We start from the raw sequence: 56,897 nt of genomic DNA on the forward strand, positions 1-56,897 counted from the left end.
GGCCTGCCAGCGGGCGTTGACGTCGGTCTCGGCCATCGCGGCGCGGGCGGCCTCGAAGTCCTCGGTCTCCAGGTAGCCGACGACCATGCCCTCCTCGGTGCAGAACAGCGAGTAGTTGTGCCAGCCGGCGGCGCTGAGGGCCTCGCGCATCTCCGGCCACACCTCGGCGTGCCGTTCCCGGTACTCGGCGAGGCGTTCCCGGCGGACCTTGAGGATGAAGCAGACGCGCTGCACGGACGTCCTTCCTGTGGGACGGATACGGATGATGTGCGACAGACCATGACGGTTCTGTGCGAAGTGGTACGTATTGCGGCACGTCGGGCCGGGCGGAGCCGCCCGGGCCCGGTTTCCGTGCGCCGGACGCCTCCCGGAACGGCTCCGCCCCCGCGAGAACGGCCCCGGGCCGGGGAGCGCGCCCGACCGCGGAGGGCTCCCCGTGCCCGGGGCACCGTCCCCGAGGGCGGCACCCCGGGGCGGGCTCAGAAGTCGAAGTCGTCCACGTTCTCGGCGTCGAAGACCTGCGGCGGGCCGAGCACGAGCTCCCCTTCCGTCTCGAACGTGAACTCGCCCAGGCGTCCGGCCGTGAAGGTCTCGCCCTCGGCGCCGGTGATCTGCCCGGCCCTGAGCGCCGCGCCGGTGTACCCGGCCAGGTAGCCCAGGTCGAGCGGGTTCCACAGGGCGAACCGCCCCACGGTGCCGTCGTGGACGAACGCGCGCATCTGGTTGGGCGTGCCCAGACCGGTGACGGCCACCTCGCCCTGGTACTCGGAGTCGCTGATGTAGCGGGCCGCCGCGGCGATGCCCACGGTGGTCGGCGAGACCACGCCGTCCAGGTCGGGGTGGGACTGCATGAGGCCCTGCATCTCCTGGAAGGACTCCAGGTCGTCGTCGTTGCCGTAGACGGTCTCGACCAGCTCCAGGTCGGCGTACTCCTCCTCGGCGAGCACCTCCTCCATCGCCGCGATCCAGGCGTTCTGGTTGGTGGCGTTGGGGGTGGCCGACAGCACCGCGAAGGTGCCCTCGCCGCCCAGGTCCTCGGCGATCATCTCGACCAGGGTCCGGCCGATGAGCTCGGTGGAGGACTGGTTGACGAACACGTCGGTGCAGTTGGCGTCGGAGTCGTAGCCGACGATGGCCGCGCCGTTGTCGCGGGCCTCGTTGAGCGCGGGGCAGACCGCGTCGGGGTCGTTGGCGGCGATCACGATGACGTCGCTGCCCGCCTGGCTGGCCGCGTTGATGTACTCCACCTGGGAGTCGGCCGTGGCCTCGGTGCCGCCGCGCTCGGTGGCCGTTCCGCCGACCTCCTCGACGGCCTCGGTACCGCCCTGGTTGACGATCTCGAAGAAGGGGTTGTTGAGCTGCTTGGGCAGGAAGTCGATCTTCAGGCCCTCGGGGATCGGCGCGTCGGGGTCGGCGGTGCCGGTCGGCCCGGTCTCGTTCTCCTCCTGGGCGTCCCCGATGGTGGTGCCCCCGCCGCAGGCGGCGGTCATCAGCACCGCGAACGCGGACGCGGCCAGGAACAGGTGGCGTGGGCGGCCCTGGGTCATGAGTGTTCTCCCTTGGTGGGGGCGGACGCGGCGGACGGTGCCGCGTCCGGGGGTGAGGAGGGGCTGGGTCCGGAGGCGCGTCTGGCGCGCAGCCGGGCCACGAGGTTGGGGGTGACGACGGAGGCGATGAGGATGAGGCCGGTGACGATCTGCAGGACCTCGCTGCTGATGCCGAACAGCTGGAGGGCGTTGCGGATGGCGCCCAGCAGCACGACGCCGCTCAGCACGCCCAGGATCGAGCCGACCCCGCCGAAGATGGACACCCCGCCGAGCAGGACGGCGGCCACGACCTGGAGTTCGAGGCCGAAGGCGGTGTCGGCGCGGGAGGTGCCGTACTGCAGGGTCCAGAAGACCCCGGCCCCGGAGGCCACCGCGCCGCTGAGCGTGAACAGCCAGAACTTGGTCCAGCGCACCGGTACCCCGGTGAAGCGGGCGGCCTCGTCGTTGTTGCCGATGTCGAACAGCGAGCGGCCGACGGCGGTGGCGTGCAGCAGCACCCCGAACAGCACGGCCAGGGCCAGGACCGCCACGGCGATCCACGGCAGGCCCTCCACGCCCAGGAAGGGCGCCCGGGCGCCGCTGACCCAGCTCTGGGGGTAGCTGGCCACGGCGCGGTCCCCGAGCAGCACGTAGGCCAGACCCCGGTACAGTGCCATGGTGCCGATGGTCACGGCCAGGGACGGCAGCCCGCACACGGTGACCAGGAACCCGTTGAGGGCGCCCAGCAGCGCGCCCACGGCCAGGCAGATCCACAGGGCCGTCTCGATGGCGACCCCGGCCTCCCACAGCACGCCCAGGGTGGCGCTGGTCAGCGCCAGGGTGCTGGCCACCGACAGGTCGATCTCGCCCGTGATGACGATGAGCGTCATCGGCAGGGCCATCAGGGCGATGGCGGCCACGCTCAGCACCAGGAAGTCGATGTTGCGCGCGGTGGCGAACATGTCCACGAACAGCCCGGCGGCCAGCAGGGTGACCACGAGCGCGCCCACCACGGGCGCCTCGCGGGCCGAGAGCAGCGACCGGATCCGGCCGGGGCCTCCGGGGCCCCGCGCCGGGGCGCCCTCGGGCGCCCGGTCGGGGGCGGGGGCGGTGACGGTGCGTTCAGGCGCCACGGGCACCTCCTCCTCGAAGCCTGCGCGCGGTACGCACCGCGAGCAGCCGGTCCAAGCCGATGGCGGCCAGGATGAGCGCGCCCACCACCGCCTGGTGCCAGAACTGGTTGACCTGCCAGATGGGCAGGGCGGCGGTGATGGTGGTGAGCAGGACGGCGCCGAGCGCGGCGCCGTAGACGGTGCCCACACCGCCCGCGATGGCCACGCCGCCGACCACCGCCGCGGCGACGACCTGGAGTTCCATGCCGGTGCCCACGGTGGAGTCGACCGTGCCGTAGCGGGCGGCGAAGAGTACCCCGGCCAGCCCGGCCAGGGCGCCGTTGGCGGCGAAGGCCCAGGTGACGCGGCGCGAGGCGGGGATGCCCGAGAGCCGTGCGGCGTCGGCGTCGGAGCCGATGGCGTACAGCTCGCGGCCCGAGCGGTAGCGGGCGAGGTAGAAGCCCACGGCGGCGACCACGGCGATGGCGACCGCGGCGGGCAGGGGCACCCCCAGGACGCTGAAGCGGCCCAGGAGCAGGAAGGAGTCGGGCATGTCGTGGGCGTTGACCTGCTTGCCCCCGGCCCACCAGTGGTTGAGGCCGCGGTAGGCGTACAGGGTGCCCAGGGTGACGACCAGCGCGGGGACCCGCACGGTGGTGACCAGGAGGCCGTTGAGCAGGCCCGCGACCAGGCCGATGCCGACCCCGGCGAGCATCGCGACGGGGACGGGCAGACCGGGGAGGGTCACGAACAGCAGGCCCGTGCCGAAGGCCGACAGGCCCATGACCGAGCCGACCGAGAGGTCGACGTTCCTGGTGATCAGGACCAGGGCCTGGCCGACGGCGAGGACGGACAGGACCGTGGCGCCCAGGAACAGGTCGCGCACGCCCTGACTGGACAGGAATCCGGGGTTGTACAGCCAGGTGGCGGCCACGAGGATCACCACGGCCAGGAGCACGCCGAGTTCGCGGAACTGGAGCCGGCGGCGCGCGGCGGCGGGGGCGGGGGTGGGGGTGGGGGTGGTGCTGACCGTGTTCGTCATGCGGCCTCGCTCGGTCGCTGTCCGGTGGCCGCGTACATGACCGACTCCTCGTCGGCCTCCGCGCGGTCCAGGTGGGCGGTGACCCGGCCCTCGTGCATGACCAGGACCCGGTCGGCCATGCCCAGGACCTCGGGGAGCTCGCTGGAGACCATGACGATGGCCAGTCCGCGGCCCGCGAGGGTGGAGAGCAGGCGGTGGACCTCGGCCTTGGTTCCCACGTCGATGCCGCGCGTGGGCTCGTCCACGAAGAGCACGCGGGGTTCGGTGGACAGCCACTTGGCCAGGACGACCTTCTGCTGGTTGCCGCCGGAGAGGGTGGAGACCGGGTCGGTGAGGCGGCCGAACTTCAGGCTCAGGCGCTCGCCCCACTCGCGGGCGGAGTCGCGTTCGGCACCGGGGCGCAGCAGGCCGAGGCGGCTGAGGGGCCAGCGGCGGGTGGCGGTGGCGTTGCGCTCGATGGAGGACTCCATGACCAGGCCCTGCTGGCGGCGGTCCTCGGGGACCAGGGCGAGCCCGGCGGCCATGGCGGCCCGGGGCCGTCCCGGCGGCAGCGGCCTGCCCGCCACGCGCACGGTGCCCGCGTCGTAGCGGTCCACGCCGAACACGGCGCGGACGACCTCGCTGCGTCCAGCGCCGACCAGCCCGGCCAGGGCGACGATCTCCCCGGCGCGCACCGAGAAGGACACGTCGGCGAACACGCCGTGGCGGGTCAGGCCGTCGACCTCCAGCAGGACCTCGCCGCGCTCGGCCTCCTCCTTGGGGTAGAGGCTGCTGACCTCGCGGCCGACCATGCGGCGCACGACGGTGTCCACGTCCAGGTCGCCGGTGGGGTCGCAGGAGACGAACGCGCCGTCGCGGACCACGGTGACGCGGTCGCACAGGGCGAAGACCTCGTCGAAGCGGTGGGAGATGAACAGCAGCGCCGCGCCGGAGTCGCGCAGGGTGCGGGCGACGGTGAACAGGCGTTCGGCCTCCACGCCGGACAGGGCGGCGGTGGGCTCGTCCATGACCAGGACCCGCGCCTGGCGGGTGAGGGCCTTGGCGATCTCCACGAGCTGCTGGTCGGCGATGGACAGCCCCCGTGCGGGGCGGTCGGGGTCCATGTCCACGCCCAGGCGCGCGAAGACCTCCCGGGTGTCGCGGCGCATGCGGCCGCGGTCGATGGTGCGCAGGCGGGTGCGGGGCTGGCGGCCGACGAAGATGTTCTCGGCCACCGACAGGTCGGGGAACAGCGTGGGTTCCTGGTAGATGACCGCGACCCCGGCGCGCTGGGCGTCCACGGGCGCGGCGAACTCCGCTGGGCGGCCGTCCACGAGTACCTGCCCGCCGTCCGGTCGGTGCACCCCCGCGATGGTCTTGACCAGGGTGGACTTGCCCGCCCCGTTCTCGCCCACCAGTGCGTGGATCTCTCCGGAGCGCAGTTCCAGGGACAGCCCCCGCAGGGCCCGGACGCTTCCGAAGGACTTGGTGACGTCGACCAGGGCGAGGGGTGGGGGGACCTCTGCTGGGTCCACGTGCGCCCTCCTTCTCCGTGCCGTGTCCGGCGTGGTGACCCCGAACATGGCAAAAACGTTTTAATATGAAGTGGATGTTAAGTGCCCCACACCACACCGTCAAGAGGATCGCCCGAGAATTCGCAGGTCTCGCCCCGATAACGCCTCCGGTCAGGTAAGCCCTTTCCAGTACGCCACGGGTCTCAGGACACCTCGCCACGGACAGCGGATTGACACGTTTCAATCGGGGTGTGAGTACGATGCTTCGCATCGCCCTCCGCACACGCACGGGAGAAGCCCCTTGTCCACCAGGTCCCCCAACGCACGCCGCGGCGTGGGTATCACCGAGGTCGCCCGGCGCGCCGGGGTCTCGCCCGGAACCGTGTCCAACGTGCTCAACCGCCCCGAACGCGTCGCCGAGGCCACCCGCCTGCGGGTCGAGGCGGCCATCACCGAGCTCGACTACGTGCGCAACTCCTCCGGAAGCAGCCTGCGTTCGGGCCGCAGCGAGTCCGTGGGGCTGCTCGTGCTGGACGTGACCAACCCGTTCTTCACCGAGGTCGCCCGGGGCGTGGAGGACGAGGCGGCCGGGTCCGGGCTCGCCGTGGTGCTGCTCAACTCCGCCGAGAAGCGCGAGCGCCAGCAGCGCAACGTGCGCCTGCTGGCCGAGCAGCGCGCGGCCGGGGCCGTGGTGATGCCGGTGGACGACGACCTGTCGGACCTGCTGTGGCTGAGCCGCCAGGGGACCTTCTGGGTGGCCCTGGACCGGGGCGACGTCGCCGAGGACGTGGGGTGCAGCGTCAGCGTGGACAACCACGCGGGCGGGATGGCGGCCGGGAGGCACCTCATCGGTCTGGGGCACGAGACGGTGACCTTCCTGACGGGGCCGTTCGCCATCGAACAGGTCAGGCGCAGGCACGAGGGGCTGCGCGACGCCTTCACCGAGGCCGGGCTGGACCCGGACTCCTGCGTGCGGGTGGTCGAGCAGCCGCTGCTCAACCCCGAGCAGGGCGAGCGGGCGGTGGACGCGATCCTGGGCGGGGGGCCGCGGCAGCGGCCGCGGGCGGTGTTCTGCGCCAACGACCAGCTGGCGCTCGGCGTGATGAAGGGCCTGGGACAGCGGGGCCTGCGGGTGCCCGAGGACATGTCGGTGGTGGGGTACGACAACGTGGACTTCGCCGACCTGGTGCACCCGGGGCTGACCACGGTGGCCCAGCCCAAGTACGAACTGGGCCGGGCGGCGATGCGCCTGCTGGAGTCGGAGCTGAACCACGGCGAGCACGTCCACGAGCGGGTGCTCTTCACGCCGGAGCTGGTGGTGCGGGGTTCGACGGCGGTGTACCGGGCCTGACCCGGGTTCCCGTGTCTCCCTGCTCCCCCGCGTCTCCGCCCCTGGGAAAGCCCGTGCAAAAGCCCTGCTCAGGGTTGTACCGGACCGGCGGGAGGGGTAGTCGGCCCACATGGGCGAGGACGCGGACGCAGGCACGGGCGCACGGGACCGCCGCCGGGGCCGCACCGGCCCGAGGCGGCTTCGCCGACGCGGGCCGCGCGAAGGCTGACGGGGGAACGGGAGCCGGGGACATGGACGAGAAGCAGCAGCGGCAGGTCCGGCAGGAGTTCGGTGATGCGGTCAACATGACGCCCAAGGAGCTGGAGCGGTGGCTGGAGACCGACGAGTCGAAGTCCGTGGGCGAGGGCGACGGGGAGTCCAAGGGCCACCGCTCGGGGCGGCGGATCGTGGACATCCTGCGCTCGTCCGACGGTGACCTCGAGGAGCAGGACTACGAGCACATGCGCAAGGTCACCGGTTACGTGCACCGCCACCTGGCGCAGAAGCCGTCCGGGGACCCGAGCGAGACCCCGTGGCGCTACTCGCTGATGAACTGGGGGCACGACCCGCTCAAGGGCTGACGCGCTGCGCTGGTCGGTCCACAGATGCGAGACCCCCGTTCCAGGAGTCAGAGCGGGGGTCTTTCGCTGTCTCGGGGAGAGCGCCGGGAACGCCGTAGCTAGCGGGGGGACGACACCAGCGGGGAGAGGAGGGAGGCCCACTCCCGGCCTTCCGCGCGTCACCACACGCGTACCCCGCATTCCGCGCCCGCGTCCGGCCTCCGACGACACCCCGCACTGCCCGCTCCCCAGCCGCCCGCCCCACGAACCCGCTGAGGCATGGGCCACCGGACACATCCCGATCATGCTCACACGGCTGTCAGACTGACGGCCTACCGCCAGGATGCTGAAAGACTGAACCCCATGCAGGCCAACCAGTTCTCGCTCACCCGGGTGCACCTGAAGCACTACAGAAGCATCGCCAAAGCCGATGTCAGGCTCGGCCAACTGCTCTTCCTCGTGGGCCCCAACGGCTCCGGCAAGAGCAACTTCCTCGATGCTCTCAGGCTGGTCTCCGAAGCCCTCCAGACCTCGCTCGACCAGGCGCTGCGCAGCCGAGGCGGCGTGGCAGAGGTACGGCGGCGCTCGACCGGGCACCCGACCCACTTCGCGATCGACCTGGAATTCCGAGGCCCTGCCTACTCGGGCACGTACGCCTTCGAGGTGGCCGCGGTCAGAGGAGGCGCGTTCAAGATCTCCCGGGAGGAGTGCCACGTGTACTCCACCGGGGAAGCGGAATCCTGGACGGGCTTCTTCAAGGTCAGGAACGGCGAACTGGAGAAGGCCTCCGAGCCCGTCATGCCCCCGGTCAACGACCAGCGCCTCTACCTGGTCTCGGCCGCCGGGATCGACGTCTTCGAGCGGGTGTACGCGGGCCTCTCCGGCATCAGCGTCTTCAGCCTGAACCCGGACGCCATGCGCGAGCCGCAGACCCCCGACTCCGGTGAGTTCCTGCGCCGGGACGGCTCCAACGTCGCCAGTGTGCTGCACCGTCTGCAACGCAGTTCCCAGGGCGCGAGCGACAAGGAACGCGTCGAGGACTACCTGCGGATGATCGTTCCCGGTATGCACGGGGTCTCGCGAGCGGACCTCGGCAACTGGGAAACGCTGGAGTTCACCCAGGACGTACCGGGGGCCGAGAACCCGTGGCGGTTTCCGGCCCAGTCGGTCTCGGACGGCACCCTGCGCGCCCTGGGCGTCCTCGTCTGCCTGTTCTCCGACACCGGGGACACCCTCAGCACGGTCGGCATCGAGGAACCGGAGAGCGCCCTGCACCCGGCCGCGGCCGGGGTGTTGCTGGACGCGCTCCGGGACGCGAGCACCCGGCGCCAGGTGATCGTCACCAGCCACAGCCCCGACCTGCTGGACCGGGATGACTTCGAACCCTCCGAGCTGTACGCGGTCCGCTCCGCGTCCGGGGAGACCAACATAGGTCCCCTCGACGAGGCCGGTACCCACGCGATGCGAGAACACCTGTACACCCCCGGCGAACTGCTCAGAACCGATCAACTCCTTCCCGCGCCCGTCCAAGAACGCCTGTCCTGGGAAGGGGAGTGATGTCCCCCATCACCATCGCCCCGATCGTGGAGGGGCACGGCGAGCACAGGGCGGTACGGGACCTGCTCACCCGGGTCGCGACCGAGTACGCGGACACGTGGATCGACGTCGCGCAGCCCTTCCGCCTGGACTCGGCGAAAATGCGCAAATCAGATGAGCTGACCAGGGCGGTGTTGCTCCAGTCCAGGCGCGTTCCCGACCGGGGCGGCGTCCTCGTGCTCAGGGACGGTGACGACAAGGACATCACCTGTCCCGTCGAACTAGCGCGCTCGATCGCTCCCGATCCCGCACTCGCCCGATGCCCGGTCGAGGTGGTGATCGCTTGCCCCGAGTACGAGGCGTGGTTCCTGGCCGCCGCTGAGTCCCTGCGCGGGCACTCCGCGATGGGCGATGACGCCGTGGCACCGGAGGACCTCGAGGCCAAGCGCGACGCCAAGACCCAGTTGAGCGCCCTCATGACCGAGCCCTACCGGGAGACGCTCCACCAGGTGAAGTTCACCGCGACCATGGACATGCGGGCCGTGGAAGAGCGGAGCCGCTCCTTCCGGCGTCTGGTCCACGCCGTCCAGCTCCTCGTCGGATAAGGAATCGCCCCGGGGGCCGAAGCCCTGTTGGCTGAACGCGTGACCGAACTGCGCACCGACCGCCTCGTCCTCCGCCGGTGGCGGGACTCCGACCTCGCCCCCTGGGCCGCGATGAACGCCGACCCCGAGGTCCGCGAGCACCTGGGCGCCCCGCTCACCCGCGAGCAGAGCGACGCCTCCGTCGCACGCTTCGAGGCCGCGTTCGACCGGCGCGGCTACGGGTGGTGGGCGGTGGAGGTGCGGGCCACGGGTGAGTTCGTCGGCTTCGCGGGTCTGGACGAGGTGGACGAGGACATGCCGTTCACCGGGGTGGAGATCGGCTGGCGGCTCGCCCGCACGGCCTGGGGGCACGGCTACGCCACCGAGGCCGCGCGAGCGGTCCTGACCCACGCCTTCGACGTCCTCGCGTTTCGCGAGGTCCTCGCGGTGACCACGGCCGCCAACCCGCGTTCGCGGGCGGTGATGTGCCGGATCGGCATGACGCGGAACCCGGCCGACGACTTCGACGACCCCGCCGCGCCCGAGGGTCCGCTGCGCCCGAACGTGCTGTACCGCATCGCCCGCGACGCGGGAAGCTGACATCCCTGCCGGACAGTGTCAGTTCCCGAAGCCAGGACCGGCCCTCCGGCGCGCGGGTTGACGCGGGCGGGCCAGGCACCCGGTCAGCGGTCCGGCGGCCCGGCCGTGCTCCTCCGGGCCGCCTCGGCGCACCGCGCAACGGCCGGTGCTCGACGGGCTAGCGTCCGACGGGCTCCGGCCCCGCGGAGTCCGCCTCCGTCCCGTCCTGCCGGGGAACCCCTCCCACCGCGCCCCGGCGCCGGGACAGGAGCACGAACACCCCGGCCGTGGCGGCCAGCGACAGGGCCGCGACGCCCCAGGACGTGATGTCCCAGGCCGCCGTGAGGTGACCGGCGAGGGCTCCCGAGCCTCCCACGTCCCCGGCGGTCACCTGCGCGGCGGCTTCGGACGATCCCGTGCGGGCGGCGACGATGCTGGTCAGCGCCGCCCCGAAGACCGCGATGACCAGGGCTTCGGCGCCACCGCGGAGCGTGTTGAGGAAACCCGCCGCCATGCCGACCTTCTGGGGTTCGATGACGCCCATCGCCTGGCCGTCGGTGATGCCGAACGACAGGCCCATGCCGGTGCCGATCAGCACCAGGGGCGGGGCCAGTCCCAGGGCGCTGATCTGCGGGTGGAGCACGGTGAGCAGCGCGTTGCCCCCGGCCACGAACAGCAGCGCGACGACGATCGTCCCGCGGGCCGACACACCCCTGGCGACCAGCCACCCGCCCAGGGACGGGGCCGCCAGTACCGGCGCCGTGAGCATGAGCATCATCAGACCGGCGGTCTGGGCGGAGGCTCCCTGCACCCCCTGGAGGTAGGTCGGCAGGAAGACCAACACCCCCAGGAAGCCGATCGAGGTGGTCAGCGTCGCCAGGCACCAGGCCATGAACCGTCCGTCGCGGACCAGGCTCAGGTCGAGCACCGGCCGGGCCACCCTGCTCTCGATGACGAGGAAGAGCGCGAGGAGCGCCGCACCGGCCGCCAACGCGCCCACCACGGCCGGGGACCCCCAGCCCGCCTCGGGCGCCTCGATGACCGCGTACATCACCAGCGTCAGGCTGACCACGAAGGCCACCGCGCCGAACCAGTCCACACGCGGGCGTTCGGAGGCCCGCGACTCGGCGACGAACGCCGATCCGGCCAGGATGACCAGGCCGACCGCCGCGTAGACCAGGAACGCCGTGCGCCAGCCCACGGCGCCGACCAGCAGACCCGACAGGGTCGGGCCGATCGCGATGCCCACCCCCGCCATGGTGCCCATGGCGGCGAAGGCCCGGGTGCGCGCGGCGCCGTCGAAGGCGGTGGCCAGCAGGGCGCCGCCGCTGGCCATGACCGCCGCGCCGCCGACACCGGTGAGCAGGCGGGCCGCGTCCAGCAGGAGGATGTCACCGGCCAGGGCGCTGGCCAGGTTGCCCGCGAGGAAGACGGCCGCGCCGACGGCGAACAGCAACCGCCGCCCGAACAGGTCGGCCAGGGAACCGCAGACCAGGGTGAACGCGGCGAAGGTGAGGTTGTACCCGGCCACCACCCAGTGCAGCGGGGCACCGGAGGCCTCCAGGTCCACCCCGATCTCGGGAACGGCCACCGCCGTCCCCGAGATCGACATGGCCACGACCAGGACGCCCAGCATGACGCTGGCGAGCAGTATGCCCGGACGCGGCCTCGTCCCCTGGTCCGGCCTCGGCCGCCGACTACGCGTCGTACGCACGCGCATCTCCTTCGTGTCGTGAATGGTGGCCCCCATTCTTGAACCTCAACTTTTATTGAGGTCAAGGACCGAGCGAAGCAGGAAAGCGCAAACGCGGTCCTCAGTGCACCTCCCGCATCCCCGGGCGCGGCCCCGCCGACAGGAGAACGCCGAGCTCAGAACGCCCGCCCACCCGCCCGCGCACACGCGAAATCCGAGCGCCTTTTCCCGTGCGCGCCGGGAGGGACCGGAATGCGAGAACGGCCGCACCGGTGCCGGATCGGAGAACTCGGGGCGGACTCCAGCGGTGCGGATCCAGCGGTGCGGATTCAGTGGTGCGGATCCAGCGGTGCGGATCCAGCGGTGCGGATTCCTCCGCGCCCGCCGGCGCCTAACCTGGACGACGTGGTCACACGAGACACCCGGCCGCGTCCCGCCGGGCCCCCGCAGCGCGAGGCGATCGACAGCCGCAGGCTCCCCTCCTACACCGCCGGTGAGATCGAGGTGCCCTTCGTCGTCATGGGCAGCGCCGAGATCATCCCCCGGGACACGTTCTGGGAGGAGCACTCGCACCCCACGCACGAACTGCTCTGGAACCAGCGGGGCGCCTCCTCCGCCACCGTCGGCACGCGGGTCTGGACGATCACCCCCACGGTCGGCCTGTGGCTCCCGGCCGGGACGCGCCACTCCGGGTGGACCCCCGCGGGGACCTGGCACCGCGCCGCGCAGTTCGGCGTCCACGCGGTGCCCTCGATCTCCGTCGGACCCGTGGCCATGGAGATCACCCCGCTCCTGCGGCTCCTGCTCGACCGGCTCGACGCCGAGGGCCTCACCGCGGACGAGCGTTCGCGGACTGAGGCGATGGTGCTGGACATCCTCGCCCCGGCCCGGCACGAGCTGATCCTGCACATCCCCGAGTCACCGCTGCTGGCCCCCATCGTCGCCGCCGTGCGCGAGGACCCCGCCGACACCACCACCCTGGCCGTGTGGGCGGCGCGGCTGGGCGTGAGCACCCGCACCGTCACCCGGGCGTTCCGCGCCGAGACGGGCCTGGGGTTCAGCCAGTGGCTGACCACCGCGCGCGTGCAGCACGCGGTGACGATGCTCGCGCGGGGGGACGAGATCGACGAGGTGGCGGTGTGTGTGGGCTACCACTCGGCGAGCGCGTTCGGCGCGGCCTTCCGGCGGGTCACGGGGCTGAGTCCGGGCCGCTTCCGCGCCCTGTGAGGCCCGCGGGGACACCGTTCCAGCTCCGCGAGGCCCGCCGGTAGCGGCGTTTCCGCTCCCGCGGCGGAATCGGTAACACAGGCCCCAACAAACCCTCCAGGCTCCCCCCGCCACACTCCGATTGTCCGTTTCGCTATAAAAGATGTCGCATCTACGCGATTGCGAACCCACCAAGGACACCCTAAATTCGGTTAGGCAAACCTAATCTCTCGGCATCGCCGCGGTCGGGTCGGCGTCGCGCACCCCCGGGACCCTGTCCCCACGCGACCCGCCCCCGACCGGTCCCCTCCCGGACGCACACCCCCGTGCGCGCGCCGGGGCGGTGCGGGAGCCGGACCATGGCACCGCCATGGCTGAGGCCCCACGGCCACAATGGGAAGGAAACCATGCCCCGCGTTTCAAGGCTGGCCGCGCTCTCCGGCGCCGCGCTGCTCACGGTCGCGCTCGCCGCCTGCTCCTCCGACAGCTCCCCCGACTCCTCCGGCGGGGAGGACGGCGGTTCCGGGGACTGGACCCCCGTCACCATCGAGCACGCGCTCGGCACGACGACCATCGAGTCCGAGCCCGAGCGGGTCGCGACGGTGAACTGGGCCAACCACGAGGTCCCGCTGGCCCTGGGGATCGTCCCGGTCGGCATGGCCTCCGCCGACTTCGGCGACGACGACGGCAACGGGGTGCTGCCCTGGGTCGAGGAGAAGCTCGCCGAACTGGGTGCGCAGACCCCGGTCCTGTTCGACGAGACGGACGGCATCGACTTCGAGGCCGTCGCCGACACCGCGCCGGACGTGATCCTGGCCGCCTACTCCGGGCTGACCCAGGAGGACTACGACACGCTCAGCGAGATCGCCCCCGTCGTCGCCTACCCCGAGACCGCCTGGGGCACCCCGTGGCGGGAGATGATCGAGCTCAACAGCCAGGCCCTGGGCATGGCGGCCGAGGGCGAGGAGCTCATCGCCGGCCTGGAGCAGGAGATCGAGGACTCGGCCGCGGAGTACCCGCAGTTCGAGGGCCGGTCCGCGATGTTCCTGACCCACGTGGACACCACGGACCTGAGCGAGGTCAGCTTCTACACCACGCACGACACGCGCGCCATGTTCTTCGAGGACCTGGGCCTGGAGACGCCGGAGAGCATCGCGACCGCCTCGGCCGAGACCGACCAGTTCTCCCTGAGCCGGAGCGCCGAGCAGGCGGACGCGTTCAACGACGTCGACATCATCGTCACCTACGGCGGCGAGGAGCTGGTGCGGACCCTGGAGGGCGACCCGCTGCTGTCGCAGATGCCCGCCGTGGAGAACGGCTCCGTCGTCAACCTCCCCGGTGACGACCCGCTGGGCACGGCCGCGAACCCGACCCCGCTGTCGATCTCGTGGGTCCTGGACGACTACCTGTCGCTCCTCGCCGAGGCCGCTGACGAGGCTCAGTAGTGGCGACGGACACCTCGACCGCCGTCTCGGGCGCCGCCGTCGTGCGGCGCCCGAGGCGCGGCAAGACCCTGTGGCTGCTGGTGGTGCTGGGCGCACTGGCCGCGCTCATGTTCGCCTCGGTGGTCGTCGGCTCGCGCGACGTGCCCTGGACGGCCGTCGTGGCGGCCTTCGGCGGGGCGGCCGAGAACTTCGACCAGGCGGCGGTGGCCAAGCGCATCCCCCGCACGCTGCTGGCCGTGCTCGCCGGAGCGGCCCTGGGCGTGGCGGGGGCGGTCATGCAGGGCGTGACCCGCAACCCGCTGGCCGACCCGGGCATCCTGGGCGTGACCATGGGCGCCTCGCTCGCCGTCGTCGCGGGCATCGCCTACTTCGGCCTGGCCTCCGCGACCAGCTTCGTGTGGGTGGCGATCGTCGGCGCGGGGCTGACCACGGTGTTCGTCTACACGATCGGATCCCTGGGGCGGGGCGGGGCCACACCGCTCAAGCTCGCCCTGGCCGGGGCGGCGACCACCGCGGCCCTGGCCTCCTTCATCAGGGCGGTCGTGCTCCCGCGCGCCGACATCGCCGACGGGGCCCGGTCCTGGCAGATCGGCGGCGTGGGGGGAGGGACCTTCGACAGCGTCTCGCAGGTGCTGCCCTTCCTCCTGGCCGGGTTCGTCGTGTGCCTGCTGTCGGCGCGCGCGCTCAACCTGCTCGCCCTGGGCGACGAACTGGCCGCGGGCCTGGGCGAGCGCGTCGCGCTCGCGCGGAGCGCGGCCTTCGTCGGCGCGGTCGTGCTGTGCGGCGCGAGCACCGCCGTGACCGGGCCGATCAGCTTCGTCGGCCTCGTGGTCCCGCACGTGTGCCGCCTGCTCGTGGGCGTGGACCACCGGTGGCTGATCCCGTTCTCGGCGCTCACCGGCGCCGCCCTGCTGACCGCGGCGGACGTGGTCGGCCGCATCGTGGCGCGCCCCGCGGAGATCGACGTGGGGATCGTGACCGCGCTGATCGGCGCCCCCTTCTTCATCTACATCGTCCGCCGTCAGAAGGTGCGTGCCCTGTGAGCGCCTCCACCGTCGAGACCGTCGCCCGCGGCCGGACGCGCCGCGCGTACCGGCGGCGCGCCGTGATCGCCGCCCTGGCCGTGGCGATCGTCCTCGTGTTCGCCCTGAGCCTGATGGTCGGGCAGACCTTCTACCCGCCCGGCGACGTCGTGCGGGTGGTCCTGGGCCAGGACGTGCCGGGCGCCTCGTTCACCGTGGGGCGGCTCCGGCTGCCGCGGGCCGTGCTCGCGGTGGCGGCGGGGCTGTGCTTCGGGCTCGCGGGCGTGACGTTCCAGACCATGCTGCGCAACCCCCTGGCCAGCCCGGACATCATCGGCATCAGCGCGGGGGCCAGCGCGGCGGCCGTGTTCGCGATCGTGGTGCTCTCGCTCGGCGAGGCCGGGGTGTCGGCCTTCGCGATCGTCGCGGGCCTGCTCGTGGCGCTGGCCGTGTACGCGCTGTCCTTCAAGGACGGGGTCGCCGGGACGCGCCTGATCCTGGTCGGCATCGGCATCGCGGCCATGCTCACCAGCGTCACCGACTACGTCCTGGACCAGGCCGCCCAGTGGGACCTGCAGGAGGCGATGCGGTGGCTGACCGGCAGCCTCAACGGCGCCAGCTGGGACCAGACCGTCCCGGTGCTGGTCGCGCTGGCCGTGCTCTCCCCCGTGCTCCTGTCCCAGTCGGGCAACCTGTCCGCGCTCCAGCTGGGCGACGACACCGCCTCGGCCCTGGGCGTGCGCGTGGACCTGACCCGGCTCGTCGCGATCGTCGGGGCGGTGGGGCTCATCGCCTTCGCGACCGCGGCGGCGGGGCCGGTGGCCTTCGTGTCCTTCCTGTCGGGACCGATCGCGGCGCGCCTGGTGGGGCCGAACGGCTCGCTGCTGGTGCCCTCGGCGCTGGTCGGGGCGCTGCTGATCCTGGTCGCGGACCTGTGCGCGCAGTACGCCTTCGGGACGCGCTACCCGGTCGGGGTCGTCACCGGAGTGCTCGGCGCCCCCTACCTCGTCTACCTGATCGTCCGCACCAACCGCGTGGGAGGCTCGCTGTGACCACGGCCCATTCGCTGCTCGTCGAGGACCTGACGCTCGGCTACAAGGACCGCGCCGTCATCGAGTCGCTGGACCTGACCATCCCGCCCGGGAGGATCACCGCGATCGTGGGCGCCAACGCGTGCGGCAAGTCCACCCTGCTGCGCTCGATGTCGCGGCTGCTCGCGCCCCGGGCCGGGCACGTGCTCCTGGACGGCAAGGAGGTGCACCGCCTGCCGTCCAAGGAGCTGGCGCGCACGCTCGGTCTGCTGCCGCAGTCGCCGATCGCCCCGGAGGGCATCACGGTGAGCGACCTCGTCGGCCGGGGCCGCCACCCCCACCAGAGGATGCTCTCGCGGTGGAGCCGGGAGGACGACGAGGCCGTGGCCGAGGCGCTGGAGGCGACGCGGACGGTGGACCTGGCCGACAGGCCCGTGGACGAGCTCTCCGGCGGGCAGCGCCAGCGCGTGTGGATCGCGATGGCCCTGGCCCAGCGCACGGACCTGCTGCTGCTGGACGAGCCCACCACGTTCCTGGACGTCAGCCACCAGGTCGAGGTGCTGGACCTGCTCACCGACCTCAACCGCTCGCTGGGGACGACGATCGTGCTGGTCCTGCACGACCTCAACCTGGCCGCGCGCTACGCCGACCACCTCATCGCGCTCGCGGACGGGCGGCTGCACGCCGCGGGCACACCCGAGGAGGTGCTCACCCCCGAGACGGTGCACGCCGTGTTCGGCCTGCGCAGCGAGGTGATCACCGACCCCACGTCGGGCAGGCCCCTCATGCTGCCCCTGGGCCGGTACCACAGCACCGGGGCGGAACTCGGGGAGGAGCAGCTGGCGGAGTGACCCCTCCGCCGCCCTGAGGCCGGTGCCGCGCGCCTCGCGCCCCGCTCCCCATCAGTCCCCACGCGGATCCGCCGCGCCCTCGCCCCCGGGCGGGGGCGCGGCTGTGTGCGCCCCCGGGTCCTGTCCCTCCCGGCCCGGGCCCCTCCCGGACGCCGACCGCGCCGGGTGAGCGCGAGGACGTACCGGCGGGCGCCGGGGCCGGACTCCACCGGTGTCCCCTGGCGGAACGTCCCCCGTACACCGGGTGAACAGCGGCGGCCAAGGCGTGCCGCCGAGCGTGCCCCCGACCTCGGGAGAAGCACCCGCCGGAGCCGCCCGCGGGCCCGGGTCTATTGGATGACCGGACTCCATCTATTGCGACCTGCACCGACAACTTCTGCTTGACGATCGACATAAGCCCGACGTACGGTTCGATGCAGCAGGTGAGGCAGGTCACAGGAGTTGGGCGATGTGGCGTCTTCGGACCGTCGGCATGGCCTTTCCCGGTTACGAAGAGCTGCTCCGCCCGCACCAAGTGAAGTCCGGCGGCGGCGACCCGCCGGGCCTCCCCCTCCGAGACGTGGACGGGGCGCTGACGGGCCGGACGGCCCCGATCCCCGGCCACCGCGTCGTCCGCCTCCGGCAGGGCCAGCGAGGAAAGGAGCCGGTATGGGCTGAGACCGATGAGGCGGCACCCCCGCTTCCCGCACCTGATAGCAGGAACTCCCCGTCAGCCCACCGGTCGCAGCCGCCCGGCCCCCACCGGGCCGCACGACCACCGGGCCGCCCCTGCCGTCGGCGCCGGCACGCCGCACGGACTCATCGATTCGCTCCCACCCCCCAGGTGAGGTTCCGTATGAAGAAGAGACCCCTGCTGACACTCGGCGCCCTGGCGTCGGGTGTCGCCATGGCGCTCACGCTGACCGCACCGGTCGCGTACGCCGACGAGACCGGCGAGGACGCGTTCAACACGCTGATCTTCTCCAAGACCACCGGCTTCCGGCACGACTCGATCCCCCACGGCGTCGCGCTCATCGAGGCGCTCGGCGAGGAACACGGCTTCCAGACCGCGCACACCGAGGACTCCTCGGTGTTCAACGACGAGGAGCTGGCCGCCTACGACGCGGTGATCTGGCTCTCCACCACCGGCGACGTGCTCAACGAGGAGGAGCAGGGCGCCTTCGAGCGCTACATCCAGGGCGGCGGCGGCTTCGTCGGCGTCCACTCCGCCTCCGACACCCACTACGACTGGGAGTGGTACGGCGACCTCGTCGGCGGCTACTTCGCCAGCCACCCGCCCGGCACGCAGGACGCCCAGGTGGTGGTCAACGACAGGGTGCACCCCTCCACCGAGCACCTGCCCGCCAGCTGGGAGCGCCGCGACGAGTGGTACGACTTCGACCTGTCCCCCCGCGGCGACGTGCACGTCCTGGCCGGGCTCGACGAGGACTCCTACGCCGACCAGGTCGATCCCGGGGGCCAGATGGGGTGGGACCACCCGATCGCCTGGTGTCAGGCCTACGACGGCGGCCGGTCCTGGTACACCGGCGGCGGCCACACCGTGGAGTCCTACTCCGAACCGGAGTTCACCCGGCACCTGCTCGGCGGGCTGCGGTGGGCGGCCGGAACCGCCGAGGGGGACTGCGGCGCCACGCAGTGGGACAACTTCGAGAAGGTCACCCTCGCGCAGGGCGAGGGAGCCGTGGGCGAACCCATGGGCCTGGCGGTCCTGCCCGACGGCCGCGTGATGCACATCACCCGCGGCGGCGAGGTGCGGCTGTGGTCCCCGGACACCCACACCACCGAGCTGATCGCCCAGATCCCGGTGTACAACCACGACGAGGACGGGCTGCAGGGCGTCGCCCTGGACCCGGACTTCGAGGAGAACGGGTGGGTGTACCTGTACTACTCGCCCGTGATCGAGGGCGTCCCGGCGGGTGAGGCGCCCGCGGACGGCTCCCCGGAGGACTTCGAGCCCTACGAGGGCCACAACAACCTCTCCCGCTTCCAGTTCACGGACGGGGAGACCCCCGCCCTGGACCTGGACAGCGAGAAGGTCCTGCTGGAGGTCGGGACCGACCGGGGCATGTGCTGCCACGTCGGCGGCCACATCGACTTCGACGCCGAGGGCAACCTCTACCTGGCCACGGGTGACGACACCAGCGCGTTCGGGTCGGACGGCTACACGCCCATCGACGAGCGCGAGTCGCGCAACCCCGCCTTCGACGCCCAGCGCAGCTCGGCCAACACCAACGACCTGCGCGGCAAGCTCTTGCGGATCACGCCCACCGACGACGGCGGCTACGAGATCCCCGAGGGCAACCTCTTCCCGCCGGAGGAGTACAGCGGCGAGCAGGCCCGGCCCGAGATCTACGCCATGGGCCTGCGCAACCCGTTCCGGTTCACGGTGGACAAGGAGGACGGCACCGTCTACCTGGGCGACTACGGTCCCGACGCCAACGAGCCCGACCCCGACCGGGGACCGCAGAACACGGTCTCCTGGCACGCCATCACCGAGCCCGCCAACATCGGCTGGCCCTACTGCATCGGCGACAACAGCGCGTTCGTCGACTACGACTTCGAGGCCGGGGCCTCCGGAGAGGCGTTCGACTGCGCCGCGCCGGTGAACGACTCCCCGCGCAACACCGGCCTGGAGGAACTGCCCCCCGTCACCCCCGCCTCCATCTGGTACAGCTACGAGGAGTCGGAGGAGTTCCCGCAGCTGGGCACGGGCGGCGGCGCCCCGATGGGCGGCCCGGCCTACCAGTTCGACCCCGAACTGGAGTCGGACACCAAGTGGCCCGAGTACTACGACGGCATCCCGCTGTTCTACGAGTGGGACCGCGACTGGATCAAGCAGGTGCACCTGGGCGACGACGGCGAGGTCCTGGACATCACCGAGACCGTCCCGAACATCGACCTGGCCAACCCCATGGACATGGAGTTCGGCCCGGACGGCTCCCTGTACGTGCTGGAGTACGGGTCGGGCTACTTCGGCGGGGCCGACGACTCGGCGCTGTCGCGCATCGACTACACCGGCGGCGGGACCACCCCGGTCGCCCACATCAGCGCCTCCACGACCTCGGGACCGGCCCCGCTGGAGGTGGAGTTCTCCGCGGAGGGCTCCAGCCACCCCGGCGGCCTGCCCCTGGAGTACGCGTGGTCGTTCGGCGATGGCCAGACCTCGACCGAGGTCTCGCCCACCCACACCTTCGAGGAGGCGGGCCAGTACACGGTCGTTCTCACCGTGACCGACAGCGAGGGGCGCACGGGCACGGCCACCACGACGGTCACCGCGGGCAACACCGCGCCCGAGGTCTCCTTCCAGACCCCGCGGGACGGCCAGTTCTTCCACTGGGGTGACGAGATCCCCTTCAACGTGGACGTGGCGGACGCCGAGGACGGCTCCGTGGGCGAGGGCGTCGACTGCGGCGACGTCGCGGTCACGGCCTCGCTCGGCCACGACCGGCACGCCCACCCGTGGACCCAGTACGACAGCTGCGAGGACGTCAGCGTCACCGAGGTCGACGGCGGCCACGGTCACGACATGAACATCTTCTGGGTGCTGGAGGCCGAGTACACCGACTCCGGCGGGGACGGGGCGCCCGGCCTCACCGGAAGCGACGGGGTCACCCTCAAGCCCGCCCGGACGCAGGCCCAGTACTTCACCGACAGCGAGGGGGTCCGGACCGAACCCACCACGGACGCCGAGGGCGGCCTGGTCAACGTCAGCCACATCGGCCACGGCGACTGGACGGCCTACGACACGACCAACCTGGTCGGGGTCGAGCAGATGGAGTTCCGGGTCGCCTCCGCGGGGGCGGGCGGAACGATCGAGGCGCGCGTGGACGCCCCCGACGGCGAACTGCTCGGCAGCGTCGACGTGCCCTCCACCGGCGGGTGGCAGGAGTGGACCGACGTGACCATGGACGTCACCGACCCCGGGGAGACCTTCACGCTGTACCTGGTCTTCGACGGTGAGGGCCCCGCCGTCGAGGACGGCCTGTTCAACGTCAACTACTTCGAGGCGGTCCTGGACGGCCACGGGGAGCACGGCCCCCAGACCGAGCTGACCAGCCCGCAGGACGGAGCGGTCTTCGAGGAGGGCGCGGACGTCCCCCTCTCCGCCGAGGTCACCGACCACGCCGAGGCCGGTGTGGAGAAGGTGGACTTCCTCGTCGGCGACGAGGTCGTCGCCACGGTGACCGAGGGCCCGTACACGGCCGCCTGGCAGGGGGCCGCGGCGGGCGAGTACGAGGTCAGCGCCGTGGCCACGGACGGCGACGGCAACACCGGCGCCTCCGACACCGCCACCATCACGGTCGAGGCGGGCGGCACCGAGCCGCCGGAGTGCGCCCCGGCCGGGGCCGAGGACGGCTACACCCCCCTGTGGGACGGCCGGACGCTCGACGGATGGACCATGGCGGGCCCGGGCGGCTTCGGCGTCGTCGACGACGGCGGCGAGGGCTGCGCCCTGGAGACCCAGGGCGGCATGGGGCTGCTCTGGCACGAGACGGAGCTGGAGTCCTACCGGCTGAAGCTGGACTTCCTCGCCGCCGAGGAGACGGACAACTCCGGCGTCTTCGTCGGCTTCCCCGAGCCCGGGGACGACCCCTGGGTCGCCGTCGACGAGGGCTACGAGATCCAGATCGACGGCTACGGGGCGCCCGACGGCGACCCGATCCACCAGACCGGCGCCGTCTACGACTTCCAGGCGGCCGACTCCCACCCCGCGCGGGTCGGCGAGTGGAACGAGATGGAGATCGAGGTGGCCGACCCGATGATCCGCGTGTGGATCAACGGGGAGCTGGTGAACGAGTTCGAGAGCACCGACCCGGCGCGTGACCTGTCCTCGGGCCACATCGGGTTGCAGAACCACGGCGACGCCGACCGGGTGCTCTTCCGCGACGTCCGGGTCCAGGAGCTGGACGCGGTCGAACCGGTCACGTTCGCCGAGGTCCGGGAGCGCGTCGACGCCCTGGAGGCCGACGGCGCGCTGACCGTGTCCGAGGCGCGTCGGCTGACCCCGCAGCTGGAGCTGGCCGAACACCACCTCAACGTCGGCCGTACCGGGCAGGCCACACGCGCCCTGGACCGGTTCGTCGAGGTGGCCGAGGCGGTCGCCGACGAGGCCGCCGGAGAGGAGCTGCTGGAGCTGGCCGACAGGCTGCGTCCGCTCATCGACGACGAGTGACGGGACGCCTCCGGCGGACACCCGGCCCCCGGTGGGACGGCGTCCGCCGGGGGTCCCGTGACCACGGCGGGGCCGGTCGCGGCCGGCCCCGCCGCCCCCCGCGGCGGCGCCCCGCCGGAAGGAGGCGCGACGTCGCGGCGTCCGGCCCCCAGGTACGACGAGAAGAAGGTGTCACGGTGTCCGCCAAGAAGGCCCCCTCCTCCCCCGACCCGTCCCGCGGGACGCAGGCTCCCCCGCCCAGGCTCACCTGGTGGCTGACCGCCGGATCCGTCCTGGTGGTCGCCGCCCTCGTCGGCGTCCTCGTCCTCACCTTCACCGGTGACGACCACACCGCCCCCGACCCGGCGCGCGTCGCCGAGCTCCAGGCCTCCGCGCAGGAGCGCGACCGCGCGCAGGTCGACCAGCTCGTCGAGCGCACCACCGCCGCGCACGGGCAGCTGGTGCCCGTGGTGGAGAGCCTGGACGCGGCCGTGCCGCCCGACGGTTCCACCCCCGCCGGGGAGGCCCCCGACGCCGGGGAGGTCGACTCCTGGCTGGAGACCGTCCACGAAGCGGCGGTCCACTTCGAGGACGCCCCCTCCGGCGGCAGCGGCCACAACGTCGCGCACGCGGGGCTGTCCAACGCCGTGGACCTGCTGGGGTCGGCGGTCGTCGCCTACTCCAACGCCCAGCGCGCGCAGGACGCGCAGCGGGCGGAGCTGCTCGAACTCGCCGGCGACCTGCGCACCCAAGCGGTCCGCGGCTGGTCGGTGGCGGCCACCCAACTGGACATGGTCAGCGTCGAGTCCGGCCACGGCCACGTCCACCTGTACCTGCCCGCGGCGCCCGGCAGCGGCGCCCTGGGACCCGACGGAGCCGAACCCGGCGAGGGCGGCGAGGGCGGCGCCGACAGCGGCGACCAGTGACCGCACCGTCGCGGAACACCCGAAGGCACGCAGAGGGGAGCATGCGTTGACGCGAGTCGGAGTATGGCTGATCGGGGCGCGGGGATCGGTGGCGACCACCGCCGTCCTGGGAGCCCTGGCGGTGCGGTCCGGAGCGGCGGGGCGGACGGGGTGCGTGACCGAGCGCCCCGAGTTCGCCCCGGCGCGCCTGCCCGGGATCGGCGACCTGGTCTTCGGCGGCCACGACGTCTCCGAGGTCCGTCTGCGCGAGAGCGCCGAACGGCTGGCCCGGGCGGGGGTGCTGCCCGCGCACCTGCCGCCGGCCCTCGCCGACGAACTGGACCGGACCGAGCACCGTCTGCGCCGGGGCCTGGACGCCGCCACCGCCGGAGTGGGGCGCCGCGACGTGGACCGCCTGGAGGCGGACCTGCGCGGGTTCGCCGAGCGGGAGGCGCTCGAACGCGTCGTGGTGGTGGACCTGTCCAGCACCGAGCCCCGTCCCGAACCGCACGCCGAGCACACCGACGCCGACGCCCTGGAGGCGGCCCTGGACGCCGGGGGCGCGCGGATCCCGGCCAGTTCCGCGTACGCCTACGCGGCCCTGCGCGCGGGCTGCGCGTTCGTGGAGTTCACGCCCAACACCGGTCCCCGCCTGCCCGTCCTGGCGCGGCTCGCCGAGCGCTCGGGCGTGCCGTGGGCCGGGTGCGACGGCAAGACCGGGGAGACGCTGGTCAAGAGCGCGCTCGCGCCGATGTTCGCCGCCCGGGCTCTGCACGTGCGCTCGTGGTCCTCGGTCAACCTGCTCGGCGGCGGCGACGGCGCCACCCTGGCCGACCCGGCCAACGCCGAGAGCAAGCTCGCGTCCAAGGCGCGGGGCCTGGAGCACATGCTGGGCCACGGTCCGGACGGCCCCCTGCACATCGACTACGTCCCCGACCTGGGCGACGCCAAGGTCGCCTGGGACCACGTCTCGTTCGAGGGGTTCCTGGGGGCGCGGATGTCCCTGCAGTTCACCTGGTCGGGCTACGACTCCGCGCTGGCCGCGCCCCTGGTGCTGGACCTGGCGCGGCTGACCGCCCACGCCCACCGGCGGGGCCGGGTCGGCCCCCTGCCGGAGCTGGCGTTCTTCTTCAAGGACCCCGTGGGCACCCGCGAACACGGCCTCGCCGAACAGTGGCGGGCCCTGACGTCCTGGTGCGCGGCACCGGAGGAGGAGGCCGAGTGAGAGCGCGCGACCTGGCGAGGCTGGTGCGCCTGCCCGCGGCGCTGAGCGTTCCCGGCGACACCCTGGCCGGTGCCGCGGCGGCGGGGGGCCTGCGCGGGCCCGGGGCCTGGGCGCTGCCCGCGGCCTCGGTGTGCCTGTACTGGGCGGGCATGGCCCTCAACGACTACGCCGACCGGGAGGTGGACGCGGTCGAGCGCCCCGAGCGCCCCATCCCCTCGGGGGCGGTGCGCCCCGGCGAGGCCCTGGCCGTCGCCGCGGGGCTGACCGTGGCGGGCGTGGGCCTGGCCGCGGCGGCGGGCGGACGCCGGGCCGCGGGGGTGGGCACGGCCCTGGCCGCCACCGTGTGGGGCTACGACCTCGTCCTCAAGAGGACCCCGCTGGCTCCGCTGGGCATGGCGGCGGCCAGGGGACTGGACGTGCTGCTGGGCGCGGGCGCGCGCCCCGCCGACGCGGCCAGGCCCGCGCTGGCGCTGGCCGTCCACACGCTCGGGGTGACCGCCCTGAGCCGGGGCGAGGTGCACGGGACGCGGCCCTCCGTGGCGGCGGGGGCGCTGGTGTGCACCCTGGCCAGCGCCGCGCTCGCCGCCGCGCCCGCCCGTCCCACGCGCGACGGTGCGGCGGGCGGCACCGCGGCCAGGGCCCTGGCGGGGGCGCTCGCGGGGGTCTTCGCACTGGGGGTGGGATCCGCCCAGGTCAGGGCGCTGGTCGAACCCGAGGCGCACCACGCGCGCGCGGCGACGGGTGCGGGCATCCGGGGGATGATCCCGCTCCAGGCGGCCCTGCTGGCAGGGCACGGCGCGCCGGACGCCGCGTGCGCGCTCGCCGTCGGCGTCCCCGTGGCGGCGCGGGCGTCCAAGGCGGTGCCCTTCACGTGAGGTTCGGATACGGCACCAACGGCTTCTGGGACCACCGGCTGGACGACGCGCTGGCCCTGATCGCCGACCTCGGCTACGAGGGGGTGGGGCTGACGCTGGACCACCCGCACCTGGACCCCTTCGCGCCGGACGCCTTCGCGCGCACCGCGCGCATCGGTCGGCGGCTGTCCGAACTGGGCCTGGCGGTGGTCGTGGAGACCGGCGCCCGCTACCTGATGGACCCGCGCCGCAAGCACGAGCCCACCCTGGTCTCCGACGAGGGCGCCGAGCTGCGGGTGGACCTGCTGCGCCGCGCGGTGCGCGTCGCCGATGACCTGGGGGCCGAGGCCGTCTCCTTCTGGTCGGGCGTCCTCCCGGCGGGGGTGAGCCGGGAGCGGGGCTGGTCGCGGCTGACCTCGGGCGTGGAACGGGTCCTGGCCACCGCCGACGACCTCGGCGTGGACTGCGCGTTCGAGCCCGAGCCCGGCATGTTCGCCGAACGGGTGGCCGACGCGCTGGAGCTGCGCGAACGGCTGGGCGACCCGCCGCGCCTGCGGGTGACGGTGGACGTCGGGCACGGCGTGTGCAACGAGCCGGACGGCCCCGAGGGCGCGGTCCGGCGGGCCGGGGCCCTGATCGCCAACGTCCAGCTGGACGACATGCGGCCGGGCGTGCACGAGCACCTGGAGTTCGGCGACGGCGAGATCGACCTGCCCGGGGTCCTGGGCGCCCTGGAGGAGGTCGGCTACCGGGGTCTGGCGTCGGTGGAGCTGCCCCGCCACGGGCACGCCGCTCCCCTGGTGGCCGAGCGGTCGATCCGCGCGCTCACGCGGGCGCTGGCCGACTCCCGGGCGCGGAGGGCGGAGGTGTGAGCGGGGAGTACGCCTTCCTGGACACGGACGCGGCGCGCGTGGCCCTGGCCGCCCAGGTCGGGCAGGTGCGCGAGCGGCCCGCGCGGATCGCCGTGCTCTTCCCCGCGGCGGCCAGGAGCGTGGCGCGCGGGGCCGGTCCGTCGGGCGACCCCGACGGGGTGGCCGGGCCGACCCTGGAGGACATGGCGCGGGTGGAGCTGCTGGCCGCGCTGGCCGGGGCCCTGGCCCCGCCGGAGCTGGCCCGGGAGGTCCGCGACCTGTACCACCACGGTGACGCGGGTGAGCGGCGCGCCGTCCTGCGGGGCCTGGACGTGCTCGACGTGCGCGGCCTCGGCCGGGAGGAGGTGGCGGACGCGGCGCGCGAGCTGCTGGCCGACGCGATGCGCGCCAACGACACCCGGCTGGTCGCGGCGGCGGCCGCCAGCGCGGCGACGGCCCTGCTCGACGCCGACTCCTGGCGCCAGGGAATCCTCAAGTGCCTGTTCACCGGGGTGCCGCTGGGGTCGGCGGCCGGGCTGCCCGACCGCGCCGACGCCGAGCTGGCGCGCATGTGCGCCGACCACGCCGAGGAGCGGATCCTGGCGGGGCGGCCGGTCCCCGCCGACGTCCACCTCGTGCTGCGGCGCTTCCCCGGGCAGGCCGCCCGCCTGGACACCCACCGAACGGAGGCGTGATGCGTATCTTCGACCCGCACATCCACATGACCTCGCGCACCACCGACGACTACGAGGCGATGTACGCCGCCGGGGTGCGGGCGGTGGTCGAGCCGTCGTTCTGGCTGGGCCAGCCCCGGACCGGCGTGAGCTCGTTCCGCGACTACTTCGACGGCCTCGTGGGCTGGGAGCGCTTCCGGGCCGAGCGGTTCGGGATCCGCCACCACTGCACGATCGCGCTCAACCCGAAGGAGGCCAACGACCCCCGCCTGTCGGGGGTGCTGGACCTGCTCCCCCGCTACCTGGCCAAGGACGGCGTGGTGGCGGTGGGCGAGGTGGGCTTCGACTCCGGCACCGCCGAGGAGGAGAGGGCCTTCCGCCACCAGCTGGAGCTGGCCGGGGAGTTCGGGCTGCCCGTCCTGGTGCACACCCCGCACCGCGACAAGGCGGCCGGGACCCGCCGCACCCTCCAACTGGTCGCCGAGTCGGGGCTGGCGCCCGAGCGGGTGCTCGTGGACCACCTCAACGAGGCCACCGTGGCCATGGTGCACGAGTCGGGGTGCACGCTGGGTTTCTCCATCTACCCCGACACCAAGATGAGCCCGGAGCGCATGGTCCGCGTCCTGTCGGAGTGGGGCCCGGAGCGGATGGTGGTCAACTCGGCCGCCGACTGGGGCCGCAGCGACCCGCTCGCCACCCTGCGCACCGGCGAGGCCATGCTCGCCGCGGGCTTCACCGAACGCGACGTCGAACGCGTGCTGTGGGACAACCCCGTGGAGTTCTACGGCCGCAGCGGGCGCCTGCTGCTGGACGACGTGCGCGGGGCCGACCGCACCGCGACCTACTCGGGGAACTCGGTGCTGCGCGGCGAGCGCGCGGGCGGGGGTGCCGCGTGAGGCTGCGCCACCCCGACGGGACGGTCGTCCACCTCGCCTACTGCACCAACGTGCACCCCGCCGAGGACCTGGACGGCGTCCTGCGCCAGGTCCGCGTCCACGGCGGCGGCGTGCGCGAGGCCCTGGGCGCGGACCGGCTCGGCCTGGGCCTGTGGCTGCCCGCCCCGCTGGCCCGGGAGCTGGCGGCCGACCCGCGCCTGACCGACCGGCTGCGCGCGGAGCTGGAGTCCAACGGGCTGGAGACGGTGACCCTCAACGCCTTCCCCTACACCGGGTTCCACGCGCCCGTGGTCAAGCGAGCCGTGTACCACCCCGACTGGACCGACCGGGCCAGGCTGGACTACACGGTGGACTGCGCCCGGGTGCTGGCCCGGCTGCTGCCCGACGACGCCGCGCGCGGCAGCGTCTCCACCCTCCCCCTGGCCTGGCGCGAACCCTGGGACCCCGGCCGTCTGGCCGCCGCCCGCGCGCACCTGGCCGAGCTCTCCGACGCCCTGGAGGACCTGGCACGGCAGGGGCGGCCGGTGCGGGTGGGGCTGGAACCCGAACCCGGGTGCGTCGTCGAGACCACCCGGGACGCGGCCCGCCTGCTCGGGGATCCGCCGCCGCACCTGGGCGTGTGCCTGGACACCTGCCACCTGGCGACGGCCTTCGAGGAGCCGGGGGCGGCCCTGGACCGGCTCTCCGGCGCGGGCCTGCCCGTGGTCAAGACCCAGGCGTCGGCGGCCGTGGAGGTCCCCGACCCCGCCGACCCGGCCGCGCGCGGGGCCCTCGCCGCCTTCACCGAGGACCGCTTCCTGCACCAGACGCGCGCGCACGGCGGGGACGGGGCGCGGCAGGGCCGCGACGACCTGCACGAGGCCCTGGGCGGCACCGACCCCCTGCCCGACGGCGCGCCCTGGCGCACCCACTTCCACGTGCCCCTGCACGCGCCCGCCGCCGCCCCGCTGCGCGGGACCAACGAGCACCTCACCGACACCCTGGGGCGTCTCCTGGGGCCCGGCGGCGCGCGCACCGACCACGTGGAGGTGGAGACCTACACCTGGTCGGTGCTGCCGAGGGAGCGGCGCCCCGCCGACGGCAGGGGGCTCACCGAGGGCATCGCCGCCGAGGTGGCCTGGGCCCGCGACCGCCTGACCGACCTCGGCCTGACCCTCCTGTGACACCCCGCGAACCGAAGGGACACCCCCATGCCGACGGAGGAACCGCGCCTGCTCGTGGTCGACGCGGTCGGGCTCACGCCCCGGCTGCTGCGGCACGCGCCCCGGCTGCGCGCCGTGGCCGACAAGGGCTGGCAGGCCCCGCTGGAGACCGTCCTGCCCGCCGTGACCTGCACCGTCCAGTCCACGTTCCTGACCGGCCTGACCCCCGCCGGGCACGGCGCCGTCGGCAACGGCTGGTACTTCCGGGACCTGGGCGAGGTGTACCTGTGGCGCCAGCACAACCGCCTGGTCCGGGGCGAGAAGGTGTGGGAGACCGCCCGGCGCCACCGGCCGGGTTTTCGCACCGCGAACGTGTGCTGGTGGTACGCCATGGGCGCCACCACCGACTGGACCGTCACGCCCAGGCCGGTCTACCACGCCGACGGGCGCAAGTCCCCCGACTGCTACACCCGGCCGCCCGCCCTCCACGACGAGCTGACCGCGGAACTGGGGCCCTTCCCGCTCTTCCAGTACTGGGGGCCGACCGCGTCGCTGCGCTCCACCGAGTGGATCGTGGCCGCGACCCGCAGACTGATGCCGCGCGCCGACCTGACCCTGTGCTACGTCCCCCACCTGGACTACGACCTGCAACGGTACGGCCCCGACTCGGAGCGGGCCCGCCGGGCGGTGGCGGACATGGACGCGGCCCTGGCGCCCCTGCTGGACGACGCCGAGCGCTCGGGCACCGCCGTGATGGTCCTGAGCGAGTACGGCATCACCCCCGCCGACAGGCCCGTGCACGTCAACCGGGTGCTGCGCGAGGCCGGGCTGCTGGAGGTGTACACCCAGCACGGGATGGAGTACCTGGACCCGTGGGAGTCGCGCGCCTTCGCGGTGGCCGACCACCAGTGCGCGCACGTCTACGTCCGCGACCCCGGCGACGTGCCCGGGGTCGCCCGCCTCCTGGCCGGGGTGGAGGGGGTGGACCTGGTCCTGGACCGCGACGGGCAGGCGGAGCACGGGCTGGACCACGAGCGCTCCGGCGAGCTGGTCCTCGTGGCCGATCCGGGCGCCTGGTTCACCTACTACTACTGGCTGCGCGACGCGGCGGCGCCGGACTTCGCGCGGGGCGTGGACATCCACCGCAAGCCGGGCTACGACCCCGCCGAACTCTTCCTGGACCCCGCCGACCGGCTGGCCAAGGCCCGCGCGGCGGCCAACCTCGCCCGCAAGAAGGTCGGCCTGCGCTACGCCATGAACGTGGTCCCGCTCGATCCGGGCTGCGTGCGCGGCACCCACGGGCGGGCGCACGCCGACCCCGACGACGGCCCCCTGGTGCTGTGCTCCGACCCCGGCTCCGCCCGGGGACGCGTCGCGGCCACCGAGGTCCGCGACCTCATACTCGGTCTCGCCGGTGTGCCGGCACCGGCGGGGCCGTCCCCTTCCCCCTGACACGGTCACCGCGAGGGACCGCTGGACCGCCCCCTCCACCGGCGATCTCGTGCCCACAGCGGGGTTCGGCGCTCCGGACTCGCTGTAAACACACGATCACCGCAGGTCAAGGCCCCTCACGTCACACCGGCCACGGTTCCGGTCGGTGCGGTACGCGGTGCTCCTGGGACTTCCCCGCCCGCCCCGTCGTCGCGGGCGGGGCGGGCGGGGAAGTCACCCCCGACGCGGAGTCACAGGTCCCAGTCGGTGCCGTAGCGCCCGGTCAGCTCGCGCACGTCCTCGGGCGAGAGCACGGAGAACTCGCTTCCGCGCAGCGACACGACGATGCGCGAGGCCTCCTCCAGCTCGACGGCGCCGTCCAGGGCGGCCGCCGGACCGGAGGCGGCCACGATCGAACCGTGGTTGGCCAGCAGGGCCGCGCGGAACCGACCGGGCAGGCGGGAGAGGTTGTCGGCGAGCCGGTCGCTGCCCGGCGCCGCGTAGGGCACCAGGGGCGCCTGGCCGACCCGCATGACCAAGTAGGGCGTGACGGGCGGCAGCGCGGACGCCTCCGACCAGGCGGGCAGGCACGAGGCCGCGCAGGCGTGCGGCGAGTGCAGGTGGACGACGGCGCCCGCGTCCGGGACCCGCCGGTACATCGCCTGGTGGAGCGGGAACTCCTTGGAGGGGGGCGGACCGGCGACGTGCTCCCCCTCCCCGTCCAGGACGGACAGGCCCTCGGAATCGAGGTCGCGCAGGGAGACCCCCGTGGGGCTCATCAGGGTCAGCTCCCCGGCCCGCGCGGACACGTTGCCCGAGGCGCCCGGGCTGAGCCCCAGTTCGACGGCGCGGCGTCCCACCGCGCACAGCTTCCGGGCCGCCTCACGCGCTTCGCGGTTCACTTGTCTCCCTCCCAGGCGCGGACGAACAGGTCCTCGCGGCCGAAGTTGCCGGACTTGAGCATCAGCTGGACGTCCTCACCTCCGCTGTGTCCGAGCGTCCACGCGACGCCCGGGTCGATCTCGGGTCCCAGCGCGAGCGAGGCCACGCCCAGGCGCCGCACGACGGCTCCGCTCGTCTCGCCGCCCGCGACCAGGAGCGCGCGTACCCCCGCGGCGACCAGGCGTGCGGCGATCTCGGCCAGCGCCTCCTCGATGAGCGGCGCGTCGGCGGTGTCCACGACGTGTTCGGGTGCGGCGGTGGCGTACACCGTGAACGGGGACGCGCCGCCCTCCAGGGCGCGCTCCACGGCCAGCGACACCGTCGCCTCGAAGTCCCGGCGCAGGTCGGAGGGGAGCAGGTGGTGCCCCCCGCCGTGGGCGAGGGCGTGGCGCACCTGTCCCTGGGTCGCCCGCGAGGCGCTGCCCGAGAGGACGACGCGCGGCCCCCGGGGCGGGGTGAGCGGCAGGTGGCCGGTCCCGTGGGGGCCGGTGAGCCCCTGGGCGAGGGCGCTGCCGCCGGTCAGCAGGCGCAGGTCCCGCGTCGCGTCGGCGAGCGTGCGCAGGTCGGCGTCGGTCAGGGCGTCCACGACCACGAACCGGGCCCCCTGCGCGCCGGCCCGCGCGATGGCGTCGCGCACCGCCTCGGCCCCCTGGGCGACCACCGGCCAGGGCACCAGCGCGACGGCGTCCCGGCCGCCGCTGACCTGGGGGGCGAGCAGGCGCGGGAGGCTGGAGTCGGTCATGGGCGTGAGCGGGTGGTGGCGCATCGGGGACTCGTCGAGGGGGTCGTCCCCCACGAAGAGGTGGCCGCGGTAGACGGTGCGCCCGTTGGCGGGGAAGGCCGGTGCGACGACCGTGACGTCCTCGCCGAGGGCGTCGAGCACCGCCTCCGTGACCGGGCCGATGTTGCCGTCCGGGGTGGAGTCGAAGGTCGAGCAGTACTTGACGTAGAACCGCTCGCACCCCGCGCTCCGCAGCCGTTCGAGGGCGTCCAGCGAGGCCGCGACCGCCGCGTCGGCGGGCGTGGTGCGCGACTTCAGGGCCACGACGACGGCGTCGGCCCCCTCCGCCGCGGTGGCGACGGGGTCGGCGCCGCCGGGGTCCCGCGAGTCCAGGACCACCGTGGTCCGGTGGCCGGACGCGGTGAGGGCGATCGCGACGTCGGTCGCTCCGGTGAGGTCGTCGGCGATCACGCCGAGGGTCGCCATGTGAGGTACTCCCTGTGGTCGGGGCGGGTCGGTCGGGGAGGTGGGTTCGGGCGCCCACGCGGTTCTGGATGCGCCGGAGGTTCCCGTGCTCCGGGCGCCCGAACAAGGGCCGAAGCGGAGCGGAGGCCCAGAGGAACACTGGTCAGACGAGGCCGGTCGCGATCATGACGTTGAGCACGAGGAACCCGGTGACGCCCGAGATGAACGAGGCGACGCCGATCGACCGGATGCCCTGGCCCACCGTCATGTTGGACAGCGTCGTGGTGACCCAGAACCCGGACGAGTTGGCGTGCTTCATGATCTGGGCGCCGGTCGCGCAGGCCAGGTACACCACGATCGGCGCCAGGCCGAGGTCGTCCATCAGGGGCTGCATGATGGCCGCCGAGGTCATGACGCCCAGGATGTTGGAGCCCGTGATCGTGCACACCGCGGCGGCGACGAGGAAGGGGACGATGACCGGCGACAGACCGGTGCTCTCGATGCCCGAGGCGACGCTCTCGGCCACGCCGGTCTCCCGGATGATGGTGGCCAGCGCCCCGCCGACGCCGGTGAGGGCGATGGGCATCGCGGCGATGCGCAGGCCCGCCTCGAACAGGTCGTTGAGGGTGGACTTGTCCTTCCAGCGCCCGCGGAACAGCGGCAGGGCCAGGAGGCAGGCGACGAAGAGCGCCACCGTCGGCTCGCCGACGAACAGGACGGCCTCGGTGATCCAGGCCCCCTCGGGGAGCGCCGGGCCGGCCAGGGAGGCGAAGACGATGAGGGCGATGGGGGCCAGGATCGGCACCAGCGAGCCGAACAGGCCCACCGTGGCCGGGGCCTCGGTACCGGTGGCGGAGTCGCTGCCGCCGGAGGGGCCGGTGGCGGATCCGCCGGAGCCCGCGGTCAGGTGTTCGACGAACTCGGGCTTGGGCGGCACGTGCGTCCTGGTCCGCGACAGGTAGACCGTCGCGGCGACGACGCCGGGGATGCCCACCATGAGGCCGTAGAGGATGGCCTCGGCGGTGCTGACGCCGAGCAGGGACGCGGACGCGAGCGGGCCGGGGCCGGGCGGGACGACCGAGGTCATGACGTAGGCGCCGAGGTAGAGGATCGGCCCCAGCTTCATCATCGAGATGCCCGTACGGTAGGCCAGGGCGGAGACGATCGGGATGAGCATGACGACCGCGGTGTCAGCGATGAGGGGGATGCCCAGGACGGTCGAGGCGAGGGCGATGGCCCAGGGCACCTTGTTCTGGGAGAACAGCTTCAGCGCGGTCTCGGTGATCTTCAGGGCCGCGCCGCTCAGTTCGAGCATCTTGCCGAGCACACAGCCGAAGACGATCAGCAGCCCGACACTGGCGAGGGTGTTGCCGAAGCCCGTCGTGACGAGTTCGATGGTCCCCGTACCGCCCATGCCCAGGACGAGGCCGAGGGCCACGACCACGATGAACAGCGTGGCCACGGGGTGGACCTTGAAGCGTGCGATGAGCAGTACGAGTACCGCGATGGCGGTGAGGAACGCCAACAGGGTGTAGATGTCCGACATGTCAGTGGGTCCGATCGTTCACAGGTGCGTGCGGGCGTGGCGCCAGGCGTCAAGGAGGGCGTCGCTGGCGTCGGCCAGGTCGTCCAGGCGCACCAGTGCGCCCGCCGCGACGTCGCGGGCCAGGGTGGCGTGGGCCGCCAGGTAGAGCGGTGCGACGTCGTCGGGGGCGTCGGCGGTGTCCAGCAGGACGGGGGCCACCCCCTGGACGTCGTGGTGGTGTCCGCCCATGTCCAGCCTGGTCCCGGCGGGGAGGCCGCGCCGGGCCCGTCCGGCCAGGACCGCGTGCGGGGCCGGGTGCCGGGGGGTCACCGCGCGGCGGCGGTCCACGGCGTCCAGCAGGCTGAGCGGGGTCTCCACCCCCATGAGGTGGTAGGGCAGATAGAGGCAGGCGTAGCGCCCCGAGCGCGAGACCACGTGGCCCTTCTGCGCGAGCAGTGCCCAGGAGACGGGGTCGCCGGTGCGGACGACCACGAAGACCCCTCCGGCGAAGGATGCCTCCTCGGGGAGGCGGAGCACGCTGAAGACGTCCACGGCGCCGGGCCGGGAGAGGATCCCCCCGTCCTCGGCGAGGGAGTAGACGTCGGCGAGTTCGGCGACGCGCGCGACGGGGTAGCGCATCGCCTCGGTGTCGGGGACCAGGCCCGTGTAATTGGCGACGACGCCCATCTCGCAGTAGTCGGCGGCGGCCGAGCGCGACAGGCCCGCAACGGCGCGGGCGCGGGCGGCGAGCGTGGCGGGCACGTCCTCGCCCAGGGTCAGCAGGCCGGCCAGGTCGGGGGCGTCGATCTCCTGGTCGAGCTGGCGCACGCGGCCCGTGGCCGGGTCGAAGACCAGGTCGTACTCGCCCGACTTGCCGATCGCGACGACGTCCAGGCCCAGCAGGCGGGTCCGCTCGTACCACTCGACGAGGTTGGCGGGCTGGTCGCCGATCCCGGGGGTGTACACCACGCCCCGTTCCCGGGCGAGGTCGGCCAGCGCGATCCCGGAGACGGAGTCGACCTCCTTGGAGACCATGACCACGTGGCGTCCGGCCGCGATGGCGGTCCGCGCGGCCCGGGTGCCCGCCTCGGGGCTGCCGGTGGCCTCGACGAGCACGTCGTAGTCGGCGTGTTCGAGGAGGCGGGTGTCGGCGACCACCGCGATCCGCCCGTCGGCCAGCGCGGCCACCTCGTCCGCGCTGGAGCACACCGTCAGCGCGTCGGCGGGGTAGCCGAGCTCGGCGCACAGCGCGATCGTCCCCTCGGTGTCCAGGTCGCACAGGACCGAGGGCCGCAGCCGCTCCATCCGCGGGGTCTGGGCGAGCAGGGTGCGCGCGAAACCGCCGCGGGCTCCGGTGAGCGCGTAGCGCACGGGCGGTGGCGGCGCCGTGGTGGCGTCGGTGGCTTGCATGGGTTCTCCTTACTCCGGCCTCGCGGAGGGCACGTGTGTGTGCCAGGCCGCTACGGCAACGCGCCATGTTTAACACCAGCGGAACATTAGAGTCAAGAATTATCACGACTGGTACCATCTGGGAACACTCGTTACCATGGTGCCCATGAGCGGAACCGAGGGAGAGCGATGATTCCGGCGCAACGGCGTGAGCTGCTCGTGCGGGAGTTGCGCGGCACGGGCGTGCTGAGCGTGAAGGAGCTGTGCGAGATCCTCGACGTCTCGCACATGACGGTGCGCCGCGACATCATGACGCTGGAGGAGGAGGGGCGGGTCCGCTCGGTGCCCGGCGGCGTCGAACTGGTCTCGCAGGTGCGTTCGGAGCCCTCCTACCGCGACAAGTCGCGGGTGGACGTGGCCGAGAAGCGGGCGATGGCCCGTGCGGCGGCGGCCCTGGTCGGCGAGGGGCAGACCGTCTACCTGGACGCGGGCACGACGCTGGGGCACCTGGTGCCCTCGCTGTGGAGCGTCACCGGTCTCACCGTCATCACCAACGACATCACCACCGCCGCCTCCCTCACCGACCACCCCGACGTGACCCTGTTCCTCATCGGCGGGCAGATCGACCGCGAGAACCGCTCCTCGGTCGGCGACATCGCGGCCGCCACCATCGAGGAGTTCAACATCGACGTCGCCTTCGTCTCGACGAGTTCGTGGGACCTGAGCCGGGGCACCACCACGCCCTCGCGCGCGAAGGTCGCGGTCAAGCGCGCGGCCATGGCGGCGGCCTCGACGTCGGTGCTGGTCGCGGGGGCCGACAAGTACGGGGCCTTCGGCACGTTCAAGGTCGCCGCGCTCACGAGCTTCGCCTCGGTGATCACCGACGACCGCCTCTCCGAGTCCTCCGTGCGCGCGATCCGGGAGCTGGGCGTGGGCCTGGAGGTCGTCACGCCCCAGCGGGAGGCCGACGAGGAGGCGGAGGCTCCCACCGCCTGACCCCCACTCCGCCGGGAGTCCCCGTCAACCGGGGGCGCGGGCGCACGGCCGGGTCGTCCCCCGCTCCGCCGGGGCGCCGCCCGGACCTTCGGCGCGCCCTCCGGCCCTCCTCCGCGCGGAGTCGCACCCGCCCGCGCCCCGCGTGCTGTTCGCGTGCCCGGACCGCACCCCCGACCGCGTGCCCGGATCGTGCGCGCGGAAAAACCCTGGACAAAAATCTTCCAATGTAAGAATCTGGGTGCGCGGCCCCGCCCCGCACCCTCGGGGGCGTGCCGCGATGTGAGCGACAGGGCGATGCCCGAGCGAACGAAGGAGCCCCCCGTGCCGACAACATCCGTGCAGCTGTACTCGGTCCGTGACGAACTCGCCGACGGCCTGGAGAGCGCCGTGGCACGCCTGGCCGAGATCGGCTTCGCGCACGTGGAGCCGTACGCGTTCCACCTGGACACCGAGGAGTACCGGCGCGTGTTCGCCGCGACAGGCGTCACCGCGCCCTCCGGCCACGCCCCCGTGATCGACGCGCGGGCCCCCGAGGAGGTCTTCGACGCGGCCGCCGAACTGGGCATCACGACGGTCATCGACCCGCTGGTCCCGGCAGAGCGGTGGCAGACCGCCGACCAGGTGGCCGAACTGGCCGAGCGCGTGAACCGGCTGGCGGAACTGGCCGCCGAACGGGGTCTGGAGTTCGGCTACCACAACCACGCCTGGGAGCTGAGCACCCGCATCGGCGACAGGCACGCGCTGGAGGTGTTCGTGGAGCGCCTGGAGCCGCGGGTCGTGCTGGAGGTGGACACCTACTGGGCGGGGGTCGGCGGCGCCGACGCCGCCGCGCTGCTGCGGGCCTTCGGCGACCGGGTGCGGCTGATCCACGTCAAGGACGGCACCCTGGACGGCGACGTGACACGGCAGCGGCCCGCGGGTGAGGGCGAGGTCGACGTCCGCGCGGTCCTGGAGGCCGCCCCGGGGGCGATCCGCGTGGTCGAGTTCGACGCCTACGCGGGCGACGTGTTCGACGGCATCGCGCGGTCGCTGGCCTGGCTCGGGGAGAACGACCGATGACGCGCACCGGGGCCGCCGGGGTCGGCGTCATCGGCGCGGGCAACATCTCGACCCAGTACCTGGAGAACCTGACCCGGTTCCCCGACGTCGAGGTCCGCTTCGTCGCGGACCTGGACCTGGCGCGCGCCGCCGCGCGGGCCGACGCGTACGGCGTCCCGGCCTCCGGGACCGTGGCGGAGCTGCTGGCGCGCGAGGACGTCGAGGTGGTGGTCAACCTGACCGTCCCGGCCGTGCACACCGAGGTCGGGCACCGGATCCTCGACGCGGGCAAGCACGTGTGGAGCGAGAAGCCCATCGCCCTGGACCACGACGCGGCCGCCGCGCTGCTGGCCAGGGCCGGGGAGGCGGGACTGCGGGTCGCCTGCGCGCCGGACACGGTGCTGGGGGCGGGGACGCAGACCGCGCTGCGCGCGATCGCCCGCGGCGACATCGGGGAGCCGCTGACCGCGACCACGATGTTCCACGTGCCCGGACCCGAGTCCTGGCACCCGGACCCGGACTTCCTCTTCGCCCACGGGGCGGGGCCCCTGTTCGACATGGGCCCGTACTACGTCACCGCGCTCGTGCACGTCTTCGGCGCCGCGACCCGGGTGCAGGCGGTGGCCTCCACCGGCCGCGCGACCCGCACGATCGCGAGCGGTCCCCGCGCGGGCCAGGTGTTCGAGGTGCAGGTGCCGACGCACCACGCCGCGCTCGTGGAGTTCGGCCCGGGCCGCTCCGCCCAGTCCACGTTCTCGTTCCAGCACGCGCTGCCCCGGGCGGGGATGGTGGAGGTCAACGGCACCGAGGGCACGATCGTCCTGCCCGACCCCAACACGTTCGGCGGGGACACCACCCTGTGGCGGTACGACCGGGAGGAGCCGGTCACCATCGCCCCCGAGGGGCCCGTGTACGGGCGCGGGGCCGGGGTCGTCGACCTGGTCCGCGCGCTACGCGCGGGCGGGACCGAACGCGCGTCGGGGGCCGTGGCCTCGCACGTGCTCGACGTGCTGCTGGGCGTCCGCGACGCCGCGGACGGCGGAACGCCCGTGGAGATCACCTCCGCCGTGGCGCCGGTGGCTCCGCTCCCGCAGGGGTGGGACCCGGCCAGCCCGACGCTGTCGGCGGCGGGCGCCTGACGCGGAGAGCCCCGGGCGCCGTCACCGCTCGCGTGCGGTGACGGCGCCCGGGGCGCGTTCACGGGGCCTGGGCCGACGCGCCGCCACCGGTCCCGCCGCCCTCGGTCCCGGCGCCCCCTCCCCCGCCGGGCAGCAGCCGTTCCAGGACCTGGAGCGAGCGGTAGACGTCCACCTCCCGCGGGTCGAGCAGCCACTGCAACTGCAACCCGTCGGACGCGGCGATCACCAGGGCCGCCGCGTCGTCGGGGTCGATGTCGGCCGCGATCTCACCGGAGCGCTGACCGGCGCGGACGCGCTCGGCGAGGTCGGCGCGCAGTGCCCGGAACCGGGCCCGGACGAACTCCCGCGTCGCGGGGTGCCGCTGCTCCTGCAACGCGTCCGTCGTCAACGTCGCGTACAGCTCGACCAGGCCGGGGATGGAGCGGTTGCGCTCCGCGCTGCGCTCCATCACCGCGACCGCGGAGACGGCGTCCGGATCCGAGGGCTCGCACCCCGTCGCCTCGTGTTCGCGGTAGACCTCCACCAGGAGCTCGTCGCGGGAGGCGAAGTAGTAGCGCAGCGCCGCGTGGGACACCCCGATGGCCTCGCCGATCGCCCGTAGCGACGCGCCCACTCCGTGCTCGGCGAACACCTCGATCGCGCGCGACAGGATCTGCGACCGCCGCTTCTCGGCCTTCCGGTACGTCCGGCCGGAAGCACCCGCACCACCGTTCACCACGCCCTCCTTCGACCCGGACCGCACGGTCGGCCGCCGCTGACGCGCGGCGGGACCGGTGCGGCTCTCTCCCTCGTGGACGCCTACCAGTGTGTCGGCATCTGCGCCGCGGCTCGTCCGTGCCCGGGGGCCGGTCGGGGTCCTCCCGTTCACCGGAGGGCGGAGGCCAGGCCCAGGATCAGCAGCAGGGGCGCGATCAGCGCCACGGCGCGGACGACGGCTCCCGCGGCGGAGGAGAAGGTGACCGCCAGGCAGGCCCGGTGGACGAGGTAGCCGAACAGTCCGATGAACAGGGAGGTGGCGATGACGAAGGCGTCGAGGCCCTCGGTGAGGATCAGGGACGCGGGGAGGCAGGCGTAGAGCAGGGCCGCGACCGCGGAGGGGGCGGCCTTCGTGGCACGGAGCGTCGGAGCCCCGCGCGCGGACGCACGCCTGCGCTCCAGGAGGAAGGCGATCAGTCCGGGAAGCGTGGTGATCGTGAGAAGGACGGCGTAGACCGACGTGAGCACGATGAGGACGAACCCGAAGGTGAGGTGGTCCGAGACCGAGAAGGGCATCAGGAGGACCAGGAAGGCGTGGATCGCGCCGCCGGAGGCGATCCTGAAGGATGCTTCGGCAGCGGTCTCCACGCGTACGGCCCCCGGGTCCGGGGGCCTCGGCGCGCTGCGGATGGTGTACGTCAGCGGACGCGCGTTCTCGGGGGGTTTCGACCGCGGAGCCATACCGACATCCCACCACGCCGGAATCCGCCCTCGCCTCCGCCCCCCGCGGTGGGGATCGGGACCGCTGGAAGGGTTCCCCTCGGCGGCTCGGAGCCGGGCATGAGAGGAGACCCGGCACCCCCTGGCCCCGCCGACGCGGCGGCGCTCCGCGCAGGAGGAGGCGGATACGACCCCGGTCAGAAGCCCTCGACGCGGGCGAGGAAGCGCAGCAGCCCCGCGTTGAAGGCGCCCGGCCGCTCCATGTTCACGGCGTGCCCGGCCTCGCGCACCACGGCCGCACCGGCGCGCGGGTTGGGCTTGGCTGCGGCCGCGGCGTGCTCGGCGGGCCACAGCTCGCTCTCGGCCCCGGCCACGAACAGGGCGGACACGTCCAGCGCGGCGACCGCGTCGCGCCAGTCGCGGCGGGCGTGGTCGCCCAGCAGCTCCAGCTCCGCGGGGGTGAGTTCGCGGTCGGTGCCGCGCATCGCGCGCAGCGTCCTGACCAGGCGCACGCCGCGCCGCCACAGGGGCGTTCCGTGGCCGGTGGCGGGGACGCCGTCGGCGAAGTAGGTGTCGGCGTTGCTTTCGTCGTAGCCGTAGAAGCCGTACGGCCAGTCCTCGGTGTTGAGCATCTTCGGCGTCTGGTCCACCGACACCGCGCCCGCCAGGCGGCCGGTGCCGTGCCCGGAGGTGTACGCCCAGACGGTGTTGGCGCCCATGGAGCCACCGACGAGCACGACGCCCTCCAGGTCCAGCCGCTCCAGGAGGGCGTGGACGCAGTCGCCGCGCCGGTCCATGGTCATGCCCGGAGGCAGGGGCCCCGCGGCGCCGTGGCCGGGCAGGTCCACGGCGAACACCCGGTATCCGGCGTCCGTGAGCGCGGGGACCTGGTGGCGCCAGGAGGTCGCGGGGGCCTTGAACCCGGCCAGGAGCACGATCGGGCGCCCCCGGGAGTCACCGTGTTCGGTGTACTCGATGCCGAGCCCGTCGTCCGTGGTGATCAGTGTCATCGCCCCTCCCGAAATCCGGGGCCATCCTCGCACACGCCCCCGGGTCAGGGGCTCCGAGGCCCGGGAGGCCGCGCGCTCCCCCTCCCGAGCGTGTAGGATTTTAGAAACGATAATCGTTTTCAGTCGCCACGGGCGGCAGCGGGGAGGAGGACGCGTGCCAGCGGCCCCGTCCCCGCTCCGCCCTGCGGAGGGGACGCGCACGGCCCGTGCGCCCTCGGGGCGGTGTCGAGCCGCGCCCCCGGGGGACACGGGACGGTAATGCGAGCACCGGCCCCTTCGCGGAGTTCTCAGAAAGGTGGACATGCCCTCTTCAGCACACCGTCCGGGCAAGCGCAAGCCCACGCGGAGTTTCGCCAATCCGCTGGGAGATATGGACTACATCGACTACAAGGACACCGCTCTCCTGCGCAAGTTCATCTCCGAGAAGGGGAAAATCCGCAGCCGCAGGGTCACGCGGGTGACCGCGCGCCAGCAGCGGCTGATCGCGGCGGCGGTCAAGAACGCGCGCGAGATGGCCCTGTTGCCCTACCCGTCCAACACCCCGACGCACAGGTCCTGAGGACCCGCCGAACCCGTCCGCGGGATCCCGGTCGCGGGCCGGGGACCCCGCGGACGGGCCGTCGCGGTCAGGAGTGGTCGGGAGCGTGCTCGTCCCAGTGACCGTCGTGCTCGCGGTGCAGGTGACCGTCGTGGACGTAGTCCACGTGGTCCTCGTGCGGCACGGCCACGTGCCCGCACCCGTGACCGTGCTCGTGCGCGTGCCCCTCGTGAACGGCGTGGCCCCGCACGGAGCACTCGTCCCAGTGACCCTCGTGCCCGTGGTGCAGGTGACCGTCGTGGACGTAGTCCACGTGGCCCTGGTGCGGCACCGCGACGTGCCCGCACCCGTGACCGTGCTCGTGCGCGTGCCCCTCGTGAACGGAATGCTGTGCGGCCATCTCTCCCCCTCGAAAACGTCCAGCAGAAAAAACGGGAACACACCCAGGACTATTCGATCGGCGATTGCGCATCAAGCGCCGCCGGGGCGGCGCACGGAGAATTTATCCGCCTCCCACCGGAATTTCTCGTCGAACCCCGGAGAAATGATTGTGCTTTTCATTTCCACGGCAACAGGGGTCGCTCCCTGCGCGCACCGAGGACCGGCGAGTGCGGACGCCCCCTCCTTCCACCCGGCTCCGGGGGCGGGAACTGCTAGTGTTCGGGAATGATTATCATTTTCCCCCTGGCGTCGAGAACGCCCCACCACGGCGAGGAGGCGCGCCATGCCTGAGTACGACGACCCCTACGCCCGCTCCGGGCAGTACCTGGACATGATGATCGCCGGATGGTGGGAGCATCACCGGACGGTCCTGTCCGAGGCGTTGGCCTCCCTGCCCGGGGACTCCGGCCCCGTCGTGGACGCCGGTGCCGGCGGCGGCCACGGAACCCGCCTCATCGCCGCGGCCCTGCCCACGGCCCGCGTCCTGGCCGTGGAGCCCTCCCTCCTGCTGCGGACGGTGCTGCTCTCCCGGATCGCCGACGACCCCGCCCTGCGCGGGAGGGTGACCGTGGACGGCGACGACCTGCTCTCGGCCCACCTGCCCGACCGGATCGGCGGCATGGTGATGGCCAACCTCATCGGCCACTTCAGCCCCCACGAACGCGACCGCCTGTGGGAGGACCTGGCCCCGCGACTGGCCCCGGGAGCCTTCGTCCTGCTCAACCTCGCCGCCCCACGGCAGCCCGAACGGGTGGAGCGGGCGCGGATGGGCGAGGTCCGCGTCGGCGCCCGCTCCTACGTCGGCTGGGCCGCCGCCGAGCCCAGCGGCCCCGAGCAGGTCGCATGGCACATGACCTACGAGGTCCACGAGCGGGAGCGGGTCCTGGCCCGCGACGAGGTCCGCTACACCTGGTGGACCCTCACCGACGACGCGCTGCGCGCCGAGACCGCACCCCACCGCCTAAGGGTCCTGCCCCACGGCCCCGCCGAGTCCGGACTGTACAAAGTCCTCCCGGAGGACTGAGCGCGGCCCCGCCGACCGCCCGCCTCAGGAGGCGGGCGGCGGGGCACTGCTGCGTCTGACCACCAGATCGGTGGCCAGGTCCAGGCGCAGGTTGGCGGGGGTGCCGCCGCGCGCCAGGGTGAGCGCCATCCGGGTCGCCTCCTCGGCCATCTCGGTGAGCGGCTGGCGCACGGTGGTCAGCGGCGGCCCCATCCAGCGGGCCACCGGCAGGTCGTCGTAGCCGACCACGCTCAGGTCCTCGGGAATGCGCACGCCCAGCTCGCGGGCGGCCTCGTACAGGCCCATGGCCTGGAGGTCGTTGCCCGCGAAGACGGCCGTGGGCGGGTCGTCCAGCTGGAGCAGCTCCCGGCCGCGGTCGCGCCCGCTCTCGACGTGGAAGTCGCCGTAGCGCACGAGCGCGGGGTCGGCCGTCAGCCCGGCCGAGTCCAGCGCGGAGGCGTAGCCGTCGATGCGGGCCTTGCTGCACAGCACGTGCCGGGGCCCGCCGATGACGCCGATGCGCCGGTGGCCGAGCTCGATGAGGTGGCGGGTGGCGACCAGGCCGCCGTTCCAGTTGGCCGAGCCCACCGAGGGCATGTCCGGGCCCGGGTCCCCCGCCGGGTCCACCACGACGAAGGGGATGCCGCGCGCGGTCAGGCGCGTGCGCTGTTCGGGCGCCAGGTCGGAGAAGACCAGGATCACGGCGGTGGACTGGCGGGCGAGCACGGCGTCGACCCAGTCGTCGCGTGGGGTCTGGGCGCCCCCGGACTCGGTCAGCACGACGCTGAGGCCCTCCGAGCGCGCCACGCTCTCCACGCCCCGGATGACCTCGACCGCCCAGGCGCTGTCGAGTTCGTGGAAGACCAGGTCGACCATGGAGGAACGGCCTCCGCCCGGGCCCCGGCGTCGCCGGTAGCCGTGGCGGCGGATCAGCTCCTCCACGCGTGCACGGGTCTCGCTGGCCACGTCGGCGCGTCCGTTCAGCACCTTCGAGACCGTCGGCACCGATACGCCTGCGGCTTCCGCAATTTTCGAGATGGTGACCGGCTCCGAAACGGTGGTTCGGGCGGGGTCGGGGGTCGGGTCTGCACTCACGACGCCTGATCCTACGCGGTCATGGCAACCCCGCGCGGCTCCGGGTGATCCAGCTCTCATCCTCCTATTGACGCTCGGGGTGACGCCGCGTACATTCGGGCGCAAATATTTCGAAATACTGACCGATAGTTTCGAAAGAGGAGAGGCCATGAGAACCCCCCGCCTGGGCTCCGCCGCCGGAGCGACGGCGCTCTGCCTGCTCGCCGTCACCGCCTGTTCCGGTGGCGGCGGCGGAGACGACCGCATGCACGTGTGGATGTACCAGGACACCCTGGTCGTGGTGCAGGAGGGCGCCGTCGAGAGGTTCAACGGGGCCTCCGAGACCGAAGCGGTCATCGACGAGGTCCCCGGGGACAGCTACGAGGAGCGCCTGCGCACCGCGATGGGCTCCAGCGAGAAGCCCGACGTGTTCTTCAACTGGGGCGGCGGCAGCATCGAGCCCTACGTCGAACAGGACATGCTCGTCCCCCTGGACGACATGCTCGCCGAGAACCCCGAGTTCGCCGACTCCTTCATCCCCTCCATCCTGGAGGCGGGCAAGGTCGACGGCGTGCAGTACGGCATCCCCCTGCGCGGCACCCAGCCGGTCATCCTCTTCTACAACGAGGCGGTGTTCGAAGAGGCCGGAGCGGAGCCCCCCGAAACCTGGCAGGACATCCTGGACCTGGTCGGCACCTTCACCGAGGAGGGCGTCACCCCCTTCGCCCTGGCCGGGGCCGACCCCTGGACCGAGCAGATGTGGCTCCAGTACCTCGTGGACCGCATCGGCGGACCGGAGGTGTTCGCGCGCATCGTGGAGGGCGACTCCGAGGGCTGGCGCGACCCCGCCGTGCTGGAGGCCGCCCGGATGGTCCAGGAGCTGGTGGACCAGGGCGCGTTCGGCAACTCCTACGCCTCGGTCAGCTACACCGAGGGCGCGGCCTCCGCGCTGCTGTCCGAAGGCCGGGCCGCCATGCACCTGATGGGCTCGTGGGAGTACTCCACCATCCTGGACCAGAACGAGGAGTTCGCGACGAACGACCTGGGGTACGTGGCCTTCCCGCCGATCGAGGGCGGGGAGGGCGACCCCGCCAACGTGGTCGGCAACCCGACCAACTACTTCTCGGTGTCGGCCGAGACCGAGTACACGGACCAGGCCATGGAGTTCCTGACGTACATGTCGCAGGAGGAGTACGTCGCCGACATGGTGGAGAACGGCGAGGTGCCCACCACCACCAACGCCGAGGAGGTCGTCGCCGACAGCCCCAGCCCGGACTTCGCCGCCTTCCAGTACGAGATGGTGCGCGACGCGCCGCACTTCCAGCTCTCGTGGGACCAGGCGCTGCCCCCGGAGGTGGCCACCCCGATGGTCACCCAGATCGAGTCGCTGTTCAACGGTGAGAGCACGCCCGAGCAGTTCGTCGACGCGCTGGCGGCCCTGTGACCGGCCGCACCGGCAGCCAGGCGACCGGTGGCACCATGACCGGCGACCGGGGAGGCGCAGGGGGCACCGGGGCGGGCGGTTCCGCCTCCCCGCGCCCCCGGCCCGGCCTCCCGCGCGGCGGCTCCGCCGCGCGGGGCGCCGCCCCCCGCACGGGGCGGCCCGGCCCGCTGTGGGTGGTGCCCGGCCTGCTGTACTTCGGGCTCTTCGCCGCCCTGCCGATGGTGCTGGTGGCCTACCTGTCCCTGACCTCCTGGGGCGGGCTGGGCTCGCCCCGCTTCATCGGCCTGGAGAACTGGTCGCGCCTGGCGGGCGACCCGCTGATGCACAACGCCGTGTGGCTGAGCGTGCTGCTGACCGCGCTCTCCTGGATCGTGCAGACCCCCATCAGCCTGCTGCTGGGGGTCTGGGCCGCCGGGCAACAGCGCAACCGCGCGGTGCTCTCCGCCGTCTTCTTCCTGCCGCTGCTGCTGTCCTCGGCGGCGATCGCGCTCGTCTGGCGGGCCCTGCTGGACCCCAACTTCGGCCCGCTGGCCTGGCTGGGACCCCGCCTGGGCCTGTCGTCGGTGGACGTGCTGGGCGGTTCCGACAGCGCGTTCCTGGTGATCGTGTTCGTCAGCGCCTGGCAGTTCATCCCGCTGCACATGCTGCTCTACCAGGGCGGCGCCCGACAGATCCCGGCGACGCTGTACCAGGCCGCCGAGATCGACGGGGCGGGAAGGCTGCGGGCGTTCTGGTACATCACGCTGCGCCAGCTCCGGCACACCGTCACCACATCGTCGGTGCTGATGGTGGTGGGCGCGCTGACCTACTTCGACACCGTGCTCATCATGACCGGGGGCGGACCCGGCGCCAACACCACCATCGTCCCGTACCTGATGTACCAGGCCGGTTTCCAGAGCTGGGAGCTGGGCTACGCCAGCGCCGTCGCGTTCACCCTGGTGGTGACGGCGACGCTGATCGCCCTGCTCCTGGTCCGCTTCACCGGTTTCGGCGACATGCGCAGCACCCGGGAGGGAATGTGACCGCCAGTACGGCCGAGAGGCCCGCCGTCCGGCAGCGCCCCGCCGGCCGGCGCCCCGCCCTCCCCCGGCGGCGGCCGGGCCGCCGACGACCCAACGTCCTGGCCGGGCTGGGCGCCCTGGTGTGGCTGGCCGTCGTGGGGGTGCCGCTGTACGCGCTGCTCGTGGCCACGGTGCAGCGCTCCGAGAACTACACCTCCGCGGGGCCGCTCACCCCGCCCGCGGACCCGACCCTGGGCAACTACGTCAAGGCGATCGAGAACGGGGTGCTGGGCTTCGTGCTCAACACCGCGATCGTCACCGTCGCGGTGGTGGCGATCGTGCTGGTGCTCGCCTCCATGACCGGGTTCGCCGTGGTGCGCTCGCGCACCCGGTGGACCACGGGGGTGTTCCGGATGTTCCTGCTGGGACTGGCGATCCCGTCCCAGGCGGTGATCATCCCGGTGTACCTGATCATCATCGAACTGGGGCTCTACGACACCCTGACCGCCATCGTGCTGCCCACGGCGGCGTTCGCGCTGCCGGTGTGCGTGCTGATCCTGGTGGGGTCGATGCGCGACATCTCCGAGGAGCTGTACGAGGCCATGGCCCTGGACGGCGCGGGCCCGGTGCGCACCTTCCTCCAGCTGGTGGTGCCGATGTCACGGTCGGGGCTGAGCACCATCGGCGTGTACGCCGCGCTCCAGGCCTGGAACGGGTTCCTGTTCCCGCTGATCCTCACCCAGTCGGCGGACAACCGGCTGATCACCATGGGCCTGTTCGAGTTCCAGGGCGAGTACCGCGTGGACGTGCCCGGCATGCTGGCCGCGGTCGTGCTGGCGACCCTGCCGCTCTTCCTCGTGTACCTCTTCGCGCGCCGATCCCTGGTGCGCGGCATGATGGGGGTCGGTGGAAAGTAGCCCCGGGCCACTCCACTCCCGCCCGGCGGCCGAGGCCGCGCGAGGCCCTGCCGACCCCTCCCCCGGTGCCCGTCCTCTGTCAGGGCCTTCGCCCTGAGGCGGGCACCGGGGGCACCTTCGCTTACTCCCCGTTCTTGGGCAGCAGGGACCCCAGCGGGCCCAGGTCCAGGTTGAGGTCGGCGGCGGAGAGCCCGTAGCGCTCGCGCAGCTCGGTCATGCGCTCCTCCAGCAGCATCAGCGTCATGCCGATGCGCTCCTCCTGGTCCTCGGTGAGGTCGCCCTGGTCCACGCGCCGCAGGGCCTGGCGCTCCATGAGCTGGCGCACCAGCTCCACGACGGTGAGCACCAGCTTGATCAGGTCGCGCTCGACCGTGTCGGGCTCGGTCTCGATCCGGTGGCGCAGCCGCTGCCGCTCGGGGTCCGCAGGCCCCTCGCCGGCCCGGTCCGGGTCCGCCGTCTCGTCCAGGGCGTCCTGGAGCCGCCCCAGGATGTCGTTCCCGCCTCCCGGGACCGTGTCGGCGTCGGCCACGCGCACGGGCGTCGGCCCCTCGGGGCCCCGCGCCGCGCGGAGCGGGTTCCCGTTCACCTCTGGCATACCGCCTCCTTCCCCCTCCCTCCGGGGCCGGTCCTCACTCCTGCCGGATCCATCCGCTCAGGGGGTGACCGTGCTCCCAGGGCGAGGGCACGTTCTCGTTGATCGACGACACCAGGGCGTGCAGGGAGACCCGGACCAGGTCCACGTCGGCGATGGAGACGGTCAGGTCCCCCGAGACGACCACCCCCTTGGCCAGGACCCTGTCGAGCAGGTCCACCAGGGAGATCTCCCGGTTGGCCAGGGGGTGGTCCTCGTCCAGCATCGTGGTCAGGGAGTGGGCCTGGCCGGGGAAGCCGCCGGTGCCGGGCGGGCCGTTCCCGGCGGGACCGGATCCGTTCACCGTGCTCATGCGCCCGCCTCCGCCGCCCGGGGGGAGGAGAAGGAGTAGGGGGCCCACGGCCCGGATGCCTCGATCCTGGTGCCCTCCGGCGCGCGGGAGTTCAGCTCGTCCACCGCGGCGAGGAACTCCGTCACCCGCTCCCCGTCCACGAGGTAGGCGTTGTTCATGACGTTCTCGCCGGAGGCCTCCGACAGCGCGGCGTTCTGCGTCTGGTGCTGGGCGCGCGCCCGGGCCATCGCGCCCAGGACCTCGTCGGCCCGCTCGCACAGCGCGGAGGCCCGCTGCCAGGTGTCGTCGCGGCGGTCGCGCTGCTCCCTGCGCCTGCGCAGGTAGGCCTTGCCCGGGCTCTCGTCGGCGGGGGTCTGCGGCTCGGGCCGCGCGGAGGTGCGCGCGCCCGCCTCGGCGTAGACCTTCACGCCGATCTCGACCCGGTCCACGAGTTCGTCCAGGGTCGCCGCGAAGGCCTCCGCGTTCTCGCGCAGGACCTGGCGGACCCGTTCGTCCCCGCGGTAGACGGTGGCCAGCCGCAGCGGCAGGGCCACGGACCGCAGGGCCACCGCGTCCACGACGCCGTGGTGGGCCCGGGCCACCTCCTCCAGCCAGCGCAGGTCCTCCAGCTTGGCGTGGAGCGCCTGCTCGTCGAACTCGTCCAGGGGGACGGTGCTGACCGCGGCGGCCAGGTCGCCCTCGACGACGAGGTGGACGGGGTGGCCGCCCACGCCCGTCATGCCCTCGGTGGTCGCCAGGCCGAAGGGGCGGCACACCGCGTAGACGTAGCTCGCCTGCTCAGGCCGTTCCATGCTCACCCTCCTCCCGGGCGCCGGAGCCCTCCGCGGCCGGGGTCTCGGAGCCCTCCTCGGGGAGGGGGTGCGCCTCGCCCGGGGTGACCTGCGCGGTGCGGTGCTCCTCCAGGGCCTCGATGCGCTCGCGCAGTCGCCTGTTCTCCTCGGCCAGTTCGTCGTCCTCGCGCCGCGAGGCGCGGGAGGACAGGGCCGGGTCGTGCTCCCACCAGTCGATGCCCATCTCCTTGGCTTTGTCCACCGAGGCGACGAGCAGCCGGAGCTTGACGGTGAGGAGTTCGATGTCCAGCAGGTTGATCTTGATGTCGCCCGCGATCACGACGCCCTTGTCGAGAACGCGTTCGAGTACGTCGGCGAGGTTGGCGGAGGAGGATCCGCCCGAGGAGCGGATCTGCCTCGGCTCGCCCCGCCAGGGCGTGGGTTCACTCATGCGTACCAGTTCCCTCCCGGTCCCGCGGAGCCGTCACGGCCACGGGTCACGCGCGCACCGCCGTCGCGGCACCGGTCCGCGGCGCGGAGGCGGCCCCCGGCTCAGGAGCGCCCGGCGGCGGGCCGCTCCTCCTCGTCGGGGTACTCGTCCTCCTCTGCTTCCAGATCCTGCTCGTCCGCCTCATCAGCGTCCTGGCCCTCAGCCTCGTCATCGAGGAACTCCTCCTCTTCCTCTTCGCCCTCGTCGTCCTCGGGCTCTTCCTCAAGCTCTTCGTCGTCCGCGGCCTCGGGGTCGTCGTCCTCGGGCTCCTCCTCGAACCCGTCCTCGGGCTCGTCGTCCGCGACCTCCGCGCTCCCGTCGTCGAGGTCGGCGAGCTCCGCCCGCTCCTCGGGGTCCAGGTCGGCGAGTTCGGCCCGCTCGTCGGGGTCCAGCTCCTCCAGCTCGGCCCACTGCTCCTCGGTGAGGTCCGCCTCCTCCAGGGCGACGGCCTCCTCGTGGGAGAGGACGACCTCCCCTTCGCGGACCTCGCCGCGCCAGCCGCGGAGTTCGGCCGCCTCGTCCCGGGGCAGCATCATGACCTGGCGCCGGTAGTGCTTGAGGTCCAGGCGCAGGCGTCTGCCCTGGGCCCGCCAGATGTTGCCCGTGCGCTCGAAGAGGCCCTTGGGGTAGTACTCCACCACCAGCAGGACGCGGGTGAGGTTCTCCCCCAGGGGGTGGAAGGTCACGACGCCCTTCATGGTGCCCTTGGCGGCCTCGGTCGACCAGGCGATGCGCTGGTCCTGGACCTGCTCGGTGACCTCGGCGCTCCAGCTGCGGCTGGACCAGAAGACCTTGCCCCTCCAGTGGGAGGAGGTGTCCCCGGTGCGCTCCGCGCTCCGCACGCCCTTGGCGAAGGAGCCGAAGTCGGGGAAGCGGGTCCACTGGTTGTAGGCCACGCGGACCGGGACGCCCACGTCGACGTCCTCGACGATGTTGACCATCTTGCCGGGCTTGCCGCCCCCTCCGGAGGAACCCGTGCCCAGGCCCTGGCCGATCTTGTCCTTGAGGCCCTTCTTGGCCTTGTCCTTGAGGCCCTTGGCCCCGCCGGTGACCACGGCGTTGACCGGGTTCTTGCCCTGGGCGAGCTTGCCGCCGACCCCCGCCGCGACGGGGGCGGCCGAGGCGCCCTCACTGGTGAGGCGCTCCACCGTGGCCCCGAGCCTGCGGGCAGCGCCGTTCACCACGCTGGTGGCCTTGGCGCTGAGGTAGTCCTGGAGGGCGTCGGCGAGCTTGGACGTGCCCTCGTTCCTGTCGGCGGCCGACCGCAGCCGGGCCAGCGGCCCCTGGGAGTCAGTCGTCGCGGCCATCGTCGCCCCCCTTTCCGCCGGTGCCCGGGGCGCGCTTGCGCCGGGCGGGTTTGGCGGCGCCCGAGGCGCGCTTGGCGGTGCCCTTGGCCCGGGTGGCGGTACCCGAGGCGGCGCCCCGGGACGCCTTCGCGGCCTTGGGCCTGGTCCGGCGCTCGGAGGCGGGGGCCTCGCCCGACTCCTGCCGGGCCTCGGCGTCGCCGTCGCCCCGGGGCTCGTCCGCGTCCTCGGCGGCCTCACCCCGCGCGGCGTCGTCCTCGTCGGGCTCGTCCTCGTCGGTGCCGGAGGTGACCCCGGCCGCGCCGTCGCGCAGGCGTTCGGTGCGGCTGTTGAGGGAGTCGGCCAGGCCGCCCGCCCACTTGCCGGCGATGTTGCCCGCCGCGGTCCTGCCGACGTTGAGCAGCTGCTCGCGGGACTGGCCCTTGAGCTCACCCACCACCGGAAGCGCGGAGACCTCCTTGAGCAGCCCCTGGGCGAGCTGTCCGGGTTTGATGTCGAGCTTCTTGGCCCCCAGGTAGAGGCCCAGCCCCAGGGCCAGCTTGAACTTCTTCCTCCGGCCCAGGACGTAGCCGCCCACTGCGGCGGCCACGATTTTCGCCGTGTCCCCCACGGGATCTCACCTCGATATCGCTATAGAAGACCTTGTTGGTACCGCTCGGCTTCCTCCAGCTGGTCCAGCAGTTCGTCCTCCATCCGGTCGAACTCGCTCTCGGACAGCTCTCCGGCGTCGAGGCGCTCGGACAGTTCCGCCAGCTGCTGTCGGATGCGTGAGGGGTCGTACATCTCCCGCTCCGCCGCGTCCAGGACCTGGCGCGCCGTCCAGTCGACGAACCGGACCGGCGCGGCGGGAGCGGTGAGGATCATGCTGAGGAGGCCCATGCCCCTGACTCCTGTTCGGTGTCCCCGCCCGGCGGGGTCACTGTTGGGGGGACGCCACGAAGCTGTAGGGCGGCAGGGGTCCGTTGACACGGACCTCCATGTAGGAGGCCAGTTCCTGTTGGACCCGGGCCGCCTCGCGCAGGAAGTCCTCGGTGCGGTCCCGGTGCACGAGGAAGGAGGCGTTGGCCAGGCCGCCGTCCACGGCGGGCCAGGCGGACACGCGCTCGGCCAGTCCTTCCAGGGGCTTCAGGACGGCCTCGGCGTCACGGCGCCTCAGCTCCTCCACCGCCTGGGAGACCTGCTCCCCGAAGGCCATCCGCTCGGCGGGGGTGCCGCCTCCGGCCGCCTTGAGTTCCTCGTTGCGGGCCCGCAGCCCCTCGTCGGCGCGCAGCACGGCGCGCAGGGCCGCCTCCTCGTTGTGGCTGGCCTTGACGTTGAACTCCACCCGGTCCTGGAGCTGGTCCAGGAGCACGGAGTAGTGGTCGGCGAAGCGGGCCAGTTCGGCGGCGACCGCGTCGTCGTCCTCGCTCACCGCGCCGAAGCGCAGGGGCAGGACGCCGCGGGCCTGGGCCAGGTCCTGGAGCACGTTCTGGTGCGCCTCCAGGTCGCGCCGCTTGGCGCGCAGGCCCTCGGGGGCGTCGCTGACCGCAGCGGCCACGCCGTAGGCGCGGACGAAGCGCACCGGCGCCGCGTCCTGGCCCACCCCGGACAGCTTGACGCCGTCGAGGGACTCGTCGTCGCGGACGATCCCGTAGACGTAGGTGCTCACTCCTCGCCCTCCTTCTTGGCGGAGGAGCGGCGGCGGGCGCGCGCGGGCTGCTTCTCCTGTTCGTCGGACTGTCCCTTGGAGAAGGACTCGGAGATGGCCTCGGCCGCCCCGGAGAGCGCGCCCTTGGACTTGCTGCGCGCGCCCTTCTCCATGCCGCTGTCGAGCAGGTCGGGGAGCCCGGCCCCGCCGCTGCTGGTCAGGTCGAGGCGGTTGCACGCCTCGGCGAAGCGCAGGTAGGTGTCGACGCTGGCGACCACGATGCGCACGTCGACGGTGAGGAGTTCGATGCCCACGAGGGACACCCTGGCGAACACGTCGATCACCAGTCCCTTGTCGAGGATGAGGTCGAGGACCTCGTAGAGGTTGCCGGAGCTGCGGCCGCCTCCGGATGACTGCTGCATCACCGTCATCGGAATCATGCTCCTTTCGTCGGTGAGGTTGTGGGGGGCAGGCTCCCCGTCCGCCCGGGGTCGGCCGGGATCAGCCGTCGGAGCGACCGCGGGTGTAGCGCTTGACGCGCTTGTACCCCTCGATCTCCCCGTCGGCGTCGAGTTCCACGGAATACGTGGCCAGCAGGCTCACCGTGTCCGGAACCCGGCGCAGTTCGAGTACTTCGAGGGTCAGGTCCCAGCCGTCTCCGGATCGTTCGAACCCGGAGACGCCCTCGACCTCCAGCCCGGTCACTTCCTCGAACTGCTCCTGGGCCTCGCGCAGGCGCTGCATCATCGTCTTGCGCCGTCCCTCGCGCGGAGGGGAACCGTCGTCCTTGCTGTCCTGACTCATGGATCTCCTGGCCGTCGGCCATTATCCGATTTCTCTTGCCGTGCCCTTGGCTTGACCCACTACCGAGAAAGACCGGGACAAAACCTCCCCGAGGTCAAGGCGGGGGAAAACGGGCCGGGCGGGAAGGCGCGGGCCCGGGAACCAGGGGAACGCGGGAACCCCGGGACGCCGGGGCTTCGGGTGTTCCACGGAGCGCGGGAAAGCGGGGACACGGGAGGGCGTCCACGCGCACCGGTCCCGGAAATCGCGGCTCGGGAAAACGCCCGCGAGAATGTTCAGGGCCGCAACCTCTTAACAGGAAAGGAAAATCGCGCGGCGACGCGGAAGGCGCCTCACCCCGCGCGCAGGAGGCGGAGCAGGGTGTGCGCCTCGGCCGCCAGCGCGTCCCGGCACGGAGCCAGGTACGCCCGCGGATCGGTCAGGTCGGGCCGTGCGTCGAGCCGCGCGCGCAGCGCCCCGGAGAAGGCGTCGTTGAGCCGCGTGGCGATGTTGACCTTGGTCATACCGCTGTCCACCGCCCTGACCAGGTCGGCGTCGGCGACCCCCGACGACCCGTGCAGCACCAGCGGCACGGGGACCGCCCGGCTCAGGCGGCCGATGAGTTCGTGGTCCACCCGGGCGTCGCGGGTGCGCATCGCGTGCGAGGTGCCGACCGCGACGGCCAGCGAGTCCACCCCGGTCGCGCGGACGAACTCCGCCGCCTCCTCGGGCCGGGTGCGCGCGCCCGGGGCGTGGACGCCGTCCTTGCCGCCGACCTCGCCGAGTTCGGCCTCCACCGCGACGCCGCGGGCGTGGCAGTGCTCGACCACCGCGCGGGTGGCCGCGACGTTGTCCTCGTAGTCCAGCGCGGAGGCGTCGAACATGACGCTGGTGACGCCCAGTTCGATCGCCTCGCGCACGAGCGGGACGTCGGTGGCGTGGTCGAGGTGGACGGCGGTCGGCACGGCCGCCTCGCGGGCGGCGGCGAGCGTGGCCAGCGCGAGGGGGGCCAGCGCCCCGTGGTAGCGCACGCAGTTCTGGCTGATCTGGAGGACGACGGGGGCCGCGGCGCGTTCGGCTCCGGCGATCAGCGCCTCGACGTGCTCCAGCAGGACGACGTTGAAGGCGCCGACGCCCCCGCGTCGGGCGACGGCCCTCTCCAGCAGCGTGGTGATCCCCACGAGTGTCATGCGTACTCCTCGACGTGCACGGTGGGCAGGAAGGCGCGGTAGGCCCGCGGGTCGGCCTCTCCCGCGGTGGGGGCGAGCACGGCGGCGGCGCCGAGCGCGGCGGCGCGGGCCAGGGTCCGGGGCCAGGGGTCGGCGGCGGCCGCGCCCAGGGCGATCGCGGCGGCCGCCGCGTCCCCGGCTCCGGTCGGGTTGCCGGTCACGGCCGGGACCGCGCCCGCCCGCCACCCCCGGTCGCCGTGGAAGGCCAGCAGGCCCCGGCTCCCGAGCGAGACGACCACGCTGCGGGCCCCGGCCCGCAGCAGCTGGCGGGCGGCGTCGGCGCCGCACCCGCCGGTGGTGGCGCGCAGCTCGTCCGCGTTCGGTTTGACCACCGCGGCCCCGGCCGCCGCCGCTGCCAGCAGCGCCGGACCGGTGGCGTCGACGACGGCGGGCACGCGCGCCCGCGCGGCGACGCGCACCAGTTCCGCGTACAGGTCGTCCGGCGCTCCCGGGGGCAGGCTGCCGGAGAGCACGAGCGCGCGGGCGCCGGTCAGCGCGTCGCGCACCGCCTCCGTCAGCGCGGCCCGCTCCCGGGCGCTCAGCGGCGGGCCCGGTTCGTTGAGGACCGTGGTGTCGGTGCCCACGACGGTCAGGGTGCGCCGGGTCGTGCCGTCGATGGGCACCGCCCGCAGCCGGTGCCCGTCCCCGGTCAGGGTGCGGGCGATCCACCGGCCGGTCGTTCCGCCGAGGGGGGCGACCGCGAGCGTGGGCTCGCCGAGCCCGCGCAGGACCCGGGACACGTTGAGGCCCTTGCCGCCCGGGCGCTCCCACACGCGCGAGACCCGCAGGGAGCGGCCCGGTACGAGCGCGTCGACCTCGTAGGTCATGTCGACGGCGGGGTTGGCGGTGACGGTGACGATCACGTGCTCCTCCCGGAGGCCGGGGGTGTGCGGCGTTCGCGGCCGTGGACGGTCCGGGCGCGGTCGCCGGTGGTGTTCACGGGCGCTCCAGCAGTTCCCGGGCCAGCAGCGCCGCGCCCAGGCACCCGGCCTCGTCGCCCAGCGCGGCGGGGACCACGTCCGGGCGCCGGTGGAAGGTCAGGCGGGCTTCGAGCCGTTCGCGCAGCGGGGCGAGCAGCAGTTCGCCGGACCGGGCCAGACCGCCGCCGACCACGATGACCCGCGGGGCGAGCACGGCGCTGATCCAGGAGAGGCCGAGCGCCAGGGCGTCCACGGCCTCGTCCCACACCCGCCTGGCGTCGGGGTCGCCCCGCACGAGCAGGTCGGCCACCTCGCGGGCCTCCCGGGTGGGCCGTCCCGTGCGCTCGGCGTAGCGGCGGGCGATGGCCGCGGCCGAGGCGATCGCCTCCAGGCATCCGGTGGCGCCGCAGGCGCACGGCCCGCCGTGGCCCACGTCCACGTGCCCCATCTCGCCCGCGAAGCCGTCCGCGGTGTGCGCCCGCCCGCCCAGGAGCAGGGCCGCCGACAGGCCGGTGCCGATGGGGACGAAGACGGCGTCCTCGTGGCCGCGCGCGGCGCCGAGCCGCTGTTCGGCCAGGCCTCCGGCGGCCACGTCGTGCCCGAGGGCGACGGGCAGCCCGCAGCGCTCGGCGAGCCGGTCGCGTACCGGCACGTCGCGCCAGAGGAGGTTCTCCGACCACACCGCCACTCCGCGCCCGACGTCGACGATGCCGGGGACGACCGCCCCGACCGCCGCGACCGGGGCGTCCCGGGACGCGGAGCGCAGCTCCCCGACGAGGGCGGCGGCGGTGTCGATCACGGCCTCGGCGACGCGGGATCCCGTGGGCGTGGGCGTCCTGCGGGTGAGGAGCACCCTGTGGTCGGCGTCCACGAGGGCCGCCTTGGTCAGGGTTCCGCCGACGTCGACGGCGACGACGGCGCTCACGTCGGCTCGTCCGCGAGGACGACCGAACGGGTGAGGTTGCGGGGCCGGTCCGCGTCGAGCCGCCGCCGTTCGGCGAGGGCGACGGCCAGGCGCTGGGCCACGACGAGGTCGGCCAGCGGGTCCAGGTCGCTGGCGCGGAGGGCGGCGCCGGTGGCCCCGACCTCGGCGGCCAGGCCCGCGGGCGGCTCGCCGAAGGACCACACGAGCCGTCCCGGCTCGGCGATGGTGAGGGGGCCGTGGCGGTACTCCATCGCCGGGTAGGCCTCCGTCCACATCCGCGCCGCCTCGCGCGACTTCAACGCCGCCTCGTGCGCCAGGCCCACCGTCCACCCCCGGCCGAGGAACGTGATCTGTTCGGCGCGGACCAGGGGGTCCAGCGGGACCTCCAGGGCCCGCTCGCCGTCGCGGGCGAAGCGCTCGACGTCGTGGCCCAGGTGGGCGCGCAGCAGGGCGAGCGCCGTCGTGGCGTAGCGGGTCTGCACCACCGACCTCTCGTCGGCGAAGTCCAGCACCACGCTCAGGTCGGCGAGTTCGGTGACCGGCGAGCCGGGCACGGCGGTGATCACGGTGGCGGGCACGTCCCGGGCCGCCCGGAGCAGGTCCGTGACCTCGGTCGTCGTGCCGGAGCGGCTGATGGCCACGACGCGGTCGTAGGAGCGGCCGGGCGGCACCTCCGAACCCGGGAACGCGTCGGTCACGCCCTGTC

56 protein-coding genes (2 of these 56 cut by a window edge) are annotated in these 56,897 nt (G+C 73.4%); 27 read left to right on the forward strand and 29 right to left on the reverse strand.

The features are described 5' to 3' along the window. The 5 genes from EV372_RS26490 to EV372_RS26510 form a co-directional block, all read right to left on the reverse strand. Positions 1-234, reverse strand: the 5' portion of a protein-coding gene (locus EV372_RS26490; RefSeq protein WP_130398282.1) for an L-rhamnose mutarotase. It extends 84 nt beyond the left edge of the window; the window shows 234 of its 318 coding nt (coding positions 1-234); it begins with the start codon at positions 232-234; its stop codon lies off the left edge, out of view. 245 nt (positions 235-479) lie between these two features. Next, complete coding sequence (gene rhaS / locus EV372_RS26495) at positions 480-1,547, reverse strand: rhamnose ABC transporter substrate-binding protein (protein WP_130398283.1); 1,068 nt, start codon at positions 1,545-1,547, stop codon at positions 480-482. Then, positions 1,544-2,665 (reverse strand): ABC transporter permease, encoded by a 1,122-nt coding sequence (locus EV372_RS26500; protein ID WP_130398284.1) that lies wholly within the window; start codon positions 2,663-2,665, stop codon positions 1,544-1,546. Before EV372_RS26500 ends, rhaS begins: the two co-directional genes overlap by 4 nt. Then, positions 2,649-3,680, reverse strand: a complete 1,032-nt coding sequence (locus tag EV372_RS26505; protein ID WP_130398285.1) for an ABC transporter permease — start codon at positions 3,678-3,680, stop codon at positions 2,649-2,651. Before EV372_RS26505 ends, EV372_RS26500 begins: the two co-directional genes overlap by 17 nt. Next, entirely contained in the window at positions 3,677-5,194 is a 1,518-nt protein-coding gene (locus tag EV372_RS26510; RefSeq protein WP_130398286.1) for a sugar ABC transporter ATP-binding protein, read from the reverse strand. Before EV372_RS26510 ends, EV372_RS26505 begins: the two co-directional genes overlap by 4 nt. A 280-nt stretch (positions 5,195-5,474) precedes the next feature. Between EV372_RS26510 and EV372_RS26515 the strand changes: the two genes are divergently transcribed. The 5 genes from EV372_RS26515 to EV372_RS26535 all read left to right on the forward strand — a co-directional run bounded on the left by EV372_RS26515 (position 5,475) and on the right by EV372_RS26535 (position 9,783). After that, positions 5,475-6,524, forward strand: a complete 1,050-nt coding sequence (locus tag EV372_RS26515) for a LacI family DNA-binding transcriptional regulator (protein ID WP_130398287.1) — start codon at positions 5,475-5,477, stop codon at positions 6,522-6,524. Between the two features lie 230 nt (positions 6,525-6,754). Continuing rightward, positions 6,755-7,084: a DUF3140 domain-containing protein gene (locus tag EV372_RS26520; RefSeq protein WP_130398288.1), complete on the forward strand. Its 330-nt coding sequence runs from the start codon at positions 6,755-6,757 to the stop codon at positions 7,082-7,084. Positions 7,085-7,426: 342 nt separating this feature from the next. Beyond that, entirely contained in the window at positions 7,427-8,620 is a 1,194-nt protein-coding gene (locus tag EV372_RS26525; protein WP_130398289.1) for an AAA family ATPase, read from the forward strand. After that, positions 8,620-9,204, forward strand: a complete 585-nt coding sequence (locus EV372_RS26530) for a DUF4276 family protein (protein WP_130398290.1) — start codon at positions 8,620-8,622, stop codon at positions 9,202-9,204. The genes EV372_RS26525 and EV372_RS26530 overlap by 1 nt, the downstream gene beginning before the upstream one ends. Positions 9,205-9,231: 27 nt before the next feature. Next, positions 9,232-9,783: a GNAT family N-acetyltransferase gene (locus EV372_RS26535; RefSeq protein ID WP_197044326.1), complete on the forward strand. Its 552-nt coding sequence runs from the start codon at positions 9,232-9,234 to the stop codon at positions 9,781-9,783. A 157-nt stretch (positions 9,784-9,940) separates the two neighbouring features. Here EV372_RS26535 and EV372_RS26540 read toward each other — a convergent pair whose 3' ends face one another. Next, the gene (locus tag EV372_RS26540; RefSeq protein WP_253797452.1) at positions 9,941-11,482 is read right to left on the reverse strand and encodes an MFS transporter; all 1,542 of its coding nucleotides are present in this window, start codon (positions 11,480-11,482) and stop codon (positions 9,941-9,943) included. Between the two features lie 378 nt (positions 11,483-11,860). Here EV372_RS26540 and EV372_RS26545 point away from each other — a divergent pair, with 378 nt between their 5' ends. The 14 genes from EV372_RS26545 to EV372_RS26610 all read left to right on the forward strand — a co-directional run bounded on the left by EV372_RS26545 (position 11,861) and on the right by EV372_RS26610 (position 30,161). Beyond that, positions 11,861-12,682 carry a helix-turn-helix domain-containing protein gene (locus tag EV372_RS26545; protein ID WP_130398292.1) on the forward strand — a complete coding sequence of 274 codons (822 nt, stop codon included), beginning with the start codon at positions 11,861-11,863 and terminating at the stop codon, positions 12,680-12,682. A gap of 386 nt (positions 12,683-13,068) precedes the next feature. Beyond that, positions 13,069-14,106, forward strand: a complete 1,038-nt coding sequence (locus EV372_RS26550) for an iron-siderophore ABC transporter substrate-binding protein (RefSeq protein WP_130398293.1) — start codon at positions 13,069-13,071, stop codon at positions 14,104-14,106. Beyond that, a complete protein-coding gene (locus EV372_RS26555) occupies positions 14,106-15,149 on the forward strand; it encodes a FecCD family ABC transporter permease (RefSeq protein ID WP_130398294.1) in 1,044 nt (347 codons plus the stop codon). Before EV372_RS26550 ends, EV372_RS26555 begins: the two co-directional genes overlap by 1 nt. Continuing rightward, complete coding sequence (locus tag EV372_RS26560; RefSeq protein ID WP_130398295.1) at positions 15,146-16,180, forward strand: FecCD family ABC transporter permease; 1,035 nt, start codon at positions 15,146-15,148, stop codon at positions 16,178-16,180. The genes EV372_RS26555 and EV372_RS26560 overlap by 4 nt, the downstream gene beginning before the upstream one ends. Then, positions 16,177-17,010, forward strand: a complete 834-nt coding sequence (locus EV372_RS26565) for an ABC transporter ATP-binding protein (RefSeq protein WP_130398296.1) — start codon at positions 16,177-16,179, stop codon at positions 17,008-17,010. Before EV372_RS26560 ends, EV372_RS26565 begins: the two co-directional genes overlap by 4 nt. 835 nt (positions 17,011-17,845) lie before the next feature. Further along, positions 17,846-22,183, forward strand: a complete 4,338-nt coding sequence (locus tag EV372_RS26570; RefSeq protein ID WP_130398297.1) for a ThuA domain-containing protein — start codon at positions 17,846-17,848, stop codon at positions 22,181-22,183. Positions 22,184-22,359: 176 nt separating this feature from the next. Continuing rightward, positions 22,360-23,088 carry a hypothetical protein gene (locus EV372_RS26575; RefSeq protein WP_130398298.1) on the forward strand — a complete coding sequence of 243 codons (729 nt, stop codon included), beginning with the start codon at positions 22,360-22,362 and terminating at the stop codon, positions 23,086-23,088. Positions 23,089-23,134: 46 nt separating this feature from the next. Then, on the forward strand, positions 23,135-24,292 hold the full coding sequence (locus EV372_RS26580) for an inositol-3-phosphate synthase (protein ID WP_130398299.1): 1,158 nt from the start codon (positions 23,135-23,137) through the stop codon (positions 24,290-24,292). Next, positions 24,289-25,167 carry an SCO3242 family prenyltransferase gene (locus tag EV372_RS26585; RefSeq protein WP_130398300.1) on the forward strand — a complete coding sequence of 293 codons (879 nt, stop codon included), beginning with the start codon at positions 24,289-24,291 and terminating at the stop codon, positions 25,165-25,167. Before EV372_RS26580 ends, EV372_RS26585 begins: the two co-directional genes overlap by 4 nt. Further along, positions 25,164-26,018 carry a sugar phosphate isomerase/epimerase family protein gene (locus EV372_RS26590; protein ID WP_130398301.1) on the forward strand — a complete coding sequence of 285 codons (855 nt, stop codon included), beginning with the start codon at positions 25,164-25,166 and terminating at the stop codon, positions 26,016-26,018. The genes EV372_RS26585 and EV372_RS26590 overlap by 4 nt, the downstream gene beginning before the upstream one ends. Further along, entirely contained in the window at positions 26,015-26,692 is a 678-nt protein-coding gene (locus tag EV372_RS26595; protein ID WP_130398302.1) for an EboA domain-containing protein, read from the forward strand. Before EV372_RS26590 ends, EV372_RS26595 begins: the two co-directional genes overlap by 4 nt. Beyond that, complete coding sequence (locus EV372_RS26600) at positions 26,692-27,567, forward strand: TatD family hydrolase (RefSeq protein ID WP_130398303.1); 876 nt, start codon at positions 26,692-26,694, stop codon at positions 27,565-27,567. The genes EV372_RS26595 and EV372_RS26600 overlap by 1 nt, the downstream gene beginning before the upstream one ends. Then, entirely contained in the window at positions 27,564-28,730 is a 1,167-nt protein-coding gene (gene eboE, locus EV372_RS26605) for a metabolite traffic protein EboE (protein ID WP_130398304.1), read from the forward strand. Before EV372_RS26600 ends, eboE begins: the two co-directional genes overlap by 4 nt. Before the next feature lie 27 nt (positions 28,731-28,757). Then, positions 28,758-30,161: an alkaline phosphatase family protein gene (locus EV372_RS26610; RefSeq protein WP_130398305.1), complete on the forward strand. Its 1,404-nt coding sequence runs from the start codon at positions 28,758-28,760 to the stop codon at positions 30,159-30,161. 230 nt (positions 30,162-30,391) lie between these two features. On the opposite strand, the gene EV372_RS26615 is transcribed toward EV372_RS26610, so the two are convergent. The 4 genes from EV372_RS26615 to EV372_RS26630 form a co-directional block, all read right to left on the reverse strand. Next, positions 30,392-31,042: a class II aldolase/adducin family protein gene (locus EV372_RS26615; protein ID WP_130398306.1), complete on the reverse strand. Its 651-nt coding sequence runs from the start codon at positions 31,040-31,042 to the stop codon at positions 30,392-30,394. Beyond that, positions 31,039-32,289 (reverse strand): 3-oxo-tetronate kinase, encoded by a 1,251-nt coding sequence (gene otnK / locus EV372_RS26620; RefSeq protein ID WP_130398307.1) that lies wholly within the window; start codon positions 32,287-32,289, stop codon positions 31,039-31,041. The genes EV372_RS26615 and otnK overlap by 4 nt, the downstream gene beginning before the upstream one ends. Before the next feature lie 142 nt (positions 32,290-32,431). After that, on the reverse strand, positions 32,432-33,814 hold the full coding sequence (locus tag EV372_RS26625) for a GntP family permease (RefSeq protein ID WP_130398308.1): 1,383 nt from the start codon (positions 33,812-33,814) through the stop codon (positions 32,432-32,434). An 18-nt stretch (positions 33,815-33,832) separates the two neighbouring features. Then, the gene (locus EV372_RS26630; protein ID WP_130398309.1) at positions 33,833-35,203 is read right to left on the reverse strand and encodes a homoserine dehydrogenase; all 1,371 of its coding nucleotides are present in this window, start codon (positions 35,201-35,203) and stop codon (positions 33,833-33,835) included. A 168-nt stretch (positions 35,204-35,371) separates the two neighbouring features. On the opposite strand from EV372_RS26630, the gene EV372_RS26635 reads away from it, so the two are divergent. The 3 genes from EV372_RS26635 to EV372_RS26645 all read left to right on the forward strand — a co-directional run bounded on the left by EV372_RS26635 (position 35,372) and on the right by EV372_RS26645 (position 38,355). Continuing rightward, the gene (locus EV372_RS26635; protein WP_013153364.1) at positions 35,372-36,178 is read left to right on the forward strand and encodes a DeoR/GlpR family DNA-binding transcription regulator; all 807 of its coding nucleotides are present in this window, start codon (positions 35,372-35,374) and stop codon (positions 36,176-36,178) included. Positions 36,179-36,499: 321 nt separating this feature from the next. Continuing rightward, positions 36,500-37,237 carry a sugar phosphate isomerase/epimerase family protein gene (locus EV372_RS26640; RefSeq protein WP_253793659.1) on the forward strand — a complete coding sequence of 246 codons (738 nt, stop codon included), beginning with the start codon at positions 36,500-36,502 and terminating at the stop codon, positions 37,235-37,237. Then, a complete protein-coding gene (locus EV372_RS26645; protein WP_130398310.1) occupies positions 37,234-38,355 on the forward strand; it encodes a Gfo/Idh/MocA family protein in 1,122 nt (373 codons plus the stop codon). The genes EV372_RS26640 and EV372_RS26645 overlap by 4 nt, the downstream gene beginning before the upstream one ends. Before the next feature lie 58 nt (positions 38,356-38,413). Here EV372_RS26645 and EV372_RS26650 read toward each other — a convergent pair whose 3' ends face one another. From EV372_RS26650 to EV372_RS26660, 3 genes are all read right to left on the reverse strand, one after another. Continuing rightward, positions 38,414-39,070, reverse strand: a complete 657-nt coding sequence (locus tag EV372_RS26650) for a TetR/AcrR family transcriptional regulator (protein ID WP_130398311.1) — start codon at positions 39,068-39,070, stop codon at positions 38,414-38,416. Positions 39,071-39,219: 149 nt separating this feature from the next. Continuing rightward, a complete protein-coding gene (locus tag EV372_RS26655; RefSeq protein WP_253793663.1) occupies positions 39,220-39,792 on the reverse strand; it encodes a hypothetical protein in 573 nt (190 codons plus the stop codon). Positions 39,793-39,968: 176 nt separating this feature from the next. After that, positions 39,969-40,781, reverse strand: a complete 813-nt coding sequence (locus EV372_RS26660) for an alpha/beta fold hydrolase (protein WP_130398312.1) — start codon at positions 40,779-40,781, stop codon at positions 39,969-39,971. 301 nt (positions 40,782-41,082) lie between these two features. Here EV372_RS26660 and rpsR point away from each other — a divergent pair, with 301 nt between their 5' ends. After that, on the forward strand, positions 41,083-41,340 hold the full coding sequence (gene rpsR, locus EV372_RS26665) for a 30S ribosomal protein S18 (RefSeq protein WP_013153370.1): 258 nt from the start codon (positions 41,083-41,085) through the stop codon (positions 41,338-41,340). Positions 41,341-41,407: 67 nt separating this feature from the next. Here the strand turns inward: rpsR and EV372_RS26670 are convergent, their stop codons facing one another. After that, complete coding sequence (locus tag EV372_RS26670; protein WP_130398313.1) at positions 41,408-41,719, reverse strand: threonine dehydratase; 312 nt, start codon at positions 41,717-41,719, stop codon at positions 41,408-41,410. A gap of 324 nt (positions 41,720-42,043) precedes the next feature. Between EV372_RS26670 and EV372_RS26675 the strand changes: the two genes are divergently transcribed. Beyond that, positions 42,044-42,784 carry a class I SAM-dependent methyltransferase gene (locus tag EV372_RS26675; RefSeq protein WP_130398314.1) on the forward strand — a complete coding sequence of 247 codons (741 nt, stop codon included), beginning with the start codon at positions 42,044-42,046 and terminating at the stop codon, positions 42,782-42,784. Positions 42,785-42,808: 24 nt separating this feature from the next. On the opposite strand, the gene EV372_RS26680 is transcribed toward EV372_RS26675, so the two are convergent. Next, positions 42,809-43,858, reverse strand: a complete 1,050-nt coding sequence (locus tag EV372_RS26680) for a LacI family DNA-binding transcriptional regulator (RefSeq protein WP_308210296.1) — start codon at positions 43,856-43,858, stop codon at positions 42,809-42,811. A 148-nt stretch (positions 43,859-44,006) separates the two neighbouring features. On the opposite strand from EV372_RS26680, the gene EV372_RS26685 reads away from it, so the two are divergent. Genes EV372_RS26685 through EV372_RS26695 form a run of 3 tightly spaced genes read left to right on the forward strand, consistent with a single transcriptional unit; the run spans position 44,007 to position 47,199 of the window. Further along, entirely contained in the window at positions 44,007-45,281 is a 1,275-nt protein-coding gene (locus EV372_RS26685) for an ABC transporter substrate-binding protein (protein ID WP_130398315.1), read from the forward strand. Continuing rightward, on the forward strand, positions 45,278-46,303 hold the full coding sequence (locus EV372_RS26690; RefSeq protein WP_130398316.1) for a carbohydrate ABC transporter permease: 1,026 nt from the start codon (positions 45,278-45,280) through the stop codon (positions 46,301-46,303). The genes EV372_RS26685 and EV372_RS26690 overlap by 4 nt, the downstream gene beginning before the upstream one ends. Next, a complete protein-coding gene (locus EV372_RS26695; RefSeq protein WP_130398317.1) occupies positions 46,300-47,199 on the forward strand; it encodes a carbohydrate ABC transporter permease in 900 nt (299 codons plus the stop codon). The genes EV372_RS26690 and EV372_RS26695 overlap by 4 nt, the downstream gene beginning before the upstream one ends. Before the next feature lie 121 nt (positions 47,200-47,320). Here the strand turns inward: EV372_RS26695 and EV372_RS26700 are convergent, their stop codons facing one another. The 14 genes from EV372_RS26700 to EV372_RS26765 all read right to left on the reverse strand — a co-directional run. After that, positions 47,321-47,794 (reverse strand): gas vesicle protein K, encoded by a 474-nt coding sequence (locus tag EV372_RS26700; RefSeq protein ID WP_130398318.1) that lies wholly within the window; start codon positions 47,792-47,794, stop codon positions 47,321-47,323. Between the two features lie 34 nt (positions 47,795-47,828). Further along, complete coding sequence (locus tag EV372_RS26705) at positions 47,829-48,143, reverse strand: gas vesicle protein (protein ID WP_013153378.1); 315 nt, start codon at positions 48,141-48,143, stop codon at positions 47,829-47,831. After that, positions 48,140-48,934: a GvpL/GvpF family gas vesicle protein gene (locus EV372_RS26710; RefSeq protein ID WP_130398319.1), complete on the reverse strand. Its 795-nt coding sequence runs from the start codon at positions 48,932-48,934 to the stop codon at positions 48,140-48,142. Before EV372_RS26710 ends, EV372_RS26705 begins: the two co-directional genes overlap by 4 nt. After that, on the reverse strand, positions 48,921-49,364 hold the full coding sequence (locus tag EV372_RS26715) for a gas vesicle protein (RefSeq protein ID WP_130398320.1): 444 nt from the start codon (positions 49,362-49,364) through the stop codon (positions 48,921-48,923). The genes EV372_RS26710 and EV372_RS26715 overlap by 14 nt, the downstream gene beginning before the upstream one ends. A 101-nt stretch (positions 49,365-49,465) precedes the next feature. After that, the gene (locus EV372_RS26720) at positions 49,466-50,710 is read right to left on the reverse strand and encodes an SRPBCC family protein (protein ID WP_130398321.1); all 1,245 of its coding nucleotides are present in this window, start codon (positions 50,708-50,710) and stop codon (positions 49,466-49,468) included. Further along, a complete protein-coding gene (locus EV372_RS26725; RefSeq protein WP_486484064.1) occupies positions 50,694-51,296 on the reverse strand; it encodes a hypothetical protein in 603 nt (200 codons plus the stop codon). Before EV372_RS26725 ends, EV372_RS26720 begins: the two co-directional genes overlap by 17 nt. A 41-nt stretch (positions 51,297-51,337) precedes the next feature. After that, positions 51,338-51,586, reverse strand: coding sequence for a gas vesicle protein GvpG (locus EV372_RS26730; protein ID WP_130398323.1), 249 nt, complete (start codon positions 51,584-51,586; stop codon positions 51,338-51,340). 37 nt (positions 51,587-51,623) lie between these two features. Continuing rightward, entirely contained in the window at positions 51,624-52,355 is a 732-nt protein-coding gene (locus tag EV372_RS26735) for a GvpL/GvpF family gas vesicle protein (protein ID WP_130398324.1), read from the reverse strand. After that, the gene (locus EV372_RS26740) at positions 52,352-52,765 is read right to left on the reverse strand and encodes a gas vesicle structural protein GvpA (RefSeq protein WP_130398325.1); all 414 of its coding nucleotides are present in this window, start codon (positions 52,763-52,765) and stop codon (positions 52,352-52,354) included. Before EV372_RS26740 ends, EV372_RS26735 begins: the two co-directional genes overlap by 4 nt. A 70-nt stretch (positions 52,766-52,835) precedes the next feature. Continuing rightward, the gene (locus EV372_RS26745) at positions 52,836-53,138 is read right to left on the reverse strand and encodes a gas vesicle protein GvpO (protein ID WP_130398326.1); all 303 of its coding nucleotides are present in this window, start codon (positions 53,136-53,138) and stop codon (positions 52,836-52,838) included. 332 nt (positions 53,139-53,470) lie between these two features. After that, positions 53,471-54,307 (reverse strand): class II fructose-bisphosphate aldolase, encoded by an 837-nt coding sequence (locus EV372_RS26750; RefSeq protein ID WP_130398327.1) that lies wholly within the window; start codon positions 54,305-54,307, stop codon positions 53,471-53,473. Continuing rightward, complete coding sequence (locus EV372_RS26755; RefSeq protein WP_130398328.1) at positions 54,304-55,209, reverse strand: 1-phosphofructokinase family hexose kinase; 906 nt, start codon at positions 55,207-55,209, stop codon at positions 54,304-54,306. Before EV372_RS26755 ends, EV372_RS26750 begins: the two co-directional genes overlap by 4 nt. A gap of 73 nt (positions 55,210-55,282) precedes the next feature. Further along, entirely contained in the window at positions 55,283-56,191 is a 909-nt protein-coding gene (locus tag EV372_RS26760) for an ROK family protein (protein WP_130398329.1), read from the reverse strand. Next, a protein-coding gene (locus EV372_RS26765; RefSeq protein WP_130398330.1) for an SIS domain-containing protein crosses the window boundary here: on the reverse strand, positions 56,188-56,897 show its 3' portion. 178 nt of this gene lie beyond the right edge of the window; only the last 710 of its 888 coding nucleotides appear in the window; its start codon lies off the right edge, out of view; it ends in the stop codon at positions 56,188-56,190. Before EV372_RS26765 ends, EV372_RS26760 begins: the two co-directional genes overlap by 4 nt.

This window comes from Nocardiopsis sp. CNZ308 (assembly GCF_004217075.1).

Coding starts and splice junctions, on each gene's coding strand:
- EV372_RS26710 (WP_130398319.1), bottom strand. CDS start 48,934: ATGGAACGGCCTGAGCAGGCGAGCTACGTCTACGCGGTGTGCCGCCCC.
- EV372_RS26675 (WP_130398314.1), top strand. CDS start 42,044: ATGCCTGAGTACGACGACCCCTACGCCCGCTCCGGGCAGTACCTGGAC.
- EV372_RS26740 (WP_130398325.1), bottom strand. CDS start 52,765: ATGACGGTGATGCAGCAGTCATCCGGAGGCGGCCGCAGCTCCGGCAAC.
- EV372_RS26645 (WP_130398310.1), top strand. CDS start 37,234: ATGACGCGCACCGGGGCCGCCGGGGTCGGCGTCATCGGCGCGGGCAAC.
- EV372_RS26705 (WP_013153378.1), bottom strand. CDS start 48,143: ATGAGCACGGTGAACGGATCCGGTCCCGCCGGGAACGGCCCGCCCGGC.
- EV372_RS26750 (WP_130398327.1), bottom strand. CDS start 54,307: ATGACACTCGTGGGGATCACCACGCTGCTGGAGAGGGCCGTCGCCCGA.
- EV372_RS26685 (WP_130398315.1), top strand. CDS start 44,007: ATGAGAACCCCCCGCCTGGGCTCCGCCGCCGGAGCGACGGCGCTCTGC.
- EV372_RS26570 (WP_130398297.1), top strand. CDS start 17,846: ATGAAGAAGAGACCCCTGCTGACACTCGGCGCCCTGGCGTCGGGTGTC.
- otnK (WP_130398307.1), bottom strand. CDS start 32,289: ATGGCGACCCTCGGCGTGATCGCCGACGACCTCACCGGAGCGACCGAC.
- EV372_RS26550 (WP_130398293.1), top strand. CDS start 13,069: ATGCCCCGCGTTTCAAGGCTGGCCGCGCTCTCCGGCGCCGCGCTGCTC.
- EV372_RS26720 (WP_130398321.1), bottom strand. CDS start 50,710: ATGGCCGCGACGACTGACTCCCAGGGGCCGCTGGCCCGGCTGCGGTCG.
- EV372_RS26520 (WP_130398288.1), top strand. CDS start 6,755: ATGGACGAGAAGCAGCAGCGGCAGGTCCGGCAGGAGTTCGGTGATGCG.
- EV372_RS26530 (WP_130398290.1), top strand. CDS start 8,620: ATGTCCCCCATCACCATCGCCCCGATCGTGGAGGGGCACGGCGAGCAC.
- EV372_RS26630 (WP_130398309.1), bottom strand. CDS start 35,203: ATGCAAGCCACCGACGCCACCACGGCGCCGCCACCGCCCGTGCGCTAC.
- EV372_RS26525 (WP_130398289.1), top strand. CDS start 7,427: ATGCAGGCCAACCAGTTCTCGCTCACCCGGGTGCACCTGAAGCACTAC.
- EV372_RS26610 (WP_130398305.1), top strand. CDS start 28,758: ATGCCGACGGAGGAACCGCGCCTGCTCGTGGTCGACGCGGTCGGGCTC.
- EV372_RS26715 (WP_130398320.1), bottom strand. CDS start 49,364: ATGAGTGAACCCACGCCCTGGCGGGGCGAGCCGAGGCAGATCCGCTCC.
- EV372_RS26625 (WP_130398308.1), bottom strand. CDS start 33,814: ATGTCGGACATCTACACCCTGTTGGCGTTCCTCACCGCCATCGCGGTA.
- EV372_RS26655 (WP_253793663.1), bottom strand. CDS start 39,792: ATGGCTCCGCGGTCGAAACCCCCCGAGAACGCGCGTCCGCTGACGTAC.
- EV372_RS26700 (WP_130398318.1), bottom strand. CDS start 47,794: ATGCCAGAGGTGAACGGGAACCCGCTCCGCGCGGCGCGGGGCCCCGAG.
- EV372_RS26540 (WP_253797452.1), bottom strand. CDS start 11,482: ATGCGCGTGCGTACGACGCGTAGTCGGCGGCCGAGGCCGGACCAGGGG.
- EV372_RS26635 (WP_013153364.1), top strand. CDS start 35,372: ATGATTCCGGCGCAACGGCGTGAGCTGCTCGTGCGGGAGTTGCGCGGC.
- EV372_RS26670 (WP_130398313.1), bottom strand. CDS start 41,719: ATGGCCGCACAGCATTCCGTTCACGAGGGGCACGCGCACGAGCACGGT.
- rpsR (WP_013153370.1), top strand. CDS start 41,083: ATGCCCTCTTCAGCACACCGTCCGGGCAAGCGCAAGCCCACGCGGAGT.
- EV372_RS26505 (WP_130398285.1), bottom strand. CDS start 3,680: ATGACGAACACGGTCAGCACCACCCCCACCCCCACCCCCGCCCCCGCC.
- EV372_RS26745 (WP_130398326.1), bottom strand. CDS start 53,138: ATGAGTCAGGACAGCAAGGACGACGGTTCCCCTCCGCGCGAGGGACGG.
- EV372_RS26730 (WP_130398323.1), bottom strand. CDS start 51,586: ATGGGCCTCCTCAGCATGATCCTCACCGCTCCCGCCGCGCCGGTCCGG.
- EV372_RS26600 (WP_130398303.1), top strand. CDS start 26,692: ATGCGTATCTTCGACCCGCACATCCACATGACCTCGCGCACCACCGAC.
- rhaS (WP_130398283.1), bottom strand. CDS start 1,547: ATGACCCAGGGCCGCCCACGCCACCTGTTCCTGGCCGCGTCCGCGTTC.
- EV372_RS26660 (WP_130398312.1), bottom strand. CDS start 40,781: ATGACACTGATCACCACGGACGACGGGCTCGGCATCGAGTACACCGAA.